Origin of the sequence: Sphingobacterium spiritivorum ATCC 33861, from assembly GCF_000143765.1 — a bacterium.
Lineage (GTDB): Bacteria > Bacteroidota > Bacteroidia > Sphingobacteriales > Sphingobacteriaceae > Sphingobacterium > Sphingobacterium spiritivorum.
The window spans coordinates 1-57,671 of sequence record NZ_GL379780.1; the positions used below are offsets into that span (position 1 = coordinate 1).

Genomic DNA, 57,671 nt, shown 5'->3' on the forward strand with positions numbered 1-57,671 from the left:
CTCTTTCTTGATAAAGGATTCGGAAGTACTGAAGGTTATCTTATAGTCTGAAAGTGCTCCCGGCAGCGAAACTTCTGTATACAGATACGGCTTCTCACCAGTCAGATTGACACTCACCAGGGGTACGATTTCTATATGTTCATACAGATTCGGATAGACATTTGTGATCTTGATCTTTCGAGGATCTATATAGAATACAAAAAGATCCTGATCATAGGTTACCGGTTGCTTAATAGCTCCTCTTAACAATTCACGATATGAAACAAGATCTCCGATACGGGGAATATTCATATAAGCTATCTTGCCGGGAGTCATATCATAAAAGATCTTAAAGATCAGATTGTCAGTAAGCTTTGTAGAATCATTTACCCGGTCCAGAAAACTAACCAGCTTGACAGTCATATTATTAAAGTCGTCCGAATAATTTTTGAGGTTATTATCCTCCATACGCTTTGAGATCAGGTGATGATTTTCATTAAGAGAATACGAAAATACAGACCTTGACTGTATAAGGAGATTATTGTATTTGATCTGATATCCTTCTTCTTCATCGTTGGTGATGGCGATATCATAAAACATCGTTTCTCTGACAAAAGGATATTTCCGCAAAATATTATCGATCATACCCCGTGCTTCATTTGTATCCAGAAAACCCTGGTAATACGAAATTTCAGGAATTCTGTTTTGGAAGAAGTCATTAAAAGGCACTAAGGATTTATCATATACCTCAACCTTACGGTTAGCAAACTCGCTATCGACAAAGTTAGAGATCATCGTTCGCGCAAAGAATACAGACACCACATAAAGTATGGTCACAAATACCACAAAGGCAATAAGTAAACCAATATTTTTACGGTATGTATACTTTGTTGAAGTACTCATGCGATATAAACTTTGTGCATACTAAGATTTAGGATTATTTTAAATATTTATTCAGAAAGACTTCCAGTTCCTGGTAATAAGAAACAATGTTCTCTTCATTTTTAAACCGTCTTCCCTCGTCATCTTTAACAATATACTGCACAGGTACATTATTATTTTTGAGACGTTGTACGAATTGATTTGCATCATTTACAGAACTGAACTTGTCTCGTCCGCCCTGAACCATAAAAATAGGTATTTTTACTTTATCCGAATGAAAAACCGGTGAAATAGCCTTAAAGAGATCGGATTCGGTCTCCGGGTTGCCCACAACCTGATAATAGAACTGTACATAAGGTTTGAAATAGGGAGGCACTTGTTTAAAATAGGTAAACAGATTAGTATAACCTGAATTTGAAATAGCACACGCGTACAAAGAAGAGTTAAAACAGGCTGCATATAACGCAGAATAGCCTCCGAAGCCATTCCCCATAATAGCGATCTTATTACGATCTGCAATACCCTCATGAATAAGCAGCATGACACCATCTGTAATATCATTCTGGATCTTGCCACCCCACTCTTTGAAACCTGAAACCCAAAATTTCTTGCCATATCCCACAGAGCCCCTATAATTCATCTGGAATACTACATAGCCTCTACTAGCCAGGAATTGTACTTCAGGCTGAAAACCCCAGTCAACACGCCCATTAGGACCATCGTGCGGGATGACAACGACAGGAAGGTTCTTTCGGTCTTTATGCAACGGATAGGTAATATATCCCTGAATGGTCAGTCCGTCCCGTGTCTGATAGGTCATAGGTTCCATCGCTGACATCTGACGGTTGGCAATTTTAGGATTCAGATCTGCCAGTTTGATCAATTTATCCTCAGCAACATTATAATAGTAGACCGCTCCAGGATTCTGATCGGTATAGCTTTTAAAGATAAAATGATTCAAGGAAGAGTCACGGTCTATAAAATCAATCTCTGCCTGATCAACTTTCGCCCTGATCCGGTCATTTACCTGTTTGACCTTCTCGTTAAAAAACACACGTGTTTCTTTATTAAGGGCAAAACCTGCATATACCATCTCATTCATTTCATTAGAATAGCCGGTAGAATTGAGATCGACATCCGGATGACCAAATATTTCTTTTATTTCTGTTCCGCTTGAGGCATCATATTCGACCAGTGTCAATTTATCGCGACCTACATTAGAAAGCGCATAGATCTTTGAGGAAGATCCCTTGACAAATCCTAAAGGCAGAATATTGGTCTCAAAATCATTTGTTACAATCTCTTTAAAAGGAGTTTTCTGATTTGGACGATACAGGATGGATTCTTCTACACTATCGCTTGTCAAAGCCAGACGAACTTCCCCGTCCGGAGAACCATACCAGGAAATAACATTACCGGGATTTTTATCCAGCAACTGTTTTGGACGGCCATCCAGAAAGACCCTGTAAATATCAAAAACTGAGGAATCACGTTCATTAATCGCTGCCAGCAGACTGTTATCTTTTAATACGATAGGATTTACCCATCTGAGTCTTCTTTTTATAGGCTTAAAAAGTGGAACAGATGCTTCTGTATGGACATCTATAGCGAATAATCTTAAGCTGTCTTCGGGAGATTGTGTGTTGGAATAAACGATTTTATCTTTATTTGCCCAGAAGAAATACTGAACATTCATATCAGCCTGATATGTAAGCTGCTTTGATTTGGATTTATCCTCCAGATTAAGAATAAAGATATTCTTACAATGATTCTCCAGACCCAGATATGCAATCTGTTTCCCGTCGGGAGAGATTTTAAAGTTAGTTTTTTCGGGTATGGCAAAAAAGTCCTGCACAGGGATTAAGTTGCTCTCACTTTTGTTTGTGCAACCTACCCCGATCAACAATAACAGACACGCAATTGCATTTAAAACTAATTTACCCATATATCAGAAGTCCCTGTTTCAAATATTCAAATTATAAACGATAACTCAAGGATATGCAACCTTATTTTTACATAAAAACGAATACAAAATCAGAGCTATCAACAATTGTTGGTACATTTGTATTATGTATTTATATAACATCTCTATCATCACAGAAGATTCAGTTCATGCCGAAATAATGGATTGGGTAAAAACAGAAATTCTTAGTCAAAATGAATATCCGGCCAAATTCCTGGCGCTATTAAATTCGCCACATGAAGGTCAAACCCATTGCATTCAACTGGTAGTGGAAAAAGAGCAGGATATTGAGACCTTTAACGCGAAATATCTGGTCCCGTTTCAGGAATTCATCTCGACCTCTCATCACGGCAAAGCTTTTATATTCGACAGTATTATGAAATATCTATAATCCTGAATTATTGTTTTTCGACATCCGCAGCTTCTTCCTCATACCTTGGATTGTAGGAAATCTTGGGTGTCATATAATGCAACAATACTAATCTTGAATATCTGAAATTAAAAGGGGCAAATACCAGTGTGGTAAAGAATAAGACTCCCAGATATAACCATGGTGATTCACTCCTGGTGATAATATAGGTAGCAACAGCAAGGCTCACTATCTGAGCAACTGAAAAGGCGTAGCTGACATACATTGCCGCATAGAAATACCCCGGTTCTACCTCAAATTTGACTCCGCAAACCGGACAAAACTCATTCATCTTTTGTTTACGGAATCCGTAGGCCTTACCTTCAAAAACTTTACCTACGCGACAACGCGGACATTTAGAATGTGTAAGGGCAGAAAATTTTGATGTAGCCATTCGTTAAAAATAAACTTTCTTGTCATTCTGTTTACGGAACTTCTTATACCACAGAAATCCCACTCCTGCAACTATGATAAGCGGCACACCCAAAAGGAATAATACACCATCATTCAATCCGTTACCCTGCGTATTACCGTTTTTTGTACCATTCTCCGCATTTAGAGAACACATTGCGCATTGTGCCTGTGCTGTAGAATCAGGAGTTCCAATCCATAATAGCACACAGGAAATAAGAACAAAAAAGCGATTAACTATTTTCATATCACAAAGTTAATTATTTTTAAACCGATTACAGTAATACATTAAACTTTTCCCAGAATCCATCCACTGGCAGGCCAGCAACAATTTTCATGGGCTCATCTTTGACAGGATGAACAAAAGACAAACTTCTGGAATGCAAACAAATGCTTCTGCGCAGACTTCCACGCGGATATCCATATTTATTGTCTCCGACAATGGGACATCCCATTGTTGACAACTGTATTCTGATCTGATGTGTACGACCAGTCTTAGGTTTCACATGAAGCAGGTAATATCCTTCCAGTTCACCAATAACTTCGTAATCTAATTCAGCATAACTGCTTCCTTTTATCTCTCTGTTGTACGCTTTTGTAATCATTTTTTTGCGGTCACGTACTAACCAGTTCTGCAGTTTAGCAGACATTTGTTCCGGTTTATTTCGTACAACGGCCAGATAAGATTTTTCTACATCGCGGTCATGAAACAACTTGTTCATACGATCCAATCCTTTACTGGTCTTCGCAAAAACAATCAATCCACTAACCGGTCTGTCCAGACGATGTATCACACCTATAAATGCATTTGGTTTTTCATATTTACGCTCCAGGTATTCTTTGACCATCATATCCAAAGATTTATCCCCCGAATCATCCACCTGCACAATATCACCGGCACGCTTATTAATTGCTATGAGGTGATTATCCTCATAGATAACATCTTTATCCGTAATCTGCATAATTATATAAATCGAGTACAAAAATAGCTCAAATAAACCAAAAAGAGCCTATCGAATCCACTTATGTACATAAATAGCTTCTCTATATCAAATAAAAATCCTGAAGCTTGTCTGTATATAAAAAGACAGGCTTCAGGATGGACTTAGAATCTTTATGTTTTAAACTATAAATAGACCTATTTAGAGCTTCCTGACAAGGCCTTTAAACTATCAGCTTTTGCCTTTTCCTTTTCTTTCTGCTGTTTTTTAAAGAAACCTCTCAACAGAAAGTTACTCTGCATAGCTTCCATATTCTGATCCAGCTTAGCGGTACTCAAATTCAGATTACGCAGAATCTGTTTGATTTCTGCTGCACCTTCAGGGTCATTTGTCAAAGCTCCTACTACATTATTTTTATCGTTCAGACGCGCAGATGTAGCATTAAGATTGCTCATCAGCGCACTTGCTGTCTGGGTTACCCCCTGCAATTGGGCTGCTGATTCTCTCAGACTTGCAAATACAGCTGTATCTGTAGAAAGCTGATGAATTAATCCCTGATTATTGTTCAGTTTATTAGTTACCGCCACCAGGTTATTGGAAGCCTGATTAGCATTGGTCATCAGTTTATTAAGATTGTCTAAGGATTTGCTTAACGAGACCACCATAGAAGAATCTGTCAACATTGCTCCTACCATTCCTTTGCCATCCACAAGATTCTGGGATAACACCGCAAAATTACGGGTAATCTCAACCAGATTATCATTATTAACCGATAATGTAGCCATCATGGCTTCCATATCGGTTCCTTTTGCCGAGTGCAGGATATCTCCGTCCTCAATAGGTTGAGCAGTCTGTGAACCTCCGACAAGGGTAATGATAGAATTACCAATCAAACCATCAGATCCCAATTTGGCAACTGCATCTTTACGGATAAATTCACTGGATTTTGCCTCGATACTCATCACCACCTTTACATATTTAATGCTTTCGAAAGAGATGTCTTTAACTATACCTACCTTCACACCCGAAAACCAGACGTTATTTCCGACTTTCAGCCCTTTTACATCCTCAAATTCGGTTGTAACAGTCAATGTCTTTGTAAACTTCTTTTGTTGTCCTCCCAATGTCAATATACCGGCTATGAGGATAATCAAGCCGATAAGAACAAATAGACCTACTACTAATGTGCGTTTATTTTCTGCTGCGCTCATATTTCTTAAACTATAAAATTGTAATCATAAAACGCTTTCACACGTTTATCATCTGTGTCAAATATTTCATTAAAACTTCCCTGTCTTTCAAATCTGCCATCCAGCAGCATCACAATACGGTCACCTACAGTTTTGGCACAGGCCAAATCATGGGTAATAATAATAGATGAAGTTTTATATTTTTCCTGCACCTCATTAATAAGGCTGTTGATCTCCAGACAGGTGATGGGATCAAGACCTGCGGTAGGCTCATCATACATCATTATATCCGGTCTCAAAATCAGGGTACGTGCAATGCCGATACGCTTCCGCTGTCCTCCGGACAATTCAGAAGGCATCTGATTGATTGCCTGCGATAAGCCCACCCCTTCCAGTACATCTTCTACTTCTGCATTAATCTCTGCACGTGTCAGGTTTCTTTTATTTCGTACTAATGGAAATTCAAGATTCTCCCGTACTGTCATACTATCATAGAGGGCACTGTTCTGAAAAGAAAAGCCTATCTTCAAACGAAGTTGCTGCAATTCTTTTACACCCAGTTCTGTAACAGATTGCCCTAAGACATGAATACTGCCCTGATCCGGTTCCAATAATCCTGAAATCAACTTAATCAAAACAGATTTACCAGTACCTGAACGTCCCAAAACGACCAGATTCTCTCCATTGAAAAGCTGCAGGTTTACATCACGCAGGACATCAAGCGTTCCAAATGACTTACTGACATTCTTAACATCAATGACCACATCACTGTAATCAATATTATAATCATGCTTCTTTTCCATATTACGTAAAAGCAGCTAAAATTTGAACAATCAATATCTCCTCAATAAACACGATAAACATCGAAGCTACTACAGCACTGTTTGCTGCTTTTCCGACACCTTCAGTTCCTTTTGACGAAAAATACCCACAATAACTACTGACAGCGCCAATCGTAAATCCAAATACAACAGCTCGGAATACCATCGCAAAAATATCTTTATAAGCGATCGCTTCAAATACCTGCGTAAAAAAGCTTAGAAAACTGACATCATCTTTACTTGCAATACTTAAATATCCTCCCAAAAGACCTATACCTGCAGTATAGAAACAGAGAATGGGTATACCAATGGTGGTCGCCCAGACACGGCTCACGATCAAAAATTTAAACGGATTGGTCCCGGATACTTCCATGGCATCTATCTGTTCTGTCACATTCATTGAACTTAACTCGGCACCGATCTGTGACCCTACTTTACCGGAAGCAATAAGTGCTGTCACCAGTGGAGCCAGTGCGCGGATAATGGCAATGGAAATCAATGAGGGCAACCAGGATGTTGCTCCGAACTCTTCCAATGAAGGTCTGGATTGCTTTGTAAAAACAAAACCAACAATAAAACCGGTAACACTGATCAAAGGTAAAGAGCGCCAGCCTATTTCATAGCATTGACGGATAATCTCTTTTATCTCAAACGGAGGACTTACTACTTCCTTCAAAAACCGCATCAAAAAACGGTGGATATTAGCAAACTCTATAAGTAAATTTCTTACTTTATTTTTCATTTACGCAACAAATTGCTTGTACTATTCAATGTATACTCTCTTTAAACAGGCTGTAAAGGTACTAATTTCTACTTTTCATTCTAATCAAAAAAGACCAAAAACACCTTTACCTTTCAATTAACATATTTCAATGACAAAATGTCGGCCAATTTGTTTGATCATGCTGAAATAAAAATTAAAGAGCTCCATTTTAAACCTATTCAAATGTGCGCAGTCCTACTGATAAAATTAACAAAAGGATTCATCTTTTAAATTGAAGAATATGAAAGGGCTAAAAAAATCAACATTATTTATTATGACCATATTTGGTCTCATAAGCCTTTTTTCCATATCTGCAGCCAGTGCTCAGGTAAGAGGTGGGGTATCACTGGATTTGTTTTACGATGAGTTATCTCCTTATGGTAACTGGGATGATGACCCTACATACGGTGAAGTATGGTATCCTGATGCAGGTCGCGATTTCAGACCCTACTCCAGTAATGGATACTGGGCAATGACCGAATACGGCAATACATGGGTGTCGGATTATCCCTGGGGCTGGGCTCCCTTTCACTATGGTCGTTGGGTGTATTCCAATTACCGCGGATGGGGATGGATTCCCGGATACGAATGGGGACCGGCATGGGTAGACTGGCGCTCTGGAAACGGATACTACGGATGGGCACCAATGATGCCTTCTGTAAACGTAAATATCAATATTGGTATTGGTAATTTATGGGTATTCCTGCCTTCCCGTTATATCTTTGACCGTCATTTCCACAATCATTATGTACATGATTACGGGCGTGTATACAACAGAACAACTATTGTTCATAATACCTATGTAGTCAATAATAATCACTACTATGGCGGGCCATCCCGCAGAGACATGGAACGTTCAAGCGGACGTAGTATCACAGTACGAAATATGAGAACAAGTGATCGTCCGGGAAGATCCAGTGCCGACAGCCGTTCGGTCTCTATATACCGTCCGGACGACAGAGGTGACAGCCGCAGCAGTGATCGTCAGGTAAACAGAAGCAGCCGTGAGTCTAACAGAAGTAATACAGGTGTAGACAGAGGAGAGAGCCGCGAATCTAACAGAGGTAATGCAGGCGTAGACAGGAGCCGGAATGCAGGAGACAGAAGCCGCAATACAGATATTTCTTCTAATCGTACAGATCGTGGAAGCCGTACGCTGTATATTGACAAAGATGGAAATGCTACATTGCAGAATGGAAACAATTCCAGATCACGCAGTAATGATAACAACGGAAATACAAACCGTACCGAAAGAAGCAGAGAGGTACAACGTAACAATGATGTCCAGACTTCCAGACCTTCCGAACGTCAGGCCGGAAACAGACAGGATCGCTCTCGTCAACGTGAGGCTTCTACTGTAGAACAAAATCGTGTTGAAAGACAGAATCAGTCCATAGACAGACAGCCGAGATCTTCACGCGGTCAGTCAAATGAAAATATGCAAAGAAGAGAATCTGCTCCGCAGAACCGTCCTTCTATCGAAAGAGGAAATTCACAACCTCAAATGGATAACAGAGGACGCAGCAGATCTGCGGAAAGAGCTCCGCAGTACCAGCAGGCAAGTACAAGAGCCAGCGAACAAAGAGTCAGTACTCCTGCTCCCAATCGTGCTGAACGTGGAAGTGCGTCATTAGGAAGCAGCAGAAGCAGCAGAGGTAGATAATAGACATTTAATTGAAATAAATTTGTGAGAAAGAGGTATTGCATTTATGCAATGCCTTTTTTGCTGGTATTTAATTACGTTCAAAAAACAAGAGTTTGTTATAACTTTTTGTATTTTTAATCTCTTTTAATACAATATATAGTATTGCAGCATACAGAATGGCGAAATTAACATCTATACTTGACAACGATTTCTATAAGTTTACCATGCAATTTGCAGTGGTCAAATTGTTTCCAAAGGCAAGAGCTCGTTATCAGTTTATCAACAGAGGTAAGCATAAGTTTCCTCCGGGTTTTGACAAGTTACTTACTGAAGCCATACATGAGATGGCGAGGCTGAAACTTACAAAATCAGAGAAGTCATTTTTTGCTGAAAATTGTCCCTATATTGATCCCACCTATTTTGATTTTCTGGAAGGGTACCGCTATGATCCGGACGAAGTAACGGTACTGCAGCAGGGGACAGATATTTCGGTGACGATCGAAGGCTATTGGTACCGTACTATTCTTTGGGAAGTACCCATCATGTCACTTATATGTGAATTGTTCTATGAAGCTACAGGGGCTCAAAGGCTGGATGATGATGAAGTCATCTCTATTGCCAAAGAAAAGATTCTGAAATACGATAAACTGGGAATTACAATTGCAGACTTCGGTACACGCAGACGTTACTCCTACTATGTACACAATCTGGTTGTCGAAACGCTAAAAAAATATGGTCAGGGAACTTTTATCGGTTCCAGCAATGTACATCTTGCTCAGGTACATAAAATAAAAACTATCGGTACACACGCACACGAATGGTTTATGTTTCATGCCGCCAAATATGGTTATAAGATGGCGAACCATTTAGGATTAGAACACTGGTCGGAGGTCTATCGGGGGGATCTCGGTATAGCTCTGGCCGACACCTATACTACGGATGTTTTTTTCAGGCAGTTTGATAAAAAACTATCCAAGTTATTCGATGGTGTAAGACATGACAGTGGTGATCCTTTAGTATTTGCGGACAAGACAATAGCCCATTATGTCAGAAACGGAATCAATCCGCTTTCCAAAACTATCACATTTTCGGATGGTCTGGATTATGACAAAGTGGAGAAAATATCAGCATACTGCAAAGGTAAGATCGGCTATTCCTTTGGTATAGGTACTAACTTCACCAATGATGCAGGTCTGCCTGCAATGAATATTGTACTGAAGATGACAGAAGCCTATCCGGAAGAAGGAGAATGGACACCGGTCATCAAATTATCCGATGAACCTAAGAAACATACTGGTGATCCGGAATCTATATATCTGGCAAAAAAAATATTAATGATAGAAGATTGATGAATAGAGATGTATACGGGGAGGCTCTTCAGGATTATTTTGCAACAGGTGAGACAGCATCTCCCCTTCTGTTGCATAGCAGCTATGGAGATATAGAAGAAATGCCGGTAGATATATTCTACCGCGAAGAAGAAGATTTCACAGAACTGGAATTTATTGCACTTTCATTATGTGATGGCAAAGTACTGGATGTGGGAGCGGGCACAGGTGTACACGCCTTATACCTTCAGCAAAAGGGCTTTGAAGTGGACGCTTTGGAAATATCGGAGACTGCATCTCATATTATGAAACAAAGAGGTATAGATACGATTATAAATGATGATATCTTCAACGTCAAAGATCAGAAGTATAATACATTATTATTTCTGATGAACGGCATAGGATTGGCAGGTGATCTGGAAGGATTCAGAAGATTACTCCGACACGCTAAATCTTTATTGGATAATAGGGGCCAGCTCCTGTTTGATTCTTCAGATATTTCATATTTATATGAGGAATACCGTATTAAAAGACCTGATTACTATTTTGGTGAGATCAATTATCAATATGAATACCGGGGAGTAAAAGGTACTCCGTTTAAATGGCTTTATTTGGATCAGCAAACACTGATTAAAGTAGCACGTGAAGAAAACTGGGTTGTTCAGATCCTGTTTGAAGATGATCAGGATCAGTATCTGGTACGAATGGAGCCTCGTCAGAACTAAGAAACAATATTAAATAGAAAAGGGTGGGATAAAATTTTATCCCACCCTTTTCTATTTAATCGATATACTCAAACCCTGTATATGGTACCAGAGCTGCCGGAACTTTAATTCCTTTTCCTGTCTGATTGTTTTCCAGTAAGGAAGCCACAATGCGCGGAAGAGCAAGAGCTGATCCGTTCAATGTATGAGCTAATTGCATTTTACCCTCTTCATTTTTGAAACGTACTTTCAGACGATTTGCCTGATACGTTTCAAAATTAGAGACTGAAGAAACTTCCAGCCATCTTTTTTGCGCTGTGCTGTACACTTCAAGGTCGTATGTCAAAGCAGCTGTAAAACTCATATCTCCACCGCAAAGACGCAACACCCGGTATGGCAATTCCAGTTTTTCCAAAAGTCCCTGCACATATTTACACATTTCTTCTATTACGGCATAGGATTGATCAGGATGTACAATCTGTACAGCCTCCACTTTATCAAACTGATGCAGCCTGTTCAGCCCGCGTACATGTGCTCCGTAGGAACCTGCTTCTCTGCGGAAACACGGTGTATAAGCACAATGACGGATAGGGAAATCTTCTGCTTTTACGATAACGTCTCTGTACATATTTGTCACTGGCACTTCTGCGGTCGGGATCAGATAAAGATCGTCCTGACCTACGTGGTACATCTGCCCTTCTTTGTCAGGCAGTTGCCCTGTTCCGAAACCGGAAGCTTCGTTCACTACAATAGGGACCTGCACTTCTTTATATCCCACTTCTGCAGCCTGATCAAGAAAGAAGTTGATCAACGCACGTTGTAACCTTGCACCTTTTCCTTTATACACCGGAAATCCAGCTCCTGCGACCTTCGTTCCCAATTCGAAATCGATAATATCATATTTTGCAGCCAGTTCCCAGTGAGGCAAAGCATCTTCATCCAGACTAGGCACATCCCCTGCTGTATAAATCACCTCATTATCTTCGGCAGTTACTCCTGCCGGAACTGAACTATGTGGCAGATTAGGCAATTGTACAATTTTATTGTGCAGTTCCTGTTCTACTTCACTTAGCTTTTCAGTCAGTTGCTTTACTTGCTCCTTATATCCGGACGATAGCGATTTAACAGTTTCAGCTTCTTCTTTTTTACCTTGACGCATCAAATCTCCTATTTGTTTTGCGGCAGCATTGGCTTCTGCTGAAAGGGAATCTGACTCCGACTGGGTCTTGCGACGTAACTCATCCAAAGAGATGATTTCGTCAACCAAACCTAATTCCTTGAAGTTTTTCACCCCTAATCTTTCGATTACCTTATCTCTGTTTTCACGGATATAATTTAATTGCAACATACTGTTTATGTATTTAATAATCACCAAAGATAAGAAGAGCTAAGAATATACAGAAAATGAATTCATAAAAGGTTTGAATTCAGCCTTCATTACCTCACTTTTCTCCTACAAATGGCCAAATATAAAGTCCCTCATCAGCGACATACGTCTTTTCACAAAAAACCTTTACCTTTGACTATGTTATATTTAGTTCCCACGCCCATTGGCAATCTTGAGGATATGACTTTCCGTGCTATTCGTGTATTGAAAGAAGCTGATCTGATTCTTGCTGAAGATACACGGACCTCTGCTCCCTTACTCAAACACTTTGGTATCGACAAAAAGGTTTTTGCACATCATCAGCATAATGAACATAAAGCCGTAACGGAGATTATCAGATTTCTTAAAGAGGGACAGCAGATAGCCCTGATTTCTGATGCCGGCACTCCTGCTATTTCAGATCCCGGTTTTCTATTAGTCAGAGCTGCCCTGAAAGAAGGTCTTGAAGTACAATGTCTGCCGGGAGCTACAGCATTTGTACCTGCGCTGGTAAATTCAGGCTTGCCAAATGACCGGTTTTGCTTTGAAGGTTTCCTACCCGTCAAAAAAGGAAGACAAACCAGATTAAAAAATCTTACGGATGAAAAACGCACAATGATTTTTTATGAGTCACCTCATCGTTTGCTCAAATCTATAGACGAATTTATTGCTGTCTTTGGAGAAGAAAGACAAGGCTCTATTTCCCGTGAGCTGAGCAAAATGTATGAAGAAAATGTTAGGGGAACATTAGCATCGTTAAAATTACATTTCGAAAACAATCCAATTAAGGGAGAATTTGTAATTTGTATTGCTGGATTAGAATAGTTATCATATTTTGTTATTCATTCAAATAATTTAGAAAATGATTATTGATAAATATATACAAGACGGACAAGACGTCAAGGTAGTAGAGAAATTAGTAGATAAGTTAAAGGATATGCTCACTGCCGGTGAACAGATAGACTACATTGCATTGCAGAAAAAACCTGCAGTGACCATATTACCGGATAGTATTGCGGTGAGCAGTAAACGTATCTTCCTGTGCGAGTTCACTAAACTTGGTTTAGCGACCAATTTTGAGATTTTCAGCTGGAAAGACATCAAGGATATTGCTTTTAAAGAAGAGATCTTCGGATCTAAAGTAACTGTTATTCCATTCACAGGTGAAAATCTTAGTATCGATTATATCCCGAAAATTCAGGCCCGCAAGCTTTATCAGCTTATAAAAGGAGCTTTGGAAAACAGCAAAAAGGAAGAAATACAGTCTGAAAAAGAAAAGATTGTGATCTCAACGCCTGTTGCGCCGGTTATAGAAGTAAAAAAGGAAGAAGCACCTGCTCCTGTTGAGCCAAAATCTTTTTATGAAGAAGCCCCTGCTGAGCCGGCTGCACCTGTAGTGAACAGCTATGTCGCACCTGCTTACACTCCCCCTGCTCCGGAGCCACCGGCACCGGTAGAGGAAGAAGATGAAATCACGCAAAAACTGAAGAAACTCAAATCGTTGTTTGATAAGCAGCTTATAACACAAGCGGAGTACGAAAACAAAAAGAATGAACTATTGTCTCAATTGTAATAAGTGAAAAATAACTATTTACTGGCACTTTTAAGTGCCTTTTTACTTTGGCTGGCATGGCCTCCTATACCATATACAGGCCCCCTGCTACTGATTGCTTTTGTACCATTACTACTGGCTATAGAAAATGTAATCCGAAGCAGCGAAGTAAAAAAGGGGCGAAAAATAGCAGGACTTGCTTTCATCACAGGTTTTCTGTGGAATACAGCAAGTATCTACTGGGTATATAACGCCATGAGTGCGGGGCTTCCGGCATACGCAGCATTACCCATTTCCCTTATTCCGTTCGGACTTGCGCCCTTGCTGATGACCATAGTTTTCGGACTATACTACAGACTCCGCAAAAAACAGTCTCCTGTATGCTCATTGATCGGACTTACCGCTTTTTGGATATGTTATGAATATCTGCACCAATGGTGGGATCTGGCATTCCCTTGGATGACGCTGGGGAATGGCTTTGCAGCTACTCACCCCCTTATCCAATGGTACGAATGGACAGGTGTATACGGCGGGTCTGTCTGGATATGGGCAGTCAATATTCTGGTCTTTCTGCTTGTATTGCATAAACGTAACATACAGTCACTCACTAAACCAAAAAGGACTAATATTGCGCTGATAGCTGTACTCTTCATACCAATCGGAGGATCTTTAATCCGATACTTTACGTATGAAGAGCATCTTAACCCTTCGCAGGTAGTAGTGACGCAACCTAATATAGATCCTTATCAAAAATTCGGGAGTATATCTCCTGAAGAACAGCTGAAAACGCTGATCAGACTTTCGGAATCAGTAGCAAAACCTAACACAGAATTCTTTGTCTGGCCCGAAACTGCCATTTCAGCGAGGGGATGGATAGATGAAGATAACTTCAGGCAATACCCGGCTTATGCAGAAATATCATCTTTTCTGGATAAGTACAAAAACGGTAGTGTATTATCAGGTATCGAGAGCTACCGTATGTATACGGATCAGCGTACAGCTACCGCACGCCCCTACGGGACTCAATTTGTAGACAATTTTAATGCAGCAGTATTTATAGATAACTCATCCAAATTACAATTTTATCATAAATCCAAACTGGTTCCCGGTGTAGAACAGATGCCTTTCGGGTCGGCATTGAGCTTTTTAAAACCTTTATTTGCTCAATTTGGCGGAACAACCGGAGGATATGGAAAGCAGGATGAACCAAGTGTCTTTTATGCTGGCAGCGGAATCGGGGCAGCACCTGTAATATGTTATGAATCGATATGGGGCGACTATGTCGGACAGTACGTAAAACAGGGTGCCCAGTTCATCACAATTGTTACGAACGACGGCTGGTGGAAAAATACTTCAGGTAAAGATCAGCATCTGGATTATGCCAAATTAAGAGCTATTGAAAACCGCAGGTGGATAGCCCGTTCGGCTAACACCGGAATCTCTGCTTTTATAAATCAGAGAGGAGATATTATCCAGCAAACATCATGGTGGGTTCCGGCAGCACTTACTCAGGAAATAAATCTCAATGAGAATATTACATTCTATACTGGTAATGGTGATATTGTAGTTATCCTCGCTTTACTGTTAGGTCTGGCTGGAATTGTCTTGTTGGTCGTCCCCGGAAAAAAGCGACTTTAAAAATTTAATTCTTATTTATAACTTTGTTCTTATGCAAATTTATTTTGATAACGCTGCTACTACACCCTTAGACCCAGAGGTCATTAAAGTGATGGTAGAGACTATGCACGAAAACTTTGGAAATCCATCCTCTATTCATGCACATGGTCGCCAAGTAAAGACGATAGTTGAAAAAGCCAGAAAAACTGTGGCTAATCTACTCCATACATCACCTTCCGAAATATTTTTTACTTCCGGAGGTACGGAAGCGGACAACATGGCTATCGTGAGATCGGTAATAGATCTCGGGATAACGCATGCTATTACTTCGCCATTAGAACATCATGCCGTACTTCATACACTGGAAGAATTACAGAAGGAAGGTAGGATACAACTGAATATTCTTAACGTAGATGCCAAAGGAAATGTAGATCTCGAACAACTTGAACAACTTCTGGCTTCAAATCCGCGTACTTTTGTCTCACTGATGCATGCAAATAATGAATTGGGAAATTTAACGGATATACAAAAAGTAGCCGAAATATGTCATCAGTACAATGCCGTATATCATGCGGATACAGTACAGACAATGGGACACTACAGACATGATCTGAGTCAGTTGAAAATTGATTTTATCACCGGAGCGGCACATAAATTTCATGGTCCGAAAGGTGTAGGTTTTCTGTACATCAACGGAAAGAATAAAATTAAACCCATGATTTATGGAGGCGCTCAGGAGCGTAATATGCGGGGTGGCACCGAAAATGTATATGGAATAGTAGGACTTGCAAAAGCTTTGGAATTGTGCTATAATGAAATGGAAATACATCAGGCACATATACAAGGTATTAAATCCTATATGAAAGAAGAGCTGATCAAGGCTATTCCTAATGTAAGCTTTAATGGGGAGACTGATCCTGAAAAATCTCTTTATACGGTACTGAATGTATCTTTCCCATGCACAAATATGGCTGACATGCTACTATTCAGTCTGGATATCGAAGGCATTTCATGTTCTGGAGGCAGTGCATGCAGTTCAGGATCAGATATAGGCTCACATGTACTATCTGCTATCCGAGCAAGCAGCACAAGACCATCCGTAAGGTTTTCATTTTCAAAAAATAATACAAAAGAAGAAGTTGACATTGTGGTAAATAAACTCAAGGAGTTGTGTAATCAGGATGTTTTAGTTTAAAAACTATACACTATTTACAGGAAATGCCGTTTATCAGAGATTGATAAACGGCATTTCCTTTTTAACAACAGTGAGATCTATATATATTTATTCTTCAAATTTTGCAAGACGGTATTGATCTGCCAGATCGCCCTTGATATCATTTCCGGAGAGATCCAACTGAGATAATTGATCGTCCAGGATTCTGAATTTGTAATCTATTCCTTCCAGTGTCAAGGTATTGGCATGCATTTTCCAACGTCCGCTTTTCACAAAATTTTCGTCGCTTTTACCAAGGTATTTTGTACTGAGCTGATAGGATTTATCTGCATTAATATGCAAAATAGTCTCGATTCCGTCACAATCTGCACAAGGTAATATGCCCTTATACTCCCCTGTAAACTGATCAGACTTCTGTTCGATTGTTCCATCCGGTGAAATGCTATATGCTGCATCATTTGATCGCTCTGTTTTATTCTGGCGGTTGTTGATACAACTACCAAGAATAATAAAGAGTAGTAATGTTGCAAGGATATAGACTCTAGTTTTCATTTTTGTGCATAAGGAACTGTTACTATGCAAACAAAATTGATACCACAAACTCAGGGATGCTGACTTTTAGCATATTTTAACATTAATAGTCATCTTCATCATCTTCTCCGATAGCCATAAGATAAGCTCCTTTTAGCTCATTCAGTGCGTGCATATTACGTTTTGCTTTGGCCACTTCCATTCCTTTCTGGTAATACAGCAATGCATCATCCTTTCGATCAAGCTTCTCCAGTAATTTACCCAAATGATAATAAGTACCTACGTAATCCGGAAACTGCTCTGTAAGTTTTATGAACCTACTCAAAGCCTCCAAATCCTCTCCCGTTTTGAGATATTCATTTGCCAGAGCATAATGCAGAAACGGATCGGAAGGACTTTCTTTTAAAAATGCCTGAAGTTGTTCAAATTTAGAAGACATGATGATTGATATTATGTAATAAGGTAACCAAAGTTAATCATTACTCACAATATATTTAAATCTATTAATCTTATTAAAAAACATATTTTTGTTAATTTTGAGATAATGAAAATAACATTGTATAATTGTATATAATTTCAACAAAATATTTTTAACACAATTATGAAAATAAAACAATCGAATTTTGCAATTACTTTTAAAAAAAATGCAATACTTTCATTAGCAGGCACCATGCTATTTGCCAGTTGTGCAAGCAAAACATTAATTCAATCTAATCCTTCCGGTGCCAAAGTATATTTAGACGGAGAGTCGGTGGGAGTGACTCCATATTCACATAAAGATACAAAGATCATTGGCAGTACAACCAACATTAAGCTAGAAAAAGAAGGGTACGAAATTTTCAATACCAGTTTTTCAAGAAACGAAAAAGCAGATGTAGGTGCTATTATAGGAGGTGTTTTTGTATTAGTGCCTTTTCTATGGACTATGAAATACAAACCCGAACGCACCTACGACCTTATCCCAGCCGGAGCAAATACACCACAAGTTGTTACCTCCGACAAAGCTAACAGCAAATCTACAACTGACAGACTTAAAGAACTAAAAGAACTTTTTGATCAGAAACTGATCAGTCAGGAAGAATACGACACACAAAGAAAGAAAATTCTGGACGCGAACAAATAGGTGGCAAAATCAAATTATGGCACTTGATCATTCTTAAAACGAAAGAAAATTTTGAAGGGTCAAAAATTCAAAGTACTATGCTAGCATATAAAATGACATTTCACTGACTATCATACCACGCTGTATAATATTAAATTAAATATAAAAACAAACAACTGATTATAAGCATTTTAATTAAAACAAATTATTCAAACAAGCCAATTGTTTTGTTAAAAAAGACAGAAGAAACAGTTTTGTAAATGGTAAATTTCCGCTTCGAAGACTTTACTTTTATTACAATTTATATTAGGTTTGTGTAAAACGCATACAATTATGAGAATATTAGTTTGTATAAGTAATGTCCCGGATACGACATCAAAAATAACATTTGCGAATGATGGAACTGCCTTCAATACAGCAGGTGTTCAATTTATTGTAAATCCTTATGATGAAATTGCACTTTCAAAGGCTATAGATCTGGCTGAAGGCGGAAAAGGCACGGTAACAGTAATTAATGTTGGCGAAGCTTCTACAGAAGCTACTATCCGCAAAGCATTGGCTACAGGAGCAGATGATGCAGTACGTGTCGACAGCGTTCCACGTGATGCGTGGTTTGTTGCAAATCAGATTGCTGATTATGTCAAAAGCAATCCTTTTGATCTGATCCTCACCGGACGCGAGTCTATCGACTATAATGGAGCACAGGTAGGAGCTATTGTAGCTGAATTATTGAATATACCCTCTATTTCTATCGCCAAAAAAATAGATATTGAAGGTTCTAATGCTACTGTAGAACGCGAAATCGAAGGAGGAAAGGAAATATTGACGACTTCATTGCCTATGGTTGTGGGTACTGCTGAAGGTGTTGCTGAACCCAAAATCCCGAATATGCGGGGAATCATGAGTGCACGGACTAAACCTTTGCAGGTGATCCCTGCGGTAGAAGTACCCCAATTGTCTCATATTACCAAATATGAATCTCCTGCTCCGCGTGGTACAGTAAAAATGGTAGATGCCGGAGAAGTAGAGAAATTAGTGGGTCTTTTGCATGACGAGGCAAAGGTTATTTAATTTATTTTATTAAAACTGAAAATTATGTCTGTATTAGTTTATATAGAAAATATTGAAGGTCAATTTAAGAAATCTGCATTTGAAGCTATTTCTTATGCAAAAGCCATTGCAGACCAGACAGGAACTACTGTTACGGCTATATCGATCGGTGATGTCAGCAATTCTGAACTGGAGAAACCCGGTCAATTCGGAGCTTCAAAAGTTTTGAATGTACAAAATGGAGATCTCAAAAACTTTGTCAATCAAGCATATGCCTCTGTCATTGCGGAAGCAGCTCATAAAGAAGGATCCAAAATTGTAGTTCTGTCCAATTCATTCAGCGGTAAAGGTCTTGCACCGCGTATTGCGACCAAACTGCATGCTGGTCTTGCAGACGGTGTAATCGAACTGCCTCAGATCAGCGGTGATAGCTTATCTGTTAAGAAAACAGCTTTTTCTAATAAAGCATTTGCAACTGTGGAACTAAGCTCTGCCGTGAAAGTAATTTCCGTAAATCCGAACGCTTACGAAGCTAAGGCTGTTGGCGGATCAGCTGCAATAGAAGCATTTACGCCTCAGCTACAAGCCACTGACCTGAGTACTATTGTTAAAGAAATAGTTCGTGCTACCGATAAGGTTTCTCTACCGGAAGCAGAGATTGTCGTTTCTGCAGGGCGTGGACTAAAAGGTCCTGAGAACTGGGCTATCATTGAAGAATTAGCAGATGTATTGGGTGCGGCAACAGCATGTTCCAAACCGGTATCGGATGCGGGATGGAGACCTCACTCTGAACACGTAGGACAGACAGGGATCGTAGTAAGTCCGAATCTGTATATCGCTATCGGAATATCCGGCGCTATTCAGCATCTGGCAGGAGTGAGCTCTTCAAAAACAATTGTTGTTATCAACAAAGATCCGGAGGCTCCGTTTTTCAAAGTTGCAGACTATGGAATTGTGGGTGATGCCTTTGATATTGTACCCAAATTGACTGCTGCATTAAAAGCATATAAAAATAATTGATCGTAAATTCGTTACCCCGTAAATGCGGCTATTTCAAATTATTGTAGTAGCCGCTTTTATTTTGCTTTTAATATTCACATCTTTGTAATATCGTAAGAGGGAAGAATGAAGAAAATCAATTTAGATATCGTAGGACTTTCATATAGTCAGACGCAATCAGGTGCCTATGCGCTTGTGCTGGGAGAAGTTGGTGGCAATAGAAGACTACCTATTATCATTGGAGGTTTTGAAGCACAGGCTATAGCTGTAGAAATTGAAAAAATGACGCCCAGTCGTCCTCTTACACACGATCTTTTCAAAGCATTTGCAGATGCCTACGCAATTACTTTACAGGAAGTAATCATCTACAATCTTATTGACGGTATTTTTTTTGCCAAACTGATCTGTAGTGATGGTGAAAAAATCTCTGAAATTGATGCCCGTACTTCTGATGCAATTGCCTTAGCTGTACGTTTTGATGCTCCTATCTTTACTTATGAATTTATTATGGCATCTGCCGGAATTGTGATTGAAAGTAATGATTTTGCATTTTTGGAGAATATTGAAAGTGTTGAAGCCGCCAAAGCTCCGCAGGAACCACGTAAAGAGATCCCGACACCCCAGAAAAAATCACCATACAGTTCACTTTCTGATGAACAGTTAGAAGCTGCTCTGGAAAAAGCAATTGCAGACGAGCAATACGAGACCGCAGCTGCAATCCGTGACGAAATCACCTATAGAAAATCTTCATCTTAGATTTAAAATTAACGAAACAAACATACATGTCTATTAAATTTAGATTGACCATTATGAACTTCATACAATTCTTTGTATGGGGGGCATGGTTAATAACAATAGCAAACTTTTGGTTTGGCACTAAACAGTGGGATGGTACACAGTTCGGAGCCATATTTGCAACGATGGGAATCGCGTCTTTATTTATGCCTACACTGATCGGGATTATAGCAGACCGCTGGGTGAATGCAGAGCGATTATATTGTATACTTCACATTTTATATGGAGCTATTTTATTTTACCTGCCACAGGTAGATAATCCAGGCTCCTTTTTTTATGTCATGTTAGCAGCTATGTGTTGTTACATGCCTACACTGGCACTTTCCAATTCGATTGCTTACACTGCACTGATCAAGAACAATTATGATCTTGTCAAAAGCTTCCCTCCTATCCGTGTTTGGGGAACAGTCGGATTTATAGCAGCGATGTGGATTGTCAACCTGTCCGGTAATAAAGCTACGGCTATCCAGTTTTATATTGCAGGTACTGCAGCTATAGCATTGGGATTATATGCGCTGACACTACCTAAAAACACACCTCAGAAACTTATCAAAGAAAATGCTACCTGGATGCAGACGTTTGGACTGGAAGCATTCAAGTTGTTCGGAAATTATAAGATGGCTTTATTCTTTATCTTCTCGATGTTTCTGGGTGGTGCTTTGCAACTGACTAATGCATATGGAGATGTGTATATAGATGAATTCAAGTTTTTCCCGAAATATGCCGAATTATTAGTCGTAAAATACTCTACGATTATTATGTCGATCTCCCAAATATCGGAGACTTTATTTATTCTGGCCATTCCGTTTTTCTTAAAACGATTCGGAATCAAGAAGGTAATGCTCATCTCTATGATAGCCTGGGTACTGCGCTTTGGTCTTTTTGCCTACGGCAATCCTCAGGATGGATTATGGATGATTATTCTTTCCTGTATTGTGTATGGTATGGCATTTGATTTCTTCAACATTTCGGGTTCTCTGTTTGTCGAAACTTCTACCGATTCCAAAATCCGTTCTTCGGCTCAGGGATTGTTTATGATGATGACAAATGGTTTTGGAGCTGTGTTAGGCAGTCTGATCTCAGGTTGGGTGATCGATCATTACTTTACTATGTCTTTCCAGGATATCGGTCAGCTGGCTACTTTTCTGCAATCTGAAGTGACTAATATACATTTTATGGCCTTTTTAAAAGATAAAGGCGTCGCCATATCTGCAACAGGGGCATTTGAAAAACCATTACATCTTAAGGACTGGCATCATATATGGCTGGCCTTTTCAGCATATACACTCGTTATAGCTGTATTATTTGCTTTGCTGTTCAAGCACAAGCATGACCCGAAGCAATTAGAAAAAACATATCATTAAGACATAAAAAAAGGTAATCTGGCGATTACCTTTTTCCATCTTAAAACAAACTATGTTATGAATGTGTTTCGCAACAGATCTCTAACAATTTTAACCCTAACATTGGATATAAACAAAAATTACTCTGACACAAATGTAGAGAGCGGATATTAAGTCAGGATTAAGACCCAATTAAATGATTATTATTTCACATTTATTACTTCATAAAAAAAGCCACTTATAAGTGACTTTTTTATGAAGTATATTTTTCGTTTTATCTGGCCTGTGCTTCTGCGATCATTTTCAGAATCTCATCGACAACAGTCTTAGCAGCATCTTTCATCTTCGGGTTGCCAGGATAATCAGCATCCAGCGTGACTTTTTTAGACTTGTCTTTATAATTGTATTCCACATAGTAACGCGGAATCTCTTTACCTTCACTTGCATTTGCTCTTCTGGTCGTCATATCGTCATCCAGATTCCAGAATCCAAGTTCCATTGCTTTGCGGTGCAGGTACAATAAATCATCTTTACGAAGTTTTAATGTATCATTGATTAATGAATCACGTTTATCCAGATATTGATAATGGTGAGTTTTGGAATTGAATTCATTGACCATATGATCGGGTTCCCCATATTTAATGACAATCGATTCGAAATCCGAAAATCTGTATGGAGCATTCTTGACCATATTAGAATAGTAATACACACAGTACAATAAAAACGGAACTACTATACATAGTCCAATAAAGATCTTTCTACTATTTAAACTCATTTCTAAATTCTAAAATTTTGACAAAAGTACAGAATATAATAAGGAATCGTCAAACTTTGGATGTCAAAACAGGAAAGAGTCAACTTTTATTGCTATGAGTTGACTCTTTTCATTATAAACCGATGCCTACTATTTCTGTTATAGTTTAATAGTACCTGCTCCGGTAAAATATTTTGCATACCATGAATCTGTCAGATCTGAAATGATTACTCCCTTTCGGGTAGATACGTGGACAAATTTATTGTTGTGGAGATATACGCCAACATGATCTATCGCTCCTCCCCCAAAAGAGAAAAACACTAGATCTCCTTCTTTGAGCTGGCTTTCTCTCTTACTGTTTACAAGTGCTCCCATATCTCTTGAGGTACGTGGAATTATCTTACCATATACGTCTTTATATAAGATACCCACAAAACCAGAGCAGTCGATTCCACTTTTGGTTTGTCCTCCCAGACGATGTGGACTTCCCATCCAGTCATTAATAAATCCGTAGAGATAGCGGTTATTGAGATCTCTGACGCTTACATTTAGCAATTTGGCATAATTCTCCAGATTAGAACCTGTCAGATCAACTCCTCTTGCCGAACTGGCATCTGATAATACTCCACTTGTACTTCCTTTTCCTTTGTAGCCACCACCTACCAATACTTTCTTTTTACTGGAACAAGAAGATAAGACTAAGAAACCAAGACATACTGAAAAAGCTAAGTAAGAGGATATTCGCTTCATATAAAGACAAGTTATTGCTATACAAATGTACAAAAAACGTCATATGACGACAATATATTAACGCCGATGTTGCTTAATTCGTACATTTGGCAGGAATTTTAGAATATGGAAAAATTAAAGGGTGCTATCGCAGTTTTTTTAGGGGCAAGTAGTTTTGGTATATTATCCACCTTTGTAAAAAAGGCTTATGCTCAAAACTTCACACTGGCAGAGGTAATCGGTATGCAGGTACTTTTCGGAATGGTGATTTTGTGGGCTATTTACTTTGGAGTACGAATATTTAATAAGGAACGATTGGATAAGTATCCCAAGAAGACCAAAGTATGGACAATATTGATCAGCGGATTTTCTACCGGTCTGGTCAGTATCCTGTATTATAAATGTGTATCTCTGGTACCTGCTTCACTGGCAATCGTACTGCTGATGCAATATATCTGGATAGGTGCATTAATAGAATTTATTCTTTTCCGGTCTAAACCATCCCGAAAACAGGCTATCGGAATAGTTGTCATTCTCCTCAGCACTTTACTAGCTACAGGTCTGGTTGATAAAGGAATTGCATCTTTTGATCTGGCAGGAATTGGATACGGCTTGCTGGCCGCAACAGGATACGCATCCTTCCTCATTGTCAACGGACGTGTTGGAAATGATTATCCCCCTATTCAGAAAAGTGGCCTGATGGTGACCGGATCATGTATATTGATCTTTATTCTTTTCCGTCCATTATCCTTGTTTACAGGAGAATTGGGCGACGGGATTTGGTATTTCGGATTGATTCTCTCTATATTCGGGACCGTATTACCACCCCTTCTGTTTGCTTACGGGATACCGAAGATCGGAGTTTCACTGAGCAGCATATTAAGTGCTGCAGAGCTCCCGGTGGCTGTCTGTATGTCTTACTTCGTATTGACCGAGCAGGTCACTTTGCTTCAATGGATCGGAGTAGTGATCATTCTATTGATTGTAATATGGATGAATCTGAATAAAGAGAAGGCTACAGAAACAGTCTGACACGATAATAAAAAAAGACCGACTGGAAATCCTGTCGGTCTTTTTCGTTTTATATGTTTATGTTTCCTTGTTAGGCGTGAATAAATACTTCAGGTAATTCTTCTATTTCCACCTCTCCGGTCTCTGTAATCGAAGTGAATCTTACCTGAATCACTTCATTAACCAGAAGGGGATCATAAGCGGTACGCACTTTTACATAGTTTTTGGAGAACCCATGCATGAAACCTTCTTTTTCATCACTTTCAAAAAGTACATCTCCGATTTTACTTAATTGATTTTCGTAAAATGCCCGGCGTTTTTTTTCGGAAAGGATATGTAACATTTTGCTGCGGTCACTTCGTTGTGCACCTGGGACAGCACCTTCCATCTGCGCTGCAATCGTGTTTTCACGTTCTGAATATGTAAATACATGCAGGTACGAAATATCCATCTCATTGAGAAAGTTGTATGTATCCAGAAAATCCTCACGGGTTTCGCCTGGGAAACCAACAATCACATCGACTCCGATACAACAGTCCGGCATCAACGACTTTATTTTAGCGACACGTTCAGCATACAGTTCACGCTTATACCGGCGACGCATCATTCCTAAGATTTTATTATTTCCAGACTGTAACGGCATATGAAAATGTGGAACAAAGCGTTTGGATTGTGCTACAAATTCAATAATATCATTTGCCAACAGATTTGGTTCTATAGAGGAGATACGAATACGATCTATTCCTTCTACTTCATCCAGTGCCTTTACCAGATCCAGGAACCGATCCTGACGCTCCCCGTCGCGCACACCAAAATCACCGATATTGACACCCGTCAATACTATTTCTTTTACACCTGACGCTGCGATTTCTTCTGCCTGACGAACGATATCCTCAATCTTGCCGGATCTGCTGGCTCCGCGAGCCAATGGAATTGTACAAAATGTACAGGAATAATCACACCCATCCTGGACTTTCAAAAATGTCCGGGTGCGATCACCAATAGAATAAGCCGACACAAACTGATTGGTCTCATCTATCGGCGCATTATGAACAATTGTCTTTTCCTGCTTGGTGAGATCATTGATATGTTCTATGATATTGAATTTTTCAGCAGCGCCCAGTACCATATCCACACCCGGTATATTCGCGATCTCCTGAGGTTTCAATTGGGCATAGCAACCAACAATAGTGATATAAGCATTCGGAGAATACTTCAGTGCCTCTTTGACGACTTTTCTACACTTCTTATCAGCATGATCTGTTACAGAGCAGGTATTGATGACATATACATCTGCCTGGCTATTGAAAGCTGTGGTTTCATAACCGGCATCTTTGAATATTCGGCCAATAGATGACGTCTCCGAAAAATTCAGTTTACATCCAAGGGTATAGAAAGCTACTTTTTTATTCATAATAATTTTGCAAAAATACATAAAAACTTGCAAAATGTGAGTTGTTGAAAAATTGTGACACTCTAATGGTTCTAAATCCCTTATCTTCGTATGTCTTTTAAATAAAAATCATGAAACAGTATTTAGATCTCCTTAAGCACGTATATACCAATGGTGTAACCAAGACTGACCGTACAGGTACAGGTACTAAGAGTGTGTTTGGCTATCAGATGCGTTTCAATTTAAAAGAGGGATTTCCTTTGGTTACGACAAAAAAATTGCATCTGCGTTCGATTATTCACGAACTGATCTGGTTTTTGAAAGGAGAAACCAATATTCAGTATTTAAAGGAAAATGGTGTGAGCATCTGGGATGAATGGGCAGATGAACAGGGTAATCTTGGTCCTGTATATGGCTCACAATGGCGTTCATGGCCAACTCCGGCCGGAGAGCACATTGATCAGATCGCTCAGGTAATCAAACAATTAAAAAACACACCTGACTCCCGCAGAATAATTGTATCCGCATGGAATGTAGCCGAAATAGAACATATGGCTTTGCCTCCTTGTCATGCATTTTTTCAGTTTTATGTTGCTCCGGCCCAACCTGAAGCCGGCATTCTGAAACCACAGTTGTCCTGCCAGCTCTACCAGCGGAGTGCAGATATATTTCTGGGTGTGCCTTTTAACATCGCATCTTATGCCTTGTTGACAATGATGGTCGCACAGGTTTGTGATATGGAACCTGCAGAATTTATTCATACACTCGGCGATGCACATATTTACAGCAATCACTTTGAGCAAACTGAATTACAACTGAGCAGGGATCCGAAGCCACTTCCGAAAATGATCATCAATCCGGATGTTCGTGATATTTTTGATTTCAAATTCGGAGATTTTGAGCTGGTAGATTACGAATCTCACCCGCATATCAAGGCGCCAGTAGCCGTTTAGTAATAATCTCTAATACCGGAGTAAGAATTTAAGAACAGTCACATACAAAAAGAAAAAACAGTTCTAACCGACTACATCAATACGTACATGTCACATTTGAAAATAACACTCATCGTTGCCGCAGCCGAAAACAATGTCATTGGTAAAGACAATCAAATGCCATGGCATTTGCCGAATGACTTTAAATACTTCAAGAAAAATACGCTCGAACACAGTGTCATTATGGGACGTAAAACATTTGAAGCCATTGGCAAAGCACTTCCGGACCGTCGTAATATTGTGATCTCGCGCAATCAGGATTTTCATCATCCGGATGTAGATACAGCTAATAGTCTGCAGGAAGCGATCTTGTACTGCCGGGATGAGCGAGAAGTATTTGTGATCGGCGGAGCGAATATTTATGAACAAACTCTTCCTTTTGCACATAAAGTATTGTTGACACGTGTCCATACAACTATTGAAGGCGATGCTGTATTTCCTGTGTTAAATCCTGAAGAGTGGGCGCTGGAAAGTGAAGAAAAGCACTTTGCAGATGACAGACATGCCTTTGATTATACTTTCCAGATCTTCAACCGTAAGTAATAGCAATGTCTGCGGTACCAACAGTCATATTTTGGTTTCGACGTGACCTGAGACTCCAGGATAATCACGCTCTATTCCGTGCTTTAAATTCAGAAGCTGCGGTACAGCCGGTTTTTATATTTGACTCAACAATACTGACCAGGCTGGATGATCCGGCGGATGCCAGAGTAACATTTATTTACCAGCAACTTCAACTCCTACAGGAACAACTGAAGCCTTATGGCAGTAGTATCAGAACGTACTATGGTGAACCGGCAACAGTATGGGAAGAGATATATGAAGAATACACCCCCACTGCAGTATATGTAAATTCGGATTACGAACCGGCTGCGATTACCAGAGATCTTCTTGTCCGGGGAATTTTACAGCAATATAAGGTCGATTTTAACACATTCAAAGATCAGGTTATCTTTGAAAAAGCTGAAATCGTCAAAAATGACGGACTGCCATATACGGTATATACGCCTTACAAAAACAAATGGCTCACAACATTGGAGGAACAGCTTCCGCTTCCGTCTTATACTTCCGAGAATCTCCTTAAAAATCTTCGTCAGGCGAGTTATGCTCTCCCTTCTTTACAGGATCTTGGCTTTTCTCTGTCAACAATTCCATTTCCTGAAAAAACTTTCTTTACAGCAATAGCTGACTATGCTGATACAAGAGATATACCAGGCCTTGAAAACGGAACTTCTCATTTAGGTATACATCTGCGTTTCGGAACGATCAGTATAAGAAAATTAGTAGAACGGGCTTACCCGTCACAGAACAAAACCTACCTGCATGAGCTTATCTGGCGTGAGTTTTTTATGATGTGCCTGTGGCATTTTCCACATACGGTCAACCACGCGTATTACAGCAAATATGATCACATCCGATGGGAAAATAATGTAGCTCACTTTGAAGCCTGGTGTAACGGACAGACCGGATATCCGCTGGTGGATGCCGGAATGCGTGAATTAAACACGACTGGTTTTATGCACAATCGGGTACGTATGCTGACAGCCAGTTTCCTCTGCAAGCATCTGTTGATCGACTGGAGATGGGGAGAGGCTTATTTTGCACAGAAATTATTAGATTATGATCAAAGTGCGAATATCGGCAACTGGCAATGGGCTGCAGGTTGCGGCATGGATGCGGCACCCTACTTCCGTATCTTTAACCCGACCCTACAAACCAAAAAATTTGATCCTCAATTTGTTTATATCAAAAAATGGGTACCTGAATTTCAGGACTTCAGTTATCCTCCTCCCATTGTAGAACATGCATGGGCAAGAGATAGGGCATTAGCCCGATATAAAGCCGGTTTTGAGCATTCATAACAAAAGAAGTATGCGTTTTTGTGCAATTTTTAATTAACTTCACTTAAGAATTGTCTACAGATTATGAAAAAAGCCCTTTTTATTGTTCTCAACTTAATCGCCATGCATAGTTTTGCACAAAAAACAGATACAATTTATCTGGAAAAATTACTAAGAAGTCATCCTGATTTATTCGGGAAAATCCTGAGCCATCCTACGCATAACGAAGTACAGATTATCTATACACAGATAGACAGGGATAAAAATAATATTCCGCACTTCAGATCGTTCACCTACAGACTCAATCCTCATTGGTATTTCTATCCAGCCAGTACTGTTAAATTGCCCACTGCGATCCTGGCTTTAGAAAAGATTAACGAACTAAACATTAAAGGACTGACAAAAGATACTCCTCTGAAAATAGATTCTGCGTTTGAAAAGCAGACCCTGGTAGATCGTGATTCTTCTTCAGAAAGCGGACTGCCAAGCGTTGGCCAGTATGTCCGCAAAATCCTGCTGACCAGCGACAACGATGCTCAAAACAGACTGTTTGAATTTATTGGCCGCGAAGAATTAAATAAGAAACTAAAGAAATACGGAACCCGAAACAGCCGGATAGTCAACCGTCTTGCCATAGGAGACAAAGGTATATGGGCAAAACACACAAACCCTGTAACATTCTATGACGGAGACAAAATATTATATCATCAGGAAGCCCGTTATGATGCCAGTGATTACCCTATGGATCTCAAAAATACGGTACAGGGAAAAGGATATATGAATGAGAAAGATGAAATTGTATATCAGCCATGGAGCTTTGAGGGTCTGAATGTATATGCGCTGGAAGATCAGCAGCTCATCATGAAAAAATTACTTTTTCCTGAAGCTTACAGACCTTCAGAAAGATTTAAGCTCTCAAAGGCAGACTATGATTTTGTATATGATTATATGTCCCGCTATCCCTTCGAGTCGGAGTATCCAAAGTATGATGAAAATGAATTTTGGCCCACATACAGCAAACTTTTATTCTATGGACGTGACAAACAAGCCGTCTTAAATCCGGACATACGAATCTTTAATAAATACGGAGATTCCTACGGATACAATATTGACAATGCTTATATCGTAGATTTTAAAAACGGAGTCGAATTTCTGCTTGCAGCTGTAGTTCAGTCTAATGAAGACGGAATTTATAATGACGGGATTTATGAATATGAAACCGTGACTTATCCGTTCTTAAAAAATCTGGGACAACTGCTTTATCAGGAAGAATTAAAAAGACCTAAGAAAATAAAGCCTGATCTGACAAAATTTGATTTCAGAAAAAAACATTAAAAAAAATCCGCCATTTGGAAGACATGCATAGCGTGTATGTCTTCCAAATGGCGGTATAGCCCTGAACATTACTGATCTATTTTTTTAACGCTACCTCTATCAGGTCCCCGTAAAAATCTGTTTCTTTCATTCCGGCAGCGCGTACCTGTTGCGGAATAAAACTCTGAGCTGTCTGCCCCGGGATGGTATTGATTTCAATAAAGTAGAACTTATCTGTTCCGTTTTCCAGGAAAAAGTCAATTCTGACCATCCCTTTACAATTTAACCGGATATATACTTCTTTGAGTAAGGCTGCTATTCTAGACTGTTGCTCTTCGGTAAGATCCGCCGGTGTAATCTCTTCAGTCAATCCAGGGGTATATTTTGCTTCATAATCGAAAAACTCACGTGTAGTTTTCACTTCAGTTGCAGGAAGAACAGTTAATAAGCCTTCTACATTCCGATAAATACCCTGTGAAAATTCCCGTCCTGTCACAAATTCTTCCACAATAACCTGCTTGCCTGTATTCTCTGCATCAAATGCTTTATCAATTGCTTCAGCCAATTCCTCATTGGTTTTCACCTTAGTCATACCTATACTGCTTCCTCCGGCATTCGGTTTTACAAAATACGGCAGGGACAGATTAGCTTGTACAGTTGCTACAGCCTCAGCACGCTGTGCTTCAAACAACAGCACAGATTTTGCCATATGCAAATCCGGAATACCAGCAAGTACTGCTTTAGTATATCCTTTATTCATTGTCAGTGAAGAAGTCAGTGCATCACAGGAAGTATAAGGAATATCCAGCATATCAAAATATCCCTGCAAACGTCCGTCTTCACCAGGAGTTCCGTGGATCAGAATAAAAGCAAGATCAAACCGGATAGTTTCATGGTCAAGCGGAAGTGTAAAGTTTTCACGATTGACCGTAAATTTAACGCCTTGTTCATTCACATGAAACCAGTGGTCTTTTGTAATTGTAATCAGGTAGACATCATATTTATTGTGATCCAGCTGACTATACACAAATGCAGAACTTTTAAAAGAAACTTCTGCTTCTCCTGTATAACCTCCGGTTAATAATGCTATTTTTGCTTTCATAAAATTTAGTGATTCTTATTAGCAAATATAATTTGCTATGCACGGAAAAACGAATAATTTTGTTTTAATTATGGTATAATACTTAACTTAAAACCAAAGCGTGGCTTCAAGTTTGTATGTACTTTTTTATTTATACTCAATATAGGGTCTTAGATTACTAAAATGTCAAAAATATTCACCTACTTAAGGACTGATACCTTCAGAAAGAATTTATTGTTAGCAATTGCCTTTTTTGTTGTCCTTTTTCTGGGCATTTACTTTGGATTAGGGATTTATACAAAACATAATGAAGCGATTCCGGTACCGAAAGTTAAAGGAATGATAATCGAACAGGCTATTGATGCCCTGGACAATGCCGGATTGGATTATCAGATTGATTCTGTTTATCAGATGGATGCCAAGCCGGGTCTGGTGATTGAACAGGATCCTGAACCCAATTTTCATGTTAAAAGCGGACGCACGATTTATCTGACCATTATCTCTAAAACTGCACCGGAAGTTGATTTCCCGAATATTATTGACAAGACGCTTATTGAAGCCTCTGCCATACTGAAAAATCATGGGTTCCGTGTAGGAGATACAACTTATATCGCGGATATTGCGAAGGATGTAGTATTAGATGTAAAATTTGCAGGTCAAAAGTTAAAACCCGGACGTATGGTACCTAAGGGTTCACGTATCGAACTTGTCCTGGGTGACGGTCGCGGGGAAGATGAGATAAATATTCCTAATCTGTTAGGACTGACATTAACAGAGGCTAAATTCGCATTACAAGGTGTAGGACTGAATGTCGGTGTAGTACAATATCAGGGAACAGTAAGTGATTCTACAGCAGCACGTGTCATCAGTCAGACTCCTGACACGACAGCAGGTCTGGTGAGTCTAGGAACTCCTATTAACCTTTCACTTTCTCAGCAATAGAAAATATAATCATGGAAAATAAAAACAGAAAAATGCCTAAATGGCTGGGAATTATAATTGTCTTAATCTTAGTAGTAGGAGGTTATTTCAGTTGGAAATATTACCGTGCATTTTTTGGTTCAAGCGTTACCGCCAATCAGGAATATCTATATATCCGTGATAATTCAACGTATGAGCAGGTTTTAAAGGACATAAAGGAAAAGAAAATCGTTGATAATCCGGAGCTGTTCGATTTTGCGGCAACACAAATGGATTATAAAAATAGTGTGAAACCCGGCCGGTACAAACTGACACCTGGTATGAATAACCGTCGTCTGATCGGAAATCTGCGTGGTGGATATCAGGATGCTGTCAAATTCAGATTCGAAACTGTACGCCTGAAAGAAAACTTTGCGGCTTTATTAGCTAAAAATTTTGAGGCTGATTCTGCTACTTTCATTCAGTTACTGAATAATGATGCATTAGCCGAACAGTATGGATTTACAAAAGATAATTTTTTCACGATGTTTATTCCTAATACATACGAGATCTATTGGAATACCGCTCCTGAAAAAATTATAGCCCGCTTCAATGATGAATATAAAAAATTCTGGAATGCAGAACGACTCGAAAAGGCTAAAGCACTTGAACTGACTCCTCAGGAAGTCAGCGTACTTGCTTCTATTGTAAAAGGTGAGGCACTGCACAGAAATGAAATGCCTAAAATCGCAGGACTATACATCAACAGATTGCGTAAAGGGATGTTGTTACAGGCTGATCCTACAGTTATATTTGCAAATCAGGATTTCACCATCCGCAGAGTTCTGAACAAACATCTTCGGGTAGTATCTCCTTATAATACTTATCTGATTCGCGGATTGCCTCCGGGACCAATCAGCTTACCTACAATTGCTTCTATTGATGCTGTGTTGAATTATGAGCATCATGATTTTATTTATATGGTAGCAAAAGAAGATTTTTCAGGATACCATAATTTTTCCAGAACTGAAACAGAACACTTAGCATATGCCCGTAAATATCAACAGGCATTGAATGACCGGAATATTAAAAAATAATCAGAAATAATGTTTGTATTTGAAAACCAATTACGTGTACGATATGCAGAAACAGATCAAATGGGATACATGTATTACGGTAATTATGCTGCATTCTATGAAGTAGCACGAACAGAAATGCTGAGAAGCACGGGCATCTCTTACAAAGAGCTAGAAGACATGGGCGTTATGCTGCCTGTGCTGGAACTAAACTGCCGCTTTATAAAGCCGGCTCGCTATGATGAATTGATCACAATCAAAACAACAATAAGATCCAAACCCGGTATTCGTCTAAAATTTGAACATGAATTGTACAACGAAGCCGGAGAATTGATCAATACGGGATCAACACAACTGGTATTTGTTGATATCAAAAAGAACAAACCATGTATGCCACCGGCTATTTTTCAACATAAAATGGCTGCTTATTTTGGAGATTAATGAACAAATTTCACCGAATATTACTTACGTTCAAACCATACGATAACTTTATTGAATGGACCAAGTCTGTAATACTTCCGGGGTTCGGATCTCTGCCCTTGTATACTGTTGGAATTTTCTTTTTTCAGGAAATAGCCAGAGAATCCATTCTCAATAAAGCATCTTCTCTGGCCTATAATTTCCTGCTTGCTATGTTTCCGGCAATCATCTTTCTGTTTACGATGATCCCTTATATCCCCATTGATAATTTTCAGGAACAATTACTGGAATTTCTTAAAGTGATCATTCCGCACAATGCCTTTGATGTTATCCAGACTACTCTCGAAGACATCATCAAAAATCAAAATGGTGGCTTGCTATCTTTTGGTTTTGTGTTGGCAGCATTCTTTTCCACAAATGGGATGCACACTCTCATGCTGGCCTTTAATAAAGCCTCCCTTACTACAGAAAACCGCAGCTGGATTAGACAACGTCTCGTAGCATTAGCTTTATCCTTTACCATCATTGTTGCCCTGACAGTAGGGATGGGTATCTTTACATTTGCCGGTATTGTAATCAATTATCTCAAATCAAATATTTCGGTAGATGTATCCTGGTTCTGGACTTTTATCATTAAAGCAGCCCGATGGATTATCTTATTCGGGATTTACTTTTTCACTGTAAGCTGTCTTTATAAGTTTGGTCCAGCCTCCAATCAAAAATGGAAACTTTTTAGTCCGGGAGCTACTCTGGCAACCATTCTTGCCATTCTCACATTTTCCGGATTTGCCTATTATATCAATCACTTCGGAGCTTACAATAAATTATACGGATCAATCGGAACGATAATCGTGATCATGATCTGGATGTATCTTAACTCCTTAATATTACTGGTTGGATATGAACTCAATGCCAGTATAGCTCTTTCCAAACAGAGCATAAAAATAGTAAGACCACGTACTTATAATTCTTTTAAGCCTGTAGATTAGGCTCTACAATTTTCAATATTAAATAATAATTAACACAATAAAAGCCTTTATTTTGTGCTGGATTTATTTTGAATGCGAAAATCGATTGTCATACACCAAAACAGTAATCGGGTAAGAAAGATTCTTCTTTTTTCTACAATTGTTTTGTTTGTCATCATATCTTTAGTATTTCTTATTTCCATTCAACAATACAAAAACATCCAAAAAAGGCTTGAAAATATCTATCTCTCTATTAATGAAGAGAACAGTGATTTTTCTGATATTCTGACTAAATATAATGAAGCCGAAAACTATTTCCGGCTCTTTTCCATCGATTTTGATATCGAAAGTTACAGCAAATACGAGCAAAAACTTTTAGAGATCAACGGCGCGATAGACTCCATGCTGGTCTCTTCCAACAGAGATACAAACTCGTCCAAATCCTACAATAACAATATCGGTAAAAGGAAAGTGATAGCAGATGATTTTGTATTACTACGCTTAAGGATCTCGGAAATTCTGAATTATTCCGACACACTCAAACAATACCCTCAAATGCTGTCAGAAAGTGAAATTTTTAATGTCCTGACAGCCCCCCATTCAGAATCCATCAATAATAAGGCTAAAGAATTTATTGTTGTTAAAAAAAAACCTTTTTTCAAAAGAATATTTGACAGCAAAAATGACACGATATCCCTTCAAAACTTAGTGGCTAATGAGGACCGACAGAAGGAAATCAAACTACAGAAACAATTAAATATCAACGCAGCCAACAGCAGAAATAAGCTGATCACTCTCAAGAAATCTTTCTTCGATCTGCGCCAAAAGGAACGTGAACTATTATCCACTAATTTTTCACTTTTATATGATCTGAACAAAATTATCAGGGATATTCACGAAAATCAGGTTGTTCAAAAACATTTAAACTCCAGTAACGAAACAAAAACACTTTTCGAAAGAACCAACCAATTTAAATGGACAATGATTAGTTGTCTGTTTTTTATGTTTATTATGATCTGTATGATTATCTATTATCAATTATATAGCAATTATTATGAACGTAAACTTATCGAAGAAAAACTGTACGCAAATAAACTTGCGGAAGAAAAAACAGATACAATAGCCGAAATAACACATGAGATCAGGACACCGATCAACTCTTTGATAGGTATTATCGATTTATTAAAAAAGAAAGAAAATCTCTATACGGATAAAGACAAGCTCCTTCTGGAATCTGCTTATTCAAGTATTCAAAACACCTCAAAGACGATTAATGATATTCTGAATCTCAGTAAAGTGGATGATTCCAGTAATAATCTCTTGTTGAGCAACTTTGATATTAATGATTTACTCATGGATGTGGTTGAGCAAAACCGCAATCAGGCCGAATTAAAAAATCTACAGATAAAATATGTTAAGGAAAAAGGATTGCGAACAATTATATATTCAGATGAATTCAAAATCAGACATATCTTAAACAATCTGCTTTCCAATTCCATCAAATACTCTCAGAAAGGAACAATTACCAGCTCGGTGATGATTGATAACAAAAGCAGCCAGCTGATCCTCACAGTAGAAGATCAGGGCATAGGTATATCTGCCGATCTTGAAAAAACGATTTTCAGAAAATACTTTACAGTCAATAAGAACAATAAGGTCGAAGGTGGTGTTGGTCTAGGATTATTTATTCTTCAAAAGCTGGTAAATAGTCTGAATGGTAAGATCAGCTTTACCAGCCAGTCCAATGTAGGAACAACTTTCACAATAACAATTCCTATTCCCCCTGCCAAACAGCCTAAACCCGGCGATACGGAGAAGGTTACCTCCGTAACTGAATTACGCAAAGACATTTCCTGGCTCATCGTAGATGACAATGCCCTAAATCTTTTGTACATGAAACACTTTTTCGCGTTGCATCCGCATGTAGAAACCGCTACAAACGGAGCTGAAGCGTTAGAGGTGTTACAGAAAAAGAAAATAGACATTATCATCACAGACATCAATATGCCGGTAATGACAGGTGATGAAGTACTGATGCATATTCGTAAAAATCCGAAATACAACGATATACTTGTTATAGCTACCTCATCGGATAATGAGCAGGTAAAATCACTGGAAATCAAGCACAACCTATGCTTTAACGGGATTTTGATCAAGCCTTTCAATGAAAAGAAACTAATAGAGGTGATCTCCAACACACTAAATTCCTGTCAGAAGACTCCCCAATAAGCACAATTTCAAGGTGTTTCAACAAATATTTTCAAAGAAAGTCTATATTTTTTTTCACATAAATACTTGTTAATAAAAGTTTTTCGTATTTTTGCAGTCCCAACTGAGTTGGGAAAAGGAGATAAATTAATTAATGGCAAAAAAACAAGAAGCAGAAAAAGAGTTAGCGGCGAAAAACGCAGAGCTACAAGGTGCTGACACCAAAGTGGTGAAAGACACTGAAAAAATTGAATCAGAAGCTGATTCAAAATTAATCGACGAAATCAAATCTAACGCTTGGAGCACCCCTGAAGGTGAATTCGACTGGGATCTTGATGAGAAAAAATTCGGAAGTTACAGTGAAGCTGAGCGTTCTAAATTAGAAGAGCAATATGCTGGAACTTTCAACCAAATCAACCAAGGCGAGATTATTGAGGGTGTTGTAGTATCTGTAAACAACAAAGACGTTGTTTTGAACGTAGGTTTCAAATCTGACGGCCTTGTTTCACTTTCTGAGTTCCGTGATCTTCCAGATTTGAAGGTTGGTGACAAAGTTGACGTTTTCGTAGAGTCGCAAGAAGATGCTAACGGTCAGTTAGTATTATCTCGCAAACGTGCTAAAACTCAAAAATCTTGGGAAGCTATCAACGAAGCATTGGAAAATGATGCAATCATTGATGGTTTTGTTAAGAGCCGTACTAAAGGTGGTCTTATCGTGGATATCAAAGGTGTTGAAGCATTCTTACCTGGATCTCAAATCGATATCAAACCAATCCGTGACTACGATATATATGTTGGTAAAACAATGGAATTCAAAGTTGTTAAAATCAACCACGAATTTAAAAACGTTGTCGTTTCACACAAAGTGTTGATCGAAGATGATTTGGAAAACCAAAAATCTGAAATCGTAGCTAAATTAGAAAAAGGTCAGGTATTAGAAGGTACTGTTAAAAATATCACTGATTTCGGTGTGTTCATCGACTTAGGTGGTGTTGACGGATTACTTCACATTACAGATATTTCATGGGGTCGTATCGAGCACCCGAAAGAAGTTTTGGCATTGGATCAGACTATCAACGTAGTTGTATTAGACTTTGATGATGAGAAAAAACGTATCGCGTTAGGCTTGAAACAATTATCTGAGCACCCTTGGGAATCTTTAGATAAAGATCTTGTTATCGGTTCTAAAGTTAAAGGAAAAATCGTAACAGTTGCTGATTACGGTGCTTTCTTAGAAATCATCCCGGGAGTAGAAGGATTGATCCACGTATCAGAAATGTCCTGGTCTCAAAATTTACGTTCTCCACAAGAGTTCCTGAAAGTAGGTGACGAAATCGAAGCTGAAATCCTTACTCTGGATAGAGAAGAACGCAAAATGAGCCTTGGTATCAAACAATTGACTCCAGATCCTTGGAAAAACATCACTGAACGTTACCCTGTTGGTTCACAACAACAAGCTGTTGTTAAAAACATGACTAACTTCGGTGTATTTGTTGAACTTGAAGAAGGTATCGACGGATTGATCCACATCTCTGATCTTTCTTGGTCTAAGAAAATCAACCACCCTAACGAATTCACTAAAGTTGGTGAAACATTAGACGTAGTTGTTTTAGAACTTGACGAAGAAAACAGAAAACTGAGCTTAGGTCACAAGCAATTAGAAGAAAACCCTTGGGATACTTTCGAAACTATCTTCACAATTGATTCAATTCACGAAGGTACTGTATTGAAAGTTGGAGATAAAGGTGATATCGTAGCTTTACAATATGGAGTTGAAGGTTTCTGCCCTTCTAAACACTCTGTAAAAGAAGACGGTTCTTCATTGAAAGTTGACGAAGTTGCTCAATTCAAAATTATTGAATTCAACAAAGAGAACAAACGTTTAGTAATTTCTCACTCTCGTATCTGGGAAGATGAAAGAGCTGAAGCTCGTGTTGAAGAATTCAATGCACGTAAGAAAGAAGCAAAAGCTGCTACTTCTGCTGTGAAAAAAGTGAAAGATTCAGTTGAGAAATCTACTTTAGGTGACTTAGACGTTCTTGCACAATTGAAAGAGCAAATGGAAGGTGACGAGAAGAAATCTAAATAATCTTTAGATTGATCTACATATTCCGAAACCCTGACGATATCGTCAGGGTTTTTTGTTTATATTCGGATGTAAATTGTAAATTTTATCTTTAATCAAACAGTAGCGAAATGGATAAAACCAATAGATGGATAGAGGAACTTGATCTGCTGACGCAAATTATTCAGGAGTTTCCTCTGGAGCAGACAACCAAATGGGGCGGTCCCGTATTTACCTATCAAAATAAAAACATCCTTTCTTTCGCTGGATTCAAAAATCATTTTGCGCTTTGGTTTTTCAACGGATCACATCTAACAGATCCTTATCAGGTGTTGCGTGCCACACAGGGCGAAAAAACCAAAAACCTCAGACAGTGGCGTTTTACTGACCGGTCAGAAATAAACAGCAAACAGATCGCAGAATATATTACAGAAGCGATAGAAGTGGAGAAAAAAGGACTGAAGACAGTACCGGGCAAGAAAGAATACATTCCTATACCTCCATCGCTGAGCGATCAGCTGGACAACGATAATGTACTAAAACATGCTTTTGAAAAACTAAGTCCGGCAAAGCAAAACGAATACAATGAATATATAGCAGAAGCAAAACAAAGCAAGACACAAGCCACCCGTATTGAAAAAATAATTCCAAACATTCTGCAGGGTTACAGCTTGCACGAGCAATATAAAAAGCCCAAGAAAGTATAAAGCAACTGGCTTAATCAATAGAATTACCGTAACCAGTATATGCTAAAAAACATTCACCCAGGTATACTGTTCATCTTTGACTTCAACTTGTCCTTCGTCCAGAAGTTCACGAATCACTTTTAAGCGGATCGTATCATCGCCTATAGTTATCCGATCGACCAGACTATGAAGATCCAGCATATCATCAATCAGCAGTATTTTGACCTCTGCTTTAATCTTTTGTTCCTGATTGGAACGATGCTGGCGTATAAGACACAGATCACATTCTCCACACGGAGCCACAGCCTGCTCCCCAAAATATTCACGAATGGAAATGCTTCTGCAATTCTTTGTATCAAGATAAGCATATATCGCTTTGAGTTGCTCTTCCTTGACCCCTCTCCGCTCCCTGATAAACTGCGTATCGATATAAAGATTTTTATAGTCTACCCTGTTTTGCAGAAATTGCAATTGCGGAGCATCTGTATGAGGTAAATAACTGGCGACCTGTTGTTTTTGCAGATTCTTTAGCATTTCCACCACTGTACCATAAGAGATCTTCAGCTTTTTAGCAAACTCATATTCGTTAATATGAATATAAAAATCAAAAGCTCCCCCATATGAACGTAGAATCGCTTTTATCAAACCATCATACTTCGCATTACTGATCTGGAATTTGTACAATTCCTGATAATCTATTTCAAACTTGAATCGGGCGGGTATGAACACGGCTTCAGACAGCGAGATCCATCCATCTCGTTCCAGAAATTTCAATGCACTCATGGTTGGCAAAAGATCGACCTTATACTTCTTGGCGAACTCCACTACATCAAAATCAAATACAGCTCCTTCTCCTGCTCCGTATGCGATTTGAAAATGATTGCAAAGGTGGTGATACAGCTGCTGAATAAATGTAATCTCCGGAAATCCGGATTCCATATTACTCCACAATTTCTCGCGATCTTCCTGTTGATACAGCAGTACCGGAAATGCCTTTTTCCCGTCTCGTCCAGCTCTGCCCGCTTCCTGATAGTATGCTTCCAGTGCATCCGGGATATCCAGGTGAATAACAAAACGCACATCAGCTTTATCTATTCCCATTCCAAAAGCATTTGTTGCTACGATAACGCGAATCTGATTGTTCATCCAGGCATCCTGTTTCTGAGAACGGGAAACTGTATCCATACCCGCATGATAAAAATCAGCAGGTATTCCATGATTCAGCAGATGTCTCGCGATTTCCTGTGTCTCTCTTCTGTTTCTGACATATACTACCCCGGATCCTCCCTGTTTCTTGATAATACGGATCATACGTCCTATCTTATCTTCTTCATGTAATGCCATATATCCCAGGTTTTTCCGCTCAAAACTCATGCTGAATACCTGAGGAACTTTGAAATTTAACTTTTCCTGAATATCCTCAACGACCTTTGGTGTAGCAGAAGCTGTGACAGCTAAAAAAGGGATATCCAGATGCAATTCCTTTAAGCCCGTTAATTGCAGATAAGAAGGTCTGAAATCATACCCCCATTGCGAGATACAGTGTGCTTCATCGATTGCAAACAGGTTGACTTTCATATAGCGGATACGTTCTCTTACCAACTCGCTGTACAACCGCTCAGGAGCGAGATACAAAAACTTGATCTTACCAAAGATACAATTGTCTAATGCAATATCCATTTCCCGGGGACTCATCCCGGAGAAAATCGCTATAGCTTCAATTCCTCTTTTTCTCAATTGCTCTACCTGATCCTTCATTAATGCAATAAGAGGACTGATAACAATGCAGATCCCTTCCTTCATCATAGCAGGTACCTGATAGCATAAAGATTTACCTCCGCCTGTAGGCATTAGCGCAAGGGTATCCCGGCCCTGCAAGATAGAATCGATGATCTCTTCCTGCAAAGGGCGAAATGATTCATATCCCCAATACTGTTTTAAAATTGCCTTACTTGTCATAGCTAATCTCCAACCCAAACATAAGCAAAATTATCCTTCAAGCAATAATAAGGAACTTTCAAAATATCCAGTTCCGCTTTATAATCTTTAATTCTGCGATCTATATTAGACCCGTCAATAATGACCATACTGGGTCTCATTACCGGGATAATTTCTTTCAGATTACTTCGGTTATTTTTTCTCAGGACCAGGATCTGGCTTGGCAAAACCTTATCCGCTGTTATATATTTCTCCAGGACCGTGATGGATATACCAGAAGTACTGAGTTGCAGATTCCGCCGGGTATTATCATCAGAAACTTGTTCAAAATCAATTTCATCCTGATGTGTATATCTTAACAGATCCGGCAGTATACTATACACAATCACAGGATGCTGCAAGGAGTCCATATTAGTGAACAACACGACTTTTCCTTTACGAATATGTGCAATAGCAAGATGTTTTTTCACATTATAAATCCGGATTCCTGCATAGTTTTTCATCTTTATATGATCAATAAATAACAAACACTGAACTATAAAAACACAGAGGATTCCGATTTTAAAAGCAACTTTTATTCGGTAATGAAAAGCTATGGATAAGAAAAAACAAGCTAAAAAAAGCAGGATGACCTGATCGATGGAAAACACCACCCCCTGAATTAATGATCCAGGAAGGCAATCCAGTATACGAAGCCCCTCCCACATAAACTGAATAAGCCATTCGAGCATTTTCCCCATGAACTGACTGAGTAAATCCAAAGGAAAAAAAGCCAATACTAACCCTACATACATCATACAGGTAGAGGGTAAAGCAATAAACAGATTTGCAATCAGAAAATAGTTTGGGAATTGTCCGAAATAATAAAAAACAAGTGGTAGGGTGAATAACTGTGCAGCTATAGAGATATACATATATTCCATAAAAATTTTAAGATATTTCCCTTTCGGCAGATACAGTTTATTCAATAAAGGCAATACCGTCACAATACCTAAAACAGCAAGGTAGGAAAGCTGAAATCCCAGATCGGCCAATATTTTAGTATTTGTAAGCAGCATAAAAAATGCTGAAGAAGCAATAGTATTATACGTTTTGAGATCCTTTCCCAACATGTTGGAGACCACAAAAAAGGAAATCATCAGTCCTGCACGCAAAGCTGAGGGAGAAAGTCCGGTCAGCACGACATACATCCATATAAAAGCCAATAAAATAACATGTTGAATGCTTCGACCAGCTTTCCATCGAGCGAGTCCTTTTAACAGAAAAGATAAAATCCAGAATACCAACCCCACATGCATTCCGGAGACACTCAATACATGAATAGTACCAGTGTTACTAAAGGCTGTTATAGTCTCCTTATCCATTTCTGACCGGTAACCTAAAATAATAGCTGTAGCAACCTGAAATGCTATATCATCCCCAATATACTGCCTGAATCGCTTTACAATCTTTCTGCGCATCTCAAGAGCAAATCTCAAAACCGGATTTCCTTCATGATGCCCCAAAACATAATACTGTGCAGGATTCAGGAATGTATGTTGCCATATATTCTGATGAGAAAGGTAAGATTGATAATCGAACTCTCGGGGATTGAAAGGAGGAGATACATCTTTTATAGCAGCATGCAAAATCAACTTATCACCATATTGCAATCTTTCAGTTGATTCCTCTCTCTTCATCGTTACAAGCAGATTTCCGGATCTCTTTTCTGATCCTGAATCATTTACTCCAGCTATAATGCGAACAGGAAAGCGGACAATCTGATTCTTAGTTATGATTTCATCAGCAATAATGCCAACAAGTTGCTGATCTCCATAAGCCGAAAAATGATCGGGCTTATGACGAGGGTTTTCTTTAACCGTTTTCCATAATCCAAACAGACAGATCAGAATATATAGTCCCCACATATACATATATCTTAAGCGGTGGAAACTCCGAAAAACAAAACTTAAGATGGTTGTCAGGAGCAAGAATATCAGTATCACTTCCAGATAAAAAACAGAGAACGTCATATTTTCCACAGCAAATCCCAAACTAATACCCACCAGAAATATCAGTAACAGTCTCACAAAGGGTATATGTTTAGGATCAGGCTTTGGCATTACTTTAAAATTGAATTCTTCCTTGTATTTTAATATCAGATTTGCGATTTCCGGCGATCTGCTCCAGGCCAGATCCGATTACATCCTTATCGGGATACAAGGTGACAGCATATTTAACCCACAGATCTATATTTTTGCGAACTCTCCACCTCCCGTTTGCATAGGTACGATAACCCTTATCAAAATAGGAAGGGAAAGAAGAACTGTATAACACATCATTTTCGTAAGTGTAAATGCGGGAATTAAACCCATCGGTATTAAAATAGGCTATTCGCAGGTTAGCACTTATACGTTTGTTAACAGAAGACCAGAAGATATCCTGAGCACCCAGCCACCCTTTCTGAGGAGCATCAAATTCTTTAGTATATCTTACAACTTCCGTTCTGCTTCTGATCATCCACTGATTTGTCAGCTTATATTCGAAATCGCACCTCAACTGATATCTTTTTAGCTCAGCAAGTATCTGCTCCGCAATCCCGAAGTCTGAGGAGTTCTCTTCTCTGAACCGATGACGGAATCGGAGTGCCAGCCGACCTTTTTTATACCATTGGTAAGTAAATTGAGAAAACACTTCATATCCTTTTGTAGGAGCATCTGCCCGAAATCTTAACCATGGAAACCTAAATACATCTGCATAACCGACCCATTCTATTTTACGGGAAGGATGGTAGACTGCACCTGCATACAACCCGCTCTCATTATTGACAGTTCCACCCTCTCCTATTCCCTGTGCAAAGAATTGATGGTAATTCTTCTGATAATTTCTTTGTAACAGCACTAACGAAAATTTTGGATGAAGACTACTCACCATTCCATTCAGAACCGCCGTTCCACCTCCTGCACTTTTGGCTATTTCACCAAAAACGTAGGTATTTTTGAATGTGTATTGGTAATATCCGCTAATATTGGTTAGCGCCTGACCGCGAAATGCAAAGCGGTTCCGCAGTAGTTCTGCCGGATTTATATAACCGCTATAGTTTGTCTGCATAAGATTTATCCCCACATAAAGCCGGTCAATTCTATAATTTACATTGCCTCCATAGACATATTCATCAATGGAGTGGCGCTGCCTTTGTTCTGTTGGTGTACGATGTAGTCCCGAATTAGAAAGAGATAAAATGATTCTTCCTGAATCTGTTTCCAAAACATGTCCGCTTCGTTTCTTTAACGACATAAATGGTGTGATCTGTAACCGTCCCATCGCTATCGTCCCAGCTAAACCTCTAAAGAAATTAGTCTCATTAAAAGAAGTATAAGGTTTCAGGCCAATGCCTTGACGGGCTACACTGCTCACCCAGGAACCTTTCCCGAATGCGAGACCATTCCAGACCACCAGACCCTGCCCAAATTGAAGAGAATAGTCACCCATAATAACTTCTTTCAATCTATTGTTTACTTTGACAGAAAGACTACCCGAATAAAAGTCAAATCCGTATGCCTGTGCATATTTAAATAAAGGCTCACCAGCATCTTTCTCCATATTTATTGAAAGTCTGACAGCATCCTTATAATTCAATCTGTAGCGTACCATATAACGGTCCTGATTACCCAGATACCTGGACCTCGAAGTATCTGTTATCTGATAACCTCTTGCCTGTTGCAATCCTCTTCCGAAACGCACCATATATTCATGTGAGGATGTATTCCATAATTTATTTAAGGTAAAACTCTCGAATACAGGAGCGTCCCCCACTTTCACAAACGGTAAAAGACGCTCAATAGTTATTTCGTCAAATCCTTCTATCCCTTGCAGTTCCAGTACCGATAACATACGTCCGGATCGCATTCTATGATCTAACAGATTAGCAATCTGAACTGGGGTCAGAAACAATAACTCAGACAAATCCCGCCCGTCTGTCTTATTGAGATCGATAGGATTACGAAGAAAATACCGCAGTCGTTCTGTATATTCACTGATGTCTGCAAAATCATCGGTCGCCTCATTTAATTGCTCAATAAGTTCTTCTTCCAGCTGTTCTAATTTTTCCTGTGCAGCAACACAAAAACTGAGAGATAGCAATAATCCTGTTATTACTATCCGGATAGGATCATAAACCATAGGCCAAGGCTAATTGAGGAGAGGTGCCCAGATAGGGATGAAATGATGATGATAAATCAATCCTTATCTTTGAAAGCACAAATCCTATTCCTGCAAAATATTCTATTGGATTAGAAGAGACTCCTCCTCTGATCTTAAGACGGTGATCCAGCCGATATTCCAGACCACTCCTTATAAACCAGCGATTCTGCAGATCAGAAACCACATCAGTGTTAACCATAAGCCCCGAGGATATCCGGTAGTTAGTCCCTGCTCCTATTTCCTGAACTATACGATCGGCTGCAGCTTGATTTATGACTGTATTTGTAATATTCTTAAATATAAACCCAGCGGTAAGCGATGGATTACATTTGTACTGCAAACCCAGATCATATGACATAGCCTGTTCTCCCCCATATTTATCCACAGCTTTACGATGATAATTTACAGAAACTGAAGTAGAGAGTATATCTGCAAAGTTGCGTGCATAAGAAATATTTGCTCTTAAAAAAGAGCTCAACGCTGGAATCCCGTAACTGTGAACAGAGATACCCAGAGCTCCTAATTGTTTTACAGGAATAGCAAAATAAGCCGCCTGCGTCTGTATATCCTGTATGAGAAGATATCTTTGATAAGCAATTGCAACATGGAGCTCATCAATTTCCACCAGACCGGCAGGATTACTCGTCAGACTGTAAATCCCCCCTAAGGCAATACCAGTATTTCCAATTCCCTGAAAAGGGGCAGCATTGAATGGTTGAGATACTGCTTCAAGAGAAATTAACATCAAGAATATTAATTTCCTTAACTTCATAATTTATGTTTTTGCTTAAAATTACCTTAAGTTAAACATTTTATTTTTAAAAGAAAATAAAATGTAAAAAAAAGCCTGTTGATATTTCAACAGGCTTTTAAACTTTATATGATTTCTTAAAGATTAAGCATCAATTTTTGCATAACGTGCGTTCTTCTCAATAAATTCACGACGTGGAGCTACTTCATCACCCATCAACATAGAGAAAATACGATCACACTCAGCAGCATTATCAATGGTCACCTGACGAAGCGTACGATGTTCCGGATTCATAGTGGTATCCCATAGCTGTTCCGCATTCATCTCTCCGAGACCTTTATAGCGCTGCACATGCACACTATCTTCTTTACCTGCACCTTTAAGACGCTGAATTGCTTGCAAGCGCTGTTCCTCTGTCCAAGCGTATTCAGATTCCTTACCTTTTTTCACCAGATATAACGGCGGCGTGGCTATATAGACATATCCGTTTTCTATCAACTCCTTCATGTATCTGAAGTAGAAGGTCAGAATCAATGTAGCAATATGACTTCCATCCACATCGGCATCCGTCATTATCACAATTTTATGGTAACGAAGTTTTTCAAGGTTTAATGCTTTTGCATCATCTGCAGTTCCTACACTGACACCTAATGCAGTAAACATATTCTTGATTTCTTCATTTTCGTATATTTTATGTTCCATAGCCTTTTCTACGTTCAGAATTTTACCTCTTAACGGCATAATGGCCTGAAATTTACGATCCCGTCCCTGCTTGGCTGTTCCACCTGCAGAATCCCCCTCGACAAAGAAGATCTCACATTTATGCGGATCATTGTCAGAGCAATCCGCTAATTTGCCTGGAAGTCCGGAGCCACCCATTACTGTTTTACGCTGAACCATTTCACGCGCTTTACGTGCAGCAGCACGCGCCTGAGCCGCAATTACGACTTTCTGAACAATCATCTTGGCTTCACGTGGATTCTCTTCCAGATAAGTACTTAAAATTTCCCCTACAGCAACATCCACAGCTCCCATCACCTCATTGTTACCTAACTTGGTTTTAGTCTGTCCTTCAAATTGTGGTTCAGCCACTTTAACAGAAATAACAGCTGTGAGTCCTTCACGGAAGTCATCTCCGGCAATCTCTACTTTCAGATTTTTTAACAATCCGGAATCTTCAGCATATTTTTTCAAAGTACGGGTCAGTCCGCGACGGAAACCTGCAACGTGTGATCCACCCTCAATTGTATTAATATTATTCACATAAGAATGAACGTTTTCCGAATAAGTATCGTTATACTGCAGTGCAAGCTCTACCGGAACACCCTGCTTTATCCCTTCTACGTATATTGGATTAGAGATCAAAGACTGGCGGTTACCGTCTAAGAATTTAACAAATTCCTGTAAGCCCCCTTCCGAGAAAAAAACATCTTTTCTAAAAGATCCGTCATCTAGGATTTCTCTTTCATCAACAATAGTCAGACGAATTCCTTTATTCAGGAAAGCCAGCTCACGAAGACGATTAGATAAGGTATCGTAATTATATACGGTAGTCATCGTGAAAATTTCCGGATCAGGAAAGAAAGTAACAGTTGTACCTGTTCTCTCACTCTCTCCTATTGCCTTTACATCATATTTAGGTTTTCCCTTTTCGTATTCCTGTTTGAATATCTGACCATCACGGTGTACTTCTGCGATCAATAAGGTAGAAAGCGCATTCACACAGGATACCCCGACACCATGCAGACCACCGGAAACTTTGTAAGTGTCCTTATCAAATTTACCACCGGCATGCAGTACTGTCATGACCAACTCCAAAGCAGACTTGTTCTCTTTCTTGTTGATACCTGTAGGAATACCACGTCCGTTGTCCTGTACAGAGATTGAATTACCTTCATGAATGGTGACCAAAATATCGTTACAATATCCGGCTACAGCCTCATCTATAGAATTGTCTACTACCTCATAAACCAAATGGTGTAAGCCCTTTACCCCTGTATCACCGATATACATGGATGGACGTTTACGAACTGCTTCTAAACCTTCTAATACCTGAATATTATCGGCTGAATATGTAGATGTATTTTTCTTTTCTTCGCTCATGTAAAGAATTGTGCTATGATTAAGTTTTACATTCAAAAATACGAAAAATAAGCCACAAAAACAAGTATATTCCGAGCTCACAAGATTCATTTAAGCACACTGATAATAAGCATTTTAAAAGATTTGTTAAATAGATTTATTTGTAAAGAGAAACGGATTTTAAATTTTTTATAGTAGGTTTGTTACTTTAAAATATGACAACCACAAAACGAATGAATAAATTTATTACAACTTTTTCGAAAGCAACACTAGGTGTTATAATCGCGACAGCTGCTATTTCATGTAATCAAAACGCATCTAAGCCGACAGGTTCGGGGGATTCAACTGGTGCAAAAACCAATTCATCATCTGTATCTGAGAAAATTGTTTATATCAATTCGGATACGCTTTCGGAGAAATACGAGTATTTCAAGGATATTAAGTTGAAAATGGAAGCGAAAGTGAAGAAAGCGCAAACAGATCTTCAGTCCAAAAGTCAGGCTTTCCAACGTGAGGTAGCTGAATACCAGCAAAAAGCTGCGAGCATGAGTGCTTCAGACCGTCAGGCTACAGAAGAAAAACTGGCTCGTAAACAAGACGAATTAGGTCGTTTGGATCAGAATGCTTCTGCTTCTATCCAACAAGATGAAGCTACAGAGTTCAACAATGTATACAAAACAATAACAGAATATCTGAAAAAACATGCTACCGAAAATGGTTATACACTGGTATTGACCTATTCGAAATCAAATCCAACAGTATTGTACGCTGATTCTAAGCTGGAAATCACCAAAGAAGTTGTAGAAGCCCTAAACAAAGAATACAAGGCGACAAAAAAATAAGGAACAGGATTATTAATAAACTAGGTATAATGGTCAGCAAATTTGCTGACCTTTTTTGATAACTGAAATTTGTAATTTTAGCCTGTGCTGATTATATTGTACTAACAATACAGCCACAATGATAGAAGTTTTAATAGAAGATGACTGCATACCCTTTGTATGGATCGACATTTCAAATCCAAGCAGAGAAGATTTTAAAGATCTCGCCCCCCGTTATAATCTTAATGAAGCATCTATAAAAGACTGCCTGGAAATCGGACACCTCCCTAAAATTGAGGAGTTTGATACTTATCATTTTCTAATCATCAGATCCGTTGCTAATTCATTTGACGAAAACTCAGACAGCATGACCGACATCACGGACCGTGTTTCTATTTTCTTTAATGAAAAGTTTGTAATTACTGTCCATCGCAATGAAGTAGAATACCTCAATAATATTAAGAAAGCAGACCGTAAAGGTAAAAAATTTGCCAGTACAAAAGCATTGATGAATTTTATTACCTCTGAATCCTTGAAGACATTTGAAAATCTGGCTATGAACGGGCTTTCCGAGCGGCTCGATGATTACGAAGGGATCGTTTTTTTACACAGTAAACGCAAGCTTTTCTTAAAACGCCTTTACTATCTCAAAAGACAGATCGATGTGATCCGCAATATTCTCGCCATATGTAAAGATATTGTAGATTACTTTCATATGCCTGAATATAAAAACATCTACACACAGGATCTGCGGGACTTATATCTTCGTAATTCGACGCTATACCGCAATCTTTCCGAAAACACCAGCCAGTTGCTGTCTGTATACTTCAATATTGAATCTAACCATACGAATGAGATTATGCGCACGCTGACCATCATCTCGGTATTCTTTATGCCACTGACGTTTATTGCAGGAATATACGGAATGAACTTTAAAAATATGCCTGAGCTGGAGTGGTATTACGGATATCCGTTATCCTTAGGCATGATGGCCTTTGTAGCAGCAGTAATCTATATTTGGTTCAAGCGGAAAAGATGGATGTAATTATTTTTTTTTAGGCGTAGTCGCTATAAAGTCTTTAAGATAATACGGCTCAAAATAAGCCACATCTTCAAAAGACTGACTGTTCAGCTTTTCGAAGGCCTGAACGGTCATATGAGCGGCTGAATTGGAAAAATCATCATATACATGAATCAATGGATTGGCTTCAAATAGCGTGTTAAATTTAGGCGCTCCGGAGCCGAACAGATGGAGTTGATACCCCTCCTCTTCATATGCATGAAAAAAATCCTGATCTATTATATTCGCGCCAACAGGTACTACCTGGTGCCCCTGCTTATCATACAGGGCCGAATAAACCTCCATTCTTCTGGCATCTATCATAGGGCATAGCAGTACTTTTTCATTTTCTTGTATGATCCTTTTCGAAAATCCACAGAACATAGCAGACAAGGTGTCAATTGCTATAAGAGGAATATCCAATGCATAACATAAACCTTTTGCTGCTGAAACACCAATTCGTAAGCCTGTATATGAGCCGGGTCCCATACTGACAGCTATTGTCGCCAGATCCCGAACTGAAATACCTGCATCCTGTAGAGCTTTTTCAATGAAAACAGTAAGGTGGGTAGCATGAATATTATTTTCTTCGGCTCCAACAGTTGTTATAACATCACCATCAAGGCTGACTGCTACCGAACAGGCCGGAGTCGCTGTCTCTATCTGCAAAATATAGTTTTTATTCATTGTGCAAAGTTATCAGGGAACAGGATCATGTCCATGGCCTCCCCAGGGATTACATCTTAAAATTCGTTTGATTGCCAGCCAGCCACCTTTAAAAGGACCGTATTTTTTAATTGCCTCCATACCATATTGCGAACAAGTAGGTGTATAGCGGCAGTTTGCGCCCAATAAAGGGGATATAAACAGTTGATAAAAACGGATAAGGAGAATAAAAAAAAATCTGAGTGCCCCTTTAATGATCTTTTCCCAAATAAAGATGATTGCTTTCATTTTTCAGTTTATTCAAAGCTAATGCTAATTTCACTTTCATCTCCGCAAAAGACAATTCTGTCTTTCCCACATATTGTATAGCAATTAGCAAATTTAGGTGATGATCTTCAAGAAAAGAATAAAGGATTTCTTTTTTTTGCGTACGGTAAGCTTCCCTCATCCTCCGTTTGAGCAGATTTCGGGTTACTGCTTTCTTATATCTCCTTTTGGAAACCGAAATAATAACCTGTGCAGGTACCGCTATATCAGCAGCCTGACAAAATACAATCCGGAAAGGGTATAAAACAAAAGAAGAACCACTAAGAAAAAGGCTGTCAATAAGCCTTTTACTGCATAATCGTTCTTCTTTTGTAAAAGTATTATTATTCATATTCGATGACCCGTACAAGCCGGCTATAAAGCTCGGTCTATCTTGCCACCGGCAATGTTTAATTATCCTTTGTGACGGTACTCGTCAGATACTGTTAAGCGTTTTCTACCTTTTGCTCTACGGGAAGCCAATACTCTTCTTCCGTTTGCTGTGCTCATACGTTCTCTGAACCCGTGCTTATTTCTTCTTTTTCTTTGCGATGGCTGAAATGTTCTTTTCATGGCGCTTATGCTATGTATTTAATATTTTTAATTCGTATTATACTCTAAAAGAGGAATGCAAAAGTAACGTTTATATATGAAACAAACAAAATTTATTTCCAATATTTTATTAACCCTATTATACAAAAGTGCTCCCGGCATCTTTTATACCGGGAGCACAAAGACTCCTCTGCTTGTAACAGATGTATATTACTTATTTTTCAGAATATCACGAATTTCAGTCAACAGTGTTTCTTCTTTAGTCGGAGCAGGAGCAGCTGCAGGAGCTGGTTCATCCTTACGTTTCAATGAATTGAGACCTTTTATCACAAGGAAAATACAGAACGCTACGATCAGAAACTGAATGACGATGTTAATAAAGTTACCGTAATTTATAGCAACTTCTTTAATTTTATTAGCTTCATCTCCGGCAGTAAGTACATACTTCATGTCCGAAAAATCAATCCCACCTGTAATAAAACCAATCGGAGGCATAATGATATCATCGACCAACGATGTCACAATTTTACCAAAGGCGCCACCAATAACAACACCGACAGCTAAATCAACAACGCTTCCGCGCATTGCAAATTCTTTAAATTCTTTAATAAATCCCATTTTTCATCTGTTTAATAATTCATATAAGTATAACAAAAATGATGCTTAAAATTATAGTTTTGGCAAAAAAAAAGCATTTTACTAAAAAATGAAGCATTTTTCATATTTTTGATCGAAGTAGTAATTTGTAATTATTATATTTATCAAAATCTCACTTCACTACGAACAGCCAACTTGAGTATATTTAATATTAATAGTATCTATTCATGAAAAAAATATTAATTGCTGACGATCATAGTATTGTAAGACTGGGAGCGTCTGTCATTATTAAAGGGGTTATTGAAAATGCGAATATAACACAAGCGCAGGATTACAGCGAGATTACCAAATTACTGGACGCTAACCGCTATGATCTGCTCTTGCTTGACATCAATATGCCCGGCGGAAATAACATTAAAGTTATTCATGAAATATTGGCAAAACAAAATGACTTAAAAATACTGGTATTTTCTTCTTATGATGAATCACTGTATGCGCTGCGCTATATCGAAGCGGGCGCTGTGGGTTATTTAAATAAGAATACCGCTATGTCTGAACTCGGCAATGCTATTCAATGCATTATTTCAAGAGGAAAGTATATGTCCGATGTTGTCACAGATCTTTATCTGAAGAAACTGACGCAGAGCAAATCCAGTCTTCAAAAAGCGAATCCACTGGCAAAACTCTCTAACAGAGAGATGGATGTAGCCAAACATCTGACTCAGGGTCTGGGTATCCTGGAAGTTTCCAATGAACTCAAACTTAGTGCTTCTACAATAAGTACATACAAAAGCCGGGTATTTGAAAAATTGGGAGTAACGAATATTCCTGAACTTATTCAGTTATTTAATTTGCATTCCACCTAAAGTATAGTTGGAATGCAAATTATTACAGACTATAGCTGATCTATAGTCACAACAGGAATGTCTTCTACATGCACATTCTTCAACTTGTTCTCACTCCTGTATGTATAACCTTGCTCAACATCCAGATCCCATAGCATAGGTGCAAGAAAATTAATACAAGTCGTGAATCCCTGATTGGTCGCCGCAAAATTACCTGTATCTTTAGAGTTTTTAGCTTCATTTTCAATCTCAAAGGGTCCACTATAGCCTCTGGACTGTAAAGTGTCTACAAATCCTCGCCAATCCATACTATCTGACCCTCCGAATCCCGGAAGCATCGCCTCATAATGATGCCTGTCCCAGTCATGCTGAGGCACATCAACACCTGCAGCCTGCGCCAAAGATGCGTCTACAGTCTGCATAGGGTACATACCACCCCATTCTACTCTTGCTCTGGTAGACAAATTGCGGGTTGTCTTTACATGAATACGATGCAAGCGATTAATATCTGTCAGCTTCATAACTTCCACAGGATCCGTATTCTGCCAGACATCATGTGAAGGATCGTAAATTTCTCCATGCGCTTTACTCGGAATCATCGCATACATAAGCTTACGCGCCGCTAATGTAGCGGGTAGGTTGTTATACGTCGACGTGAATCTGGATGATCTCCAGCCCTCCATAGGGCAATTCTCGTAGAGGATAGTTACACCCAGAGATTCTGCATACCTGACAATAGGTTCGAATACTTCTTTATATTTCTCCAGATTTTTCTGAAATCCATCTATCTCATTACCCAATTCATGATTGTAACCTACGAAAGTACCAACCTTTACATTATTAGTATCTCCTCCTAAAAGATAAGCGATACGGATCAGTTTAAGCAGGTGATTTTGATTCTTTATCCGTTGTTCAGGATCTCCTCCTATCATGTTTTCAAAAGCTCCGAGTGAAAGTTGCAACCCGTTGGCATTAAACTGATCGATTAATCGACTGGCACTTTCCGGGGTAAATTCATCATATTCCAAATGAGTGGCTGTATGATCTTCACGTGTACCGTCTTTTCTGAAAACACAGAGATCAATGCCTTGAGCACCTACTTTCACAGCCGTCTGAATCAATTCTTCCAGAGATAGTTTATCATACGCTGAACTCATTACCCATATGGGATTATTTAGCTTATTAGACATGTTATTTCCTTTATTTAAATAGATATATGGTGTAGGTAAAGATAATAAAAAAAGCCCTTATTAAAGGGCCTTCTCTATGACTTATGGGTGCAGGAGATCTATTTAGAATTTTTTAATTCCTGAACTCCTAAACGTAGGGTTTGAGCATGCGTCTTAATATCCTGCAATGTTTTTCTTACACGTGTACCTGCTGCACTATTTCCTTTGTTAAAGAATTTGTCTGCATCACCTTCAAGACCATCGATTAGAGCCTTTAATTCTTTGAATTTATCAATACTTGCCATAATTTAATTGTTTGAGTTTTTTATAATTAATTATCAATCACTGTATAACATAAAAATAACATCTATTTTTTGAAAAAAAAAATTTTGTCTTTCTTTTTACGTGTTTAATAAAAAAAGCGGCATGAATCACTTCAAGCCGCTTTCCATATAAATAGAGTTGTATGACTAGTCTACATTATCATGTAAAAAAGAATTGTTAGGACGGATCTCTGTTTCGCCTTCGTCAAAAGATAACGTAAAACGGGATACAGCCGACTGCGATGAGTGCGGAAGATCTTCCAGTGATTTTTGCTTACGCTTGTAAGCGGGCTCGTTTTCAAGCTCCTGTAAACCATTTGAAGATTTCAGTTTCATGCTTAGTTCTTTCAGACGCAGGATGCGCTCTTTAGTCTTCAGCAACTGATCTTCAAAGCTTGCAGGCTCTTCGATATGTGTCGATATAGTTGATTCTTCTACAGTGTTGTTTACTTCCTCTATAGGGTTAACGGAAGCGTGTTGATAAGCATCAAACACTGTTGGCAATTCAAACTGGAATACAGAAGGTGAAGTTTTCAATTCAAAACCATCGTTTTTCACTTCTTCTTCCTGCTTAATAACCGTCTCGTTTACTTCAAGAGTATGACGTACGACAGTTTCAGTTTCAGTCTTAGTTGTCTGCGTATAGGCATTTGCTGTATTTCCGTTTGTTTTTGGAGAGAACAAATCTGCCTGAGGTTGCGCTACTGTATTTGCAACCTGATTTTCCGGTTGTTGAACAGGGTTGACGACAGACGGAGCAGCTTCTCTGGGAACAAACTGATTTTGTGAAACCGGTTTTACAAAAGGGTTTGCATTATTCTCCGGAGTCAGAGGCAAAGCAATTTTCTCGTTTTGTTTTTCCTTTACACGTTGTTCACTTGTTTGGAAACCTGTAGCAATGATCGTAACAGACAATTCATCTTCTAATGTATTGTCGATGCAGTTACCCCAGATCAGATCTGCAGAAAGACCTGCTTTGTCCTGAATAAAGTCAGTAATGATAGCAACTTCATCCATTGTCACTTCCATTGTACCGGAAGTAATATTTAATAAGATATAACGTGCACCTTCAATTTCATTATCTTTCAATAACGGAGAAGCCAGAGCACCGGTCACTGCTTCCAGAGCACGGTTATCACCTTTCGCTTTAGCATTACCCATTATAGCAACACCACTATCATTCATTACTGTACGAACGTCTTTGAAGTCGACGTTGACATAACCAGGAATAGTGATAATCTCTGCAATACCTTTTGCAGCAGTAGTCAAGATATCATCTGCTTTAGCAAAGGCTGCTGTCATAGTCAGGTTACCGAAGATCTCGCGAAGGCGATCATTAGAGATTACTAAATATGAATCTACATATTTACGTAACTCTTCTAATCCTTCTTCTGCCTGCGCACGACGTTTCTTACCTTCAAATGTAAAAGGTGTAGTTATAATCGCTACAGTCAGAATACCAAGTTCTTTAGCTGCTTTTGCCAATACCGGACTTGCCCCCGTACCGGTACCGCCGCCCATACCTGCTGTTATAAATAACATTTTGGTATTAGTACCTAACATACGCTTGATATCTTCAATACTCTCAATAGCCGAATTTTCACCCACATCAGGATCAGCACCTGCACCCATACCTTCGGTAAGACTTGCTCCCAATTGTACCTTATTAGGTATCGGGCTCAATTCTAATGCCTGTGCATCAGTGTTACAAACTATAAAATCTACTCCGCTGATTCCCTGATTATACATGTGGTTGACGGCATTGCCCCCACCTCCACCAATCCCGATAACCTTGATTATCGAAGACTGTTCCTTTAACATTTCAAACTGTATTGACATAACTTTTCCCTATTTAACTATTGCTGAGAGACTTATATTTTACAAAAACCTTCAACAATTCTAATGTAATAATACCAATTTCTTAACAACAGTTTTCCACATTTGTTAGAATGTGGAAAAATCACTGATTGTTGAAAACTATTTCTTCCCTATAAAGGTATCATCATCAATTCCCGCGTCGTCCTTGATAAATTCGGTCAAAAACTTTTTTAACCAACCTTCTTTCTTTTGTTGCTTTTCAGCAATATCCTTTACTCCCGGAGCGCTTGCTGTTTTCGGCGTACGTTTGATCGAATCTTCATGTTCAGAAGCCTCTTCATCCTCGATAGCCTGAATACCCTTAATCAGCAAACCGATACCTGTAGCATATAACGGGCTCTTCAGTTCATCGAAAAGCTGTTTGTTCAGCAGATCCGTTTTTGCCAGATACTCATTCGGATATCCGATACGACAATCGATACCGGTAATATATTCCACCAATTGTACCAAATGTTTCAATTGAGCGCCACCACCGGTCACCACAATACCACCAATCAG

The 57,671-nt window shown here is 38.9% G+C and carries 56 protein-coding genes and 1 pseudogene (1 of these 57 running past the window's edge); 28 read left to right on the forward strand and 29 right to left on the reverse strand.

Annotation, left to right across the window (positions count from 1 at the left end; translation table 11 throughout):
- Nucleotides 1-882, reverse strand: a pseudogene (locus HMPREF0766_RS21375) (hypothetical protein); the annotation flags it as partial.
- A 34-nt stretch (nt 883-916) separates the two neighbouring features.
- Nucleotides 917-2,806 carry a S9 family peptidase gene (locus tag HMPREF0766_RS21380; protein WP_003002195.1) on the reverse strand — a complete coding sequence of 630 codons (1,890 nt, stop codon included), beginning with the start codon at nt 2,804-2,806 and terminating at the stop codon, nt 917-919.
- A gap of 124 nt (nt 2,807-2,930) precedes the next feature.
- Here HMPREF0766_RS21380 and HMPREF0766_RS21385 point away from each other — a divergent pair, with 124 nt between their 5' ends.
- Nucleotides 2,931-3,215 carry a DUF4286 family protein gene (locus tag HMPREF0766_RS21385; protein ID WP_003002198.1) on the forward strand — a complete coding sequence of 95 codons (285 nt, stop codon included), beginning with the start codon at nt 2,931-2,933 and terminating at the stop codon, nt 3,213-3,215.
- A gap of 7 nt (nt 3,216-3,222) precedes the next feature.
- Here the strand turns inward: HMPREF0766_RS21385 and HMPREF0766_RS21390 are convergent, their stop codons facing one another.
- The 6 genes from HMPREF0766_RS21390 to HMPREF0766_RS21415 form a co-directional block, all read right to left on the reverse strand.
- Nucleotides 3,223-3,627: a DUF983 domain-containing protein gene (locus HMPREF0766_RS21390; RefSeq protein WP_003002200.1), complete on the reverse strand. Its 405-nt coding sequence runs from the start codon at nt 3,625-3,627 to the stop codon at nt 3,223-3,225.
- Between the two features lie 3 nt (nt 3,628-3,630).
- On the reverse strand, nt 3,631-3,891 hold the full coding sequence (locus tag HMPREF0766_RS21395; RefSeq protein ID WP_003002201.1) for a hypothetical protein: 261 nt from the start codon (nt 3,889-3,891) through the stop codon (nt 3,631-3,633).
- A 28-nt stretch (nt 3,892-3,919) separates the two neighbouring features.
- Complete coding sequence (locus HMPREF0766_RS21400; RefSeq protein ID WP_003002203.1) at nt 3,920-4,606, reverse strand: RluA family pseudouridine synthase; 687 nt, start codon at nt 4,604-4,606, stop codon at nt 3,920-3,922.
- A 176-nt stretch (nt 4,607-4,782) separates the two neighbouring features.
- The gene (locus tag HMPREF0766_RS21405) at nt 4,783-5,796 is read right to left on the reverse strand and encodes an MlaD family protein (protein ID WP_003002206.1); all 1,014 of its coding nucleotides are present in this window, start codon (nt 5,794-5,796) and stop codon (nt 4,783-4,785) included.
- A gap of 5 nt (nt 5,797-5,801) precedes the next feature.
- Complete coding sequence (locus HMPREF0766_RS21410) at nt 5,802-6,578, reverse strand: ABC transporter ATP-binding protein (RefSeq protein ID WP_003002208.1); 777 nt, start codon at nt 6,576-6,578, stop codon at nt 5,802-5,804.
- A gap of 1 nt (nt 6,579) precedes the next feature.
- The gene (locus HMPREF0766_RS21415; RefSeq protein ID WP_003002209.1) at nt 6,580-7,338 is read right to left on the reverse strand and encodes an MlaE family ABC transporter permease; all 759 of its coding nucleotides are present in this window, start codon (nt 7,336-7,338) and stop codon (nt 6,580-6,582) included.
- A 262-nt stretch (nt 7,339-7,600) separates the two neighbouring features.
- On the opposite strand from HMPREF0766_RS21415, the gene HMPREF0766_RS21420 reads away from it, so the two are divergent.
- The 3 genes from HMPREF0766_RS21420 to HMPREF0766_RS21430 all read left to right on the forward strand — a co-directional run bounded on the left by HMPREF0766_RS21420 (nt 7,601) and on the right by HMPREF0766_RS21430 (nt 11,057).
- Nucleotides 7,601-9,022, forward strand: coding sequence for a DUF6600 domain-containing protein (locus tag HMPREF0766_RS21420; protein WP_003002211.1), 1,422 nt, complete (start codon nt 7,601-7,603; stop codon nt 9,020-9,022).
- Nucleotides 9,023-9,180: 158 nt separating this feature from the next.
- Complete coding sequence (pncB, locus tag HMPREF0766_RS21425) at nt 9,181-10,353, forward strand: nicotinate phosphoribosyltransferase (RefSeq protein ID WP_003002214.1); 1,173 nt, start codon at nt 9,181-9,183, stop codon at nt 10,351-10,353.
- Nucleotides 10,353-11,057 carry a class I SAM-dependent methyltransferase gene (locus HMPREF0766_RS21430; RefSeq protein WP_003002216.1) on the forward strand — a complete coding sequence of 235 codons (705 nt, stop codon included), beginning with the start codon at nt 10,353-10,355 and terminating at the stop codon, nt 11,055-11,057. Before pncB ends, HMPREF0766_RS21430 begins: the two co-directional genes overlap by 1 nt.
- A 55-nt stretch (nt 11,058-11,112) precedes the next feature.
- On the opposite strand, the gene serS is transcribed toward HMPREF0766_RS21430, so the two are convergent.
- Nucleotides 11,113-12,384 (reverse strand): serine--tRNA ligase, encoded by a 1,272-nt coding sequence (gene serS / locus HMPREF0766_RS21435; RefSeq protein WP_003002218.1) that lies wholly within the window; start codon nt 12,382-12,384, stop codon nt 11,113-11,115.
- A 177-nt stretch (nt 12,385-12,561) separates the two neighbouring features.
- On the opposite strand from serS, the gene rsmI reads away from it, so the two are divergent.
- The 4 genes from rsmI to HMPREF0766_RS21455 are packed head-to-tail and all read left to right on the forward strand — an operon-like array spanning nt 12,562 to nt 16,766.
- Nucleotides 12,562-13,227, forward strand: coding sequence for a 16S rRNA (cytidine(1402)-2'-O)-methyltransferase (gene rsmI, locus HMPREF0766_RS21440; RefSeq protein ID WP_236590416.1), 666 nt, complete (start codon nt 12,562-12,564; stop codon nt 13,225-13,227).
- A 37-nt stretch (nt 13,228-13,264) separates the two neighbouring features.
- On the forward strand, nt 13,265-13,975 hold the full coding sequence (locus HMPREF0766_RS21445) for a PH domain-containing protein (RefSeq protein WP_003002223.1): 711 nt from the start codon (nt 13,265-13,267) through the stop codon (nt 13,973-13,975).
- Between the two features lie 3 nt (nt 13,976-13,978).
- Nucleotides 13,979-15,592 (forward strand): apolipoprotein N-acyltransferase, encoded by a 1,614-nt coding sequence (lnt, locus tag HMPREF0766_RS21450; protein ID WP_003002224.1) that lies wholly within the window; start codon nt 13,979-13,981, stop codon nt 15,590-15,592.
- A gap of 31 nt (nt 15,593-15,623) precedes the next feature.
- Nucleotides 15,624-16,766 (forward strand): cysteine desulfurase family protein, encoded by a 1,143-nt coding sequence (locus HMPREF0766_RS21455; protein WP_003002226.1) that lies wholly within the window; start codon nt 15,624-15,626, stop codon nt 16,764-16,766.
- 87 nt (nt 16,767-16,853) lie between these two features.
- On the opposite strand, the gene HMPREF0766_RS21460 is transcribed toward HMPREF0766_RS21455, so the two are convergent.
- The gene (locus tag HMPREF0766_RS21460; RefSeq protein WP_003002228.1) at nt 16,854-17,297 is read right to left on the reverse strand and encodes a copper resistance protein NlpE; all 444 of its coding nucleotides are present in this window, start codon (nt 17,295-17,297) and stop codon (nt 16,854-16,856) included.
- Nucleotides 17,298-17,379: 82 nt separating this feature from the next.
- Complete coding sequence (locus HMPREF0766_RS21465) at nt 17,380-17,715, reverse strand: hypothetical protein (RefSeq protein ID WP_003002230.1); 336 nt, start codon at nt 17,713-17,715, stop codon at nt 17,380-17,382.
- Between the two features lie 162 nt (nt 17,716-17,877).
- On the opposite strand from HMPREF0766_RS21465, the gene HMPREF0766_RS21470 reads away from it, so the two are divergent.
- From HMPREF0766_RS21470 to HMPREF0766_RS21490, 5 genes are all read left to right on the forward strand, one after another.
- The gene (locus HMPREF0766_RS21470) at nt 17,878-18,399 is read left to right on the forward strand and encodes a PEGA domain-containing protein (protein WP_003002232.1); all 522 of its coding nucleotides are present in this window, start codon (nt 17,878-17,880) and stop codon (nt 18,397-18,399) included.
- Between the two features lie 312 nt (nt 18,400-18,711).
- The gene (locus HMPREF0766_RS21475) at nt 18,712-19,449 is read left to right on the forward strand and encodes an electron transfer flavoprotein subunit beta/FixA family protein (protein WP_003002234.1); all 738 of its coding nucleotides are present in this window, start codon (nt 18,712-18,714) and stop codon (nt 19,447-19,449) included.
- A 24-nt stretch (nt 19,450-19,473) separates the two neighbouring features.
- On the forward strand, nt 19,474-20,448 hold the full coding sequence (locus HMPREF0766_RS21480; RefSeq protein WP_003002235.1) for an electron transfer flavoprotein subunit alpha/FixB family protein: 975 nt from the start codon (nt 19,474-19,476) through the stop codon (nt 20,446-20,448).
- 105 nt (nt 20,449-20,553) lie between these two features.
- Nucleotides 20,554-21,183: a bifunctional nuclease family protein gene (locus HMPREF0766_RS21485; RefSeq protein ID WP_003002238.1), complete on the forward strand. Its 630-nt coding sequence runs from the start codon at nt 20,554-20,556 to the stop codon at nt 21,181-21,183.
- Between the two features lie 26 nt (nt 21,184-21,209).
- Entirely contained in the window at nt 21,210-22,586 is a 1,377-nt protein-coding gene (locus HMPREF0766_RS21490; protein WP_003002239.1) for a nucleoside permease, read from the forward strand.
- A gap of 253 nt (nt 22,587-22,839) precedes the next feature.
- On the opposite strand, the gene HMPREF0766_RS21495 is transcribed toward HMPREF0766_RS21490, so the two are convergent.
- Together HMPREF0766_RS21495 and HMPREF0766_RS21500 are read right to left on the reverse strand one after the other, a co-directional pair.
- Nucleotides 22,840-23,340 carry a hypothetical protein gene (locus HMPREF0766_RS21495; protein WP_232279863.1) on the reverse strand — a complete coding sequence of 167 codons (501 nt, stop codon included), beginning with the start codon at nt 23,338-23,340 and terminating at the stop codon, nt 22,840-22,842.
- Nucleotides 23,341-23,478: 138 nt separating this feature from the next.
- Nucleotides 23,479-24,069, reverse strand: a complete 591-nt coding sequence (locus HMPREF0766_RS21500; RefSeq protein WP_037461143.1) for a C40 family peptidase — start codon at nt 24,067-24,069, stop codon at nt 23,479-23,481.
- Nucleotides 24,070-24,174: 105 nt separating this feature from the next.
- On the opposite strand from HMPREF0766_RS21500, the gene HMPREF0766_RS21505 reads away from it, so the two are divergent.
- Nucleotides 24,175-25,080: an EamA family transporter gene (locus HMPREF0766_RS21505; RefSeq protein ID WP_003002244.1), complete on the forward strand. Its 906-nt coding sequence runs from the start codon at nt 24,175-24,177 to the stop codon at nt 25,078-25,080.
- Between the two features lie 70 nt (nt 25,081-25,150).
- Here HMPREF0766_RS21505 and mtaB read toward each other — a convergent pair whose 3' ends face one another.
- Entirely contained in the window at nt 25,151-26,473 is a 1,323-nt protein-coding gene (mtaB, locus tag HMPREF0766_RS21510; protein WP_172462531.1) for a tRNA (N(6)-L-threonylcarbamoyladenosine(37)-C(2))-methylthiotransferase MtaB, read from the reverse strand.
- A gap of 110 nt (nt 26,474-26,583) precedes the next feature.
- On the opposite strand from mtaB, the gene HMPREF0766_RS21515 reads away from it, so the two are divergent.
- The 4 genes from HMPREF0766_RS21515 (at nt 26,584) to HMPREF0766_RS21530 (ending at nt 30,620) form a co-directional block, all read left to right on the forward strand.
- Nucleotides 26,584-27,405: a thymidylate synthase gene (locus HMPREF0766_RS21515; protein ID WP_003002248.1), complete on the forward strand. Its 822-nt coding sequence runs from the start codon at nt 26,584-26,586 to the stop codon at nt 27,403-27,405.
- 87 nt (nt 27,406-27,492) lie between these two features.
- Nucleotides 27,493-27,987 (forward strand): dihydrofolate reductase, encoded by a 495-nt coding sequence (locus tag HMPREF0766_RS21520; protein WP_003002249.1) that lies wholly within the window; start codon nt 27,493-27,495, stop codon nt 27,985-27,987.
- A gap of 5 nt (nt 27,988-27,992) precedes the next feature.
- Complete coding sequence (locus HMPREF0766_RS21525; protein ID WP_003002251.1) at nt 27,993-29,306, forward strand: cryptochrome/photolyase family protein; 1,314 nt, start codon at nt 27,993-27,995, stop codon at nt 29,304-29,306.
- A gap of 63 nt (nt 29,307-29,369) precedes the next feature.
- Nucleotides 29,370-30,620: a serine hydrolase gene (locus HMPREF0766_RS21530; protein ID WP_003002253.1), complete on the forward strand. Its 1,251-nt coding sequence runs from the start codon at nt 29,370-29,372 to the stop codon at nt 30,618-30,620.
- A gap of 76 nt (nt 30,621-30,696) precedes the next feature.
- Here HMPREF0766_RS21530 and HMPREF0766_RS21535 read toward each other — a convergent pair whose 3' ends face one another.
- Nucleotides 30,697-31,701: a D-alanine--D-alanine ligase gene (locus HMPREF0766_RS21535; protein WP_003002255.1), complete on the reverse strand. Its 1,005-nt coding sequence runs from the start codon at nt 31,699-31,701 to the stop codon at nt 30,697-30,699.
- 162 nt (nt 31,702-31,863) lie between these two features.
- Between HMPREF0766_RS21535 and HMPREF0766_RS21540 the strand changes: the two genes are divergently transcribed.
- The 7 genes from HMPREF0766_RS21540 (at nt 31,864) to HMPREF0766_RS21570 (ending at nt 40,024) form a co-directional block, all read left to right on the forward strand.
- Nucleotides 31,864-32,622 carry a PASTA domain-containing protein gene (locus HMPREF0766_RS21540; RefSeq protein WP_003002257.1) on the forward strand — a complete coding sequence of 253 codons (759 nt, stop codon included), beginning with the start codon at nt 31,864-31,866 and terminating at the stop codon, nt 32,620-32,622.
- Nucleotides 32,623-32,633: 11 nt separating this feature from the next.
- Nucleotides 32,634-33,677: an endolytic transglycosylase MltG gene (gene mltG, locus HMPREF0766_RS21545; RefSeq protein WP_003002259.1), complete on the forward strand. Its 1,044-nt coding sequence runs from the start codon at nt 32,634-32,636 to the stop codon at nt 33,675-33,677.
- Between the two features lie 9 nt (nt 33,678-33,686).
- On the forward strand, nt 33,687-34,097 hold the full coding sequence (locus tag HMPREF0766_RS21550) for an acyl-CoA thioesterase (RefSeq protein WP_003002262.1): 411 nt from the start codon (nt 33,687-33,689) through the stop codon (nt 34,095-34,097).
- Nucleotides 34,097-35,065, forward strand: a complete 969-nt coding sequence (locus HMPREF0766_RS21555) for a YihY/virulence factor BrkB family protein (protein ID WP_003002264.1) — start codon at nt 34,097-34,099, stop codon at nt 35,063-35,065. Before HMPREF0766_RS21550 ends, HMPREF0766_RS21555 begins: the two co-directional genes overlap by 1 nt.
- 72 nt (nt 35,066-35,137) lie before the next feature.
- Nucleotides 35,138-37,273: a hybrid sensor histidine kinase/response regulator gene (locus HMPREF0766_RS21560; RefSeq protein WP_003002266.1), complete on the forward strand. Its 2,136-nt coding sequence runs from the start codon at nt 35,138-35,140 to the stop codon at nt 37,271-37,273.
- Nucleotides 37,274-37,406: 133 nt separating this feature from the next.
- Nucleotides 37,407-39,341, forward strand: coding sequence for a 30S ribosomal protein S1 (gene rpsA / locus HMPREF0766_RS21565; RefSeq protein WP_003002268.1), 1,935 nt, complete (start codon nt 37,407-37,409; stop codon nt 39,339-39,341).
- Between the two features lie 107 nt (nt 39,342-39,448).
- A complete protein-coding gene (locus HMPREF0766_RS21570) occupies nt 39,449-40,024 on the forward strand; it encodes a YdeI/OmpD-associated family protein (RefSeq protein ID WP_003002270.1) in 576 nt (191 codons plus the stop codon).
- Between the two features lie 42 nt (nt 40,025-40,066).
- Here the strand turns inward: HMPREF0766_RS21570 and HMPREF0766_RS21575 are convergent, their stop codons facing one another.
- The 5 genes from HMPREF0766_RS21575 to gyrB all read right to left on the reverse strand — a co-directional run bounded on the left by HMPREF0766_RS21575 (nt 40,067) and on the right by gyrB (nt 48,977).
- On the reverse strand, nt 40,067-41,962 hold the full coding sequence (locus tag HMPREF0766_RS21575) for a RecQ family ATP-dependent DNA helicase (RefSeq protein WP_003002272.1): 1,896 nt from the start codon (nt 41,960-41,962) through the stop codon (nt 40,067-40,069).
- Between the two features lie 2 nt (nt 41,963-41,964).
- Nucleotides 41,965-44,010, reverse strand: coding sequence for a ComEC/Rec2 family competence protein (locus HMPREF0766_RS21580; protein ID WP_236590415.1), 2,046 nt, complete (start codon nt 44,008-44,010; stop codon nt 41,965-41,967).
- Between the two features lie 37 nt (nt 44,011-44,047).
- Entirely contained in the window at nt 44,048-46,102 is a 2,055-nt protein-coding gene (locus tag HMPREF0766_RS21585) for a ComEA family DNA-binding protein (protein WP_003002276.1), read from the reverse strand.
- Nucleotides 46,092-46,895, reverse strand: a complete 804-nt coding sequence (locus tag HMPREF0766_RS21590; RefSeq protein ID WP_003002278.1) for a hypothetical protein — start codon at nt 46,893-46,895, stop codon at nt 46,092-46,094. The genes HMPREF0766_RS21585 and HMPREF0766_RS21590 overlap by 11 nt, the downstream gene beginning before the upstream one ends.
- Nucleotides 46,896-47,018: 123 nt before the next feature.
- The gene (gene gyrB / locus HMPREF0766_RS21595) at nt 47,019-48,977 is read right to left on the reverse strand and encodes a DNA topoisomerase (ATP-hydrolyzing) subunit B (RefSeq protein WP_003002279.1); all 1,959 of its coding nucleotides are present in this window, start codon (nt 48,975-48,977) and stop codon (nt 47,019-47,021) included.
- 194 nt (nt 48,978-49,171) lie between these two features.
- Between gyrB and HMPREF0766_RS21600 the strand changes: the two genes are divergently transcribed.
- A complete protein-coding gene (locus HMPREF0766_RS21600) occupies nt 49,172-49,798 on the forward strand; it encodes an OmpH/Skp family outer membrane protein (protein WP_003002280.1) in 627 nt (208 codons plus the stop codon).
- Nucleotides 49,799-49,916: 118 nt separating this feature from the next.
- Nucleotides 49,917-50,822 carry a magnesium transporter CorA family protein gene (locus HMPREF0766_RS21605; RefSeq protein ID WP_003002281.1) on the forward strand — a complete coding sequence of 302 codons (906 nt, stop codon included), beginning with the start codon at nt 49,917-49,919 and terminating at the stop codon, nt 50,820-50,822.
- Here HMPREF0766_RS21605 and tsaB read toward each other — a convergent pair whose 3' ends face one another.
- The 5 genes from tsaB to mscL form a co-directional block, all read right to left on the reverse strand.
- Nucleotides 50,823-51,524, reverse strand: coding sequence for a tRNA (adenosine(37)-N6)-threonylcarbamoyltransferase complex dimerization subunit type 1 TsaB (tsaB, locus tag HMPREF0766_RS21610; protein WP_003002282.1), 702 nt, complete (start codon nt 51,522-51,524; stop codon nt 50,823-50,825).
- A 12-nt stretch (nt 51,525-51,536) separates the two neighbouring features.
- On the reverse strand, nt 51,537-51,791 hold the full coding sequence (gene yidD / locus HMPREF0766_RS21615) for a membrane protein insertion efficiency factor YidD (RefSeq protein WP_003002283.1): 255 nt from the start codon (nt 51,789-51,791) through the stop codon (nt 51,537-51,539).
- Nucleotides 51,754-52,161 (reverse strand): ribonuclease P protein component, encoded by a 408-nt coding sequence (locus tag HMPREF0766_RS21620; protein ID WP_003002284.1) that lies wholly within the window; start codon nt 52,159-52,161, stop codon nt 51,754-51,756. The genes yidD and HMPREF0766_RS21620 overlap by 38 nt, the downstream gene beginning before the upstream one ends.
- Nucleotides 52,162-52,223: 62 nt before the next feature.
- Nucleotides 52,224-52,382, reverse strand: a complete 159-nt coding sequence (gene rpmH / locus HMPREF0766_RS22215; protein ID WP_003002285.1) for a 50S ribosomal protein L34 — start codon at nt 52,380-52,382, stop codon at nt 52,224-52,226.
- Nucleotides 52,383-52,571: 189 nt separating this feature from the next.
- On the reverse strand, nt 52,572-52,979 hold the full coding sequence (gene mscL / locus HMPREF0766_RS21625; RefSeq protein WP_003002286.1) for a large-conductance mechanosensitive channel protein MscL: 408 nt from the start codon (nt 52,977-52,979) through the stop codon (nt 52,572-52,574).
- A gap of 206 nt (nt 52,980-53,185) precedes the next feature.
- Here mscL and HMPREF0766_RS21630 point away from each other — a divergent pair, with 206 nt between their 5' ends.
- Entirely contained in the window at nt 53,186-53,824 is a 639-nt protein-coding gene (locus tag HMPREF0766_RS21630) for a response regulator (protein WP_003002287.1), read from the forward strand.
- 29 nt (nt 53,825-53,853) lie between these two features.
- On the opposite strand, the gene HMPREF0766_RS21635 is transcribed toward HMPREF0766_RS21630, so the two are convergent.
- The 4 genes from HMPREF0766_RS21635 to ftsA form a co-directional block, all read right to left on the reverse strand.
- Nucleotides 53,854-54,993, reverse strand: a complete 1,140-nt coding sequence (locus HMPREF0766_RS21635) for a sugar phosphate isomerase/epimerase family protein (protein ID WP_003002288.1) — start codon at nt 54,991-54,993, stop codon at nt 53,854-53,856.
- 98 nt (nt 54,994-55,091) lie between these two features.
- Nucleotides 55,092-55,277 (reverse strand): hypothetical protein, encoded by a 186-nt coding sequence (locus HMPREF0766_RS21640; RefSeq protein WP_003002289.1) that lies wholly within the window; start codon nt 55,275-55,277, stop codon nt 55,092-55,094.
- 165 nt (nt 55,278-55,442) lie between these two features.
- Entirely contained in the window at nt 55,443-57,134 is a 1,692-nt protein-coding gene (gene ftsZ, locus HMPREF0766_RS21645) for a cell division protein FtsZ (RefSeq protein ID WP_003002290.1), read from the reverse strand.
- Between the two features lie 138 nt (nt 57,135-57,272).
- A protein-coding gene (ftsA, locus tag HMPREF0766_RS21650; protein ID WP_003002291.1) for a cell division protein FtsA crosses the window boundary here: on the reverse strand, nt 57,273-57,671 show its 3' portion. 978 nt of this gene lie beyond the right edge of the window; the window shows 399 of its 1,377 coding nt (coding positions 979-1,377); its start codon lies off the right edge, out of view; the stop codon is at nt 57,273-57,275.

What these genes read in the sequence shown, in the direction of transcription:
- HMPREF0766_RS21380 (WP_003002195.1), bottom strand. Translation starts at nt 2,806, where the DNA reads ATGGGTAAATTAGTTTTAAATGCAATTGCGTGTCTGTTATTGTTGATC.
- HMPREF0766_RS21385 (WP_003002198.1), top strand. Translation starts at nt 2,931, where the DNA reads ATGTATTTATATAACATCTCTATCATCACAGAAGATTCAGTTCATGCC.
- HMPREF0766_RS21390 (WP_003002200.1), bottom strand. Translation starts at nt 3,627, where the DNA reads ATGGCTACATCAAAATTTTCTGCCCTTACACATTCTAAATGTCCGCGT.
- HMPREF0766_RS21395 (WP_003002201.1), bottom strand. Translation starts at nt 3,891, where the DNA reads ATGAAAATAGTTAATCGCTTTTTTGTTCTTATTTCCTGTGTGCTATTA.
- HMPREF0766_RS21400 (WP_003002203.1), bottom strand. Translation starts at nt 4,606, where the DNA reads ATGCAGATTACGGATAAAGATGTTATCTATGAGGATAATCACCTCATA.
- HMPREF0766_RS21405 (WP_003002206.1), bottom strand. Translation starts at nt 5,796, where the DNA reads ATGAGCGCAGCAGAAAATAAACGCACATTAGTAGTAGGTCTATTTGTT.
- HMPREF0766_RS21410 (WP_003002208.1), bottom strand. Translation starts at nt 6,578, where the DNA reads ATGGAAAAGAAGCATGATTATAATATTGATTACAGTGATGTGGTCATT.
- HMPREF0766_RS21415 (WP_003002209.1), bottom strand. Translation starts at nt 7,338, where the DNA reads ATGAAAAATAAAGTAAGAAATTTACTTATAGAGTTTGCTAATATCCAC.
- HMPREF0766_RS21420 (WP_003002211.1), top strand. Translation starts at nt 7,601, where the DNA reads ATGAAAGGGCTAAAAAAATCAACATTATTTATTATGACCATATTTGGT.
- pncB (WP_003002214.1), top strand. Translation starts at nt 9,181, where the DNA reads ATGGCGAAATTAACATCTATACTTGACAACGATTTCTATAAGTTTACC.
- HMPREF0766_RS21430 (WP_003002216.1), top strand. Translation starts at nt 10,353, where the DNA reads ATGAATAGAGATGTATACGGGGAGGCTCTTCAGGATTATTTTGCAACA.
- serS (WP_003002218.1), bottom strand. Translation starts at nt 12,384, where the DNA reads ATGTTGCAATTAAATTATATCCGTGAAAACAGAGATAAGGTAATCGAA.
- rsmI (WP_236590416.1), top strand. Translation starts at nt 12,562, where the DNA reads ATGTTATATTTAGTTCCCACGCCCATTGGCAATCTTGAGGATATGACT.
- HMPREF0766_RS21445 (WP_003002223.1), top strand. Translation starts at nt 13,265, where the DNA reads ATGATTATTGATAAATATATACAAGACGGACAAGACGTCAAGGTAGTA.
- HMPREF0766_RS21455 (WP_003002226.1), top strand. Translation starts at nt 15,624, where the DNA reads ATGCAAATTTATTTTGATAACGCTGCTACTACACCCTTAGACCCAGAG.
- HMPREF0766_RS21460 (WP_003002228.1), bottom strand. Translation starts at nt 17,297, where the DNA reads ATGAAAACTAGAGTCTATATCCTTGCAACATTACTACTCTTTATTATT.
- HMPREF0766_RS21465 (WP_003002230.1), bottom strand. Translation starts at nt 17,715, where the DNA reads ATGTCTTCTAAATTTGAACAACTTCAGGCATTTTTAAAAGAAAGTCCT.
- HMPREF0766_RS21470 (WP_003002232.1), top strand. Translation starts at nt 17,878, where the DNA reads ATGAAAATAAAACAATCGAATTTTGCAATTACTTTTAAAAAAAATGCA.
- HMPREF0766_RS21475 (WP_003002234.1), top strand. Translation starts at nt 18,712, where the DNA reads ATGAGAATATTAGTTTGTATAAGTAATGTCCCGGATACGACATCAAAA.
- HMPREF0766_RS21480 (WP_003002235.1), top strand. Translation starts at nt 19,474, where the DNA reads ATGTCTGTATTAGTTTATATAGAAAATATTGAAGGTCAATTTAAGAAA.
- HMPREF0766_RS21485 (WP_003002238.1), top strand. Translation starts at nt 20,554, where the DNA reads ATGAAGAAAATCAATTTAGATATCGTAGGACTTTCATATAGTCAGACG.
- HMPREF0766_RS21490 (WP_003002239.1), top strand. Translation starts at nt 21,210, where the DNA reads ATGTCTATTAAATTTAGATTGACCATTATGAACTTCATACAATTCTTT.
- HMPREF0766_RS21495 (WP_232279863.1), bottom strand. Translation starts at nt 23,340, where the DNA reads ATGAGTTTAAATAGTAGAAAGATCTTTATTGGACTATGTATAGTAGTT.
- HMPREF0766_RS21500 (WP_037461143.1), bottom strand. Translation starts at nt 24,069, where the DNA reads ATGAAGCGAATATCCTCTTACTTAGCTTTTTCAGTATGTCTTGGTTTC.
- HMPREF0766_RS21505 (WP_003002244.1), top strand. Translation starts at nt 24,175, where the DNA reads ATGGAAAAATTAAAGGGTGCTATCGCAGTTTTTTTAGGGGCAAGTAGT.
- mtaB (WP_172462531.1), bottom strand. Translation starts at nt 26,473, where the DNA reads ATGAATAAAAAAGTAGCTTTCTATACCCTTGGATGTAAACTGAATTTT.
- HMPREF0766_RS21515 (WP_003002248.1), top strand. Translation starts at nt 26,584, where the DNA reads ATGAAACAGTATTTAGATCTCCTTAAGCACGTATATACCAATGGTGTA.
- HMPREF0766_RS21520 (WP_003002249.1), top strand. Translation starts at nt 27,493, where the DNA reads ATGTCACATTTGAAAATAACACTCATCGTTGCCGCAGCCGAAAACAAT.
- HMPREF0766_RS21525 (WP_003002251.1), top strand. Translation starts at nt 27,993, where the DNA reads ATGTCTGCGGTACCAACAGTCATATTTTGGTTTCGACGTGACCTGAGA.
- HMPREF0766_RS21530 (WP_003002253.1), top strand. Translation starts at nt 29,370, where the DNA reads ATGAAAAAAGCCCTTTTTATTGTTCTCAACTTAATCGCCATGCATAGT.
- HMPREF0766_RS21535 (WP_003002255.1), bottom strand. Translation starts at nt 31,701, where the DNA reads ATGAAAGCAAAAATAGCATTATTAACCGGAGGTTATACAGGAGAAGCA.
- HMPREF0766_RS21540 (WP_003002257.1), top strand. Translation starts at nt 31,864, where the DNA reads ATGTCAAAAATATTCACCTACTTAAGGACTGATACCTTCAGAAAGAAT.
- mltG (WP_003002259.1), top strand. Translation starts at nt 32,634, where the DNA reads ATGGAAAATAAAAACAGAAAAATGCCTAAATGGCTGGGAATTATAATT.
- HMPREF0766_RS21550 (WP_003002262.1), top strand. Translation starts at nt 33,687, where the DNA reads ATGTTTGTATTTGAAAACCAATTACGTGTACGATATGCAGAAACAGAT.
- HMPREF0766_RS21555 (WP_003002264.1), top strand. Translation starts at nt 34,097, where the DNA reads ATGAACAAATTTCACCGAATATTACTTACGTTCAAACCATACGATAAC.
- HMPREF0766_RS21560 (WP_003002266.1), top strand. Translation starts at nt 35,138, where the DNA reads ATGCGAAAATCGATTGTCATACACCAAAACAGTAATCGGGTAAGAAAG.
- rpsA (WP_003002268.1), top strand. Translation starts at nt 37,407, where the DNA reads ATGGCAAAAAAACAAGAAGCAGAAAAAGAGTTAGCGGCGAAAAACGCA.
- HMPREF0766_RS21570 (WP_003002270.1), top strand. Translation starts at nt 39,449, where the DNA reads ATGGATAAAACCAATAGATGGATAGAGGAACTTGATCTGCTGACGCAA.
- HMPREF0766_RS21575 (WP_003002272.1), bottom strand. Translation starts at nt 41,962, where the DNA reads ATGACAAGTAAGGCAATTTTAAAACAGTATTGGGGATATGAATCATTT.
- HMPREF0766_RS21585 (WP_003002276.1), bottom strand. Translation starts at nt 46,102, where the DNA reads ATGGTTTATGATCCTATCCGGATAGTAATAACAGGATTATTGCTATCT.
- HMPREF0766_RS21590 (WP_003002278.1), bottom strand. Translation starts at nt 46,895, where the DNA reads ATGAAGTTAAGGAAATTAATATTCTTGATGTTAATTTCTCTTGAAGCA.
- gyrB (WP_003002279.1), bottom strand. Translation starts at nt 48,977, where the DNA reads ATGAGCGAAGAAAAGAAAAATACATCTACATATTCAGCCGATAATATT.
- HMPREF0766_RS21600 (WP_003002280.1), top strand. Translation starts at nt 49,172, where the DNA reads ATGACAACCACAAAACGAATGAATAAATTTATTACAACTTTTTCGAAA.
- HMPREF0766_RS21605 (WP_003002281.1), top strand. Translation starts at nt 49,917, where the DNA reads ATGATAGAAGTTTTAATAGAAGATGACTGCATACCCTTTGTATGGATC.
- tsaB (WP_003002282.1), bottom strand. Translation starts at nt 51,524, where the DNA reads ATGAATAAAAACTATATTTTGCAGATAGAGACAGCGACTCCGGCCTGT.
- yidD (WP_003002283.1), bottom strand. Translation starts at nt 51,791, where the DNA reads ATGAAAGCAATCATCTTTATTTGGGAAAAGATCATTAAAGGGGCACTC.
- HMPREF0766_RS21620 (WP_003002284.1), bottom strand. Translation starts at nt 52,161, where the DNA reads ATGAATAATAATACTTTTACAAAAGAAGAACGATTATGCAGTAAAAGG.
- rpmH (WP_003002285.1), bottom strand. Translation starts at nt 52,382, where the DNA reads ATGAAAAGAACATTTCAGCCATCGCAAAGAAAAAGAAGAAATAAGCAC.
- mscL (WP_003002286.1), bottom strand. Translation starts at nt 52,979, where the DNA reads ATGGGATTTATTAAAGAATTTAAAGAATTTGCAATGCGCGGAAGCGTT.
- HMPREF0766_RS21630 (WP_003002287.1), top strand. Translation starts at nt 53,186, where the DNA reads ATGAAAAAAATATTAATTGCTGACGATCATAGTATTGTAAGACTGGGA.
- HMPREF0766_RS21635 (WP_003002288.1), bottom strand. Translation starts at nt 54,993, where the DNA reads ATGTCTAATAAGCTAAATAATCCCATATGGGTAATGAGTTCAGCGTAT.
- HMPREF0766_RS21640 (WP_003002289.1), bottom strand. Translation starts at nt 55,277, where the DNA reads ATGGCAAGTATTGATAAATTCAAAGAATTAAAGGCTCTAATCGATGGT.
- ftsZ (WP_003002290.1), bottom strand. Translation starts at nt 57,134, where the DNA reads ATGTCAATACAGTTTGAAATGTTAAAGGAACAGTCTTCGATAATCAAG.